Consider the following 57,671-nt stretch of genomic DNA (forward strand, 5'->3'; position numbering starts at 1 on the left):
TTACGGGCTTTTGCGCCCTTTTGATGGGATTATACCTTATAGACTAGAGATGCAAAATAAGTTAGTTGGATTTCGAGATTATAGTCTTTATCATTTTTGGAATGACAGGCTATATCAGGCAATCTATCAAGAAGACGAAGTAGTCATTAATTTAGCTTCAAAAGAATATTCTCGACTTTTTACCCCTTATATTAAAGAGAATCAGCAATTTATTACGATTGAATTTTTAGAAGAAAAGCATGGAAAATGGCGACAGTCAGCAACTCATGCAAAAATGGCACGTGGTGCAATGGTTCGCTTTATGGCACAAAATCAAGTAACAAATATACACGAACTTCAGGCATTTAATGATTTTGGTTACCATTTTGATGAGGAAAGTAGCACTTCTAATAAATATGTTTTTAAAAAGGAGGTAGAAGTTAATTAATTATCTTTTTTATGAGTTAAAGGATAATTCCCAATGTACCAGAAAATTAGAGCACTAACTTCACAAATTAAAATTATCCAGCTCATGGGAGCATAAGTAGTAGTACCAGCCATCCCAACTAAAGGTGAGATAAAGCCACCTAGTAGATTTTGCGTAAGCCCAATAATAGCTGATGCCGTACCTGCTAAGTCACGTTCTTGCTCTAGCGCTAGAGCAGATCCAAGAGGATTTCCAACTCCTACTATTGAAACTATTAAGAACAATGGCAAGACTACGTAATCTAAGCGATGTGGTAAGAGCAGGGTAATAAGTAAACTTATGGCTGCTAATATTGCAATAATTATTCCACCAAAGAGAACTTTTTCTTGTTTAAATTTTTGGACTAGTTTTGATCCTAGCCAAGTGAAGACAACTTGACCAATTCCGTTAACTGCATATAAAAGGCTAAAAGAAAAAGCAGATATCTTGAATAGATCTTGTAGCATAAAACTGGAACCTGCAATGTAAGCATAGAGGGCACCAGTCATTAGCGTGCTTACTAGAGTAAAAGAAATAAAAATAGGATTTTTAAGGATTTGCTTAAATTGAGAGCCTAACTTATCTCTATGTGAATTAGTTTGTGTAAGAGTTTCTTTAAAACCCAATACACTAAAGAATAGTAATAAACCGATTATTGCCAGGGTAATAAAGATTAGACGCCAGTCACTAAACAAGAGAAAGAATCCTCCAATTGTTGGCGCAATAACGGGGAAAATACTATTAACGGCCATTAAAAGATAAAAGTAGTGGGCAAATTCTTTTCCCTTAAAGATATCAGAACACATTGCTTTTGAGGTAACAATTCCCACAGAGCCAGCTAGTCCTTGTATTAAACGAAATCCAACAAAAAAGTAAATATTAGGACTAAGGGCTAAAGCTAATGATGAAAGTGTGAATACTAAAAGACTAATAAGCGTTGGCTTTTTGCGACCAATTCGATCTGTTAAGGGACCAAACATAATTTGTCCAAAGGCTAATCCAAATAAGCAAGTTGTAATAGATAATTGGGTTAGTGAAGCAGTGGTAGATAAATCTTTTTGTAAGTCGGGTAAGGCGGAAGCATACATGTCTAAGGAAAGTGGGCCAAAGGCAGAAAGAGTTCCGAGAATAAAAATGATCCAGCTTTTCTTTAGATTGCTCATATAGTGGCTCCTTATAACTCATTTTTAATATATTCTATAGTGTATTGTAGCTTAACTTTGTGTTTTTATACTATAACTTATAAAATATACATATACATTACATAATTTAATAGAAGGAGGATACAAATGGAAGTTGTACTCTTGCGGCATGGAACCACTGAATTGAATAAAGCAAGAAAAATTCAGGGATCACGTGTAGATCCTAGTTTAAGCGAGGATGGTCGTGCTTATGCTGAAAAAGCAGCTAAAAATTTTGATGCCTCTAAGTTTGATGCGGTTTACGTTAGTCCACTAAAACGAGCTCAAGAAACAGCAAGAATTTTTGTTGGCCCTGACATTCCTATTAAAACTGATAAACGCTTAGAAGAATTAGATTATGGTGATTGGGATGGAAAGTCTTCTCAGGAGTTTAAAAAACTTTATCCAGATGCTTTTGATCATCGTGGTTTATTAACAGACAATATGTACAAGTATAATAAAAATGCCGAGACGAGAAAGCAATTTGAAGAGCGACTAGCTGATTTCTTCGATGAATTATATAAAAAAAATCCTGATAAAAAGATCTTAGTTGTTTGTCATGGGGTAGTAAGCCGTATGATTGTTGCCCATTATTTAACCAATGGTGATATCAGCTATTTTGACCAAATGGAAAATTGTGGTTTAGCAAAACTGCATATTAGTAACGATCAGACTAGTTTAGTATTTTGGAATAGAGTATTAGCATAAGGAAATATTGATAAAGAAAAAAGAAGTGGGAGACCGCTTCTTTTTTGGTATACAATTTATTATAGATTGACAGTAAGTAAAAATGAGTTTAGGATAAGAAAGTGAAAAAAAGTGACACAGTGTCACTTTTAAAAGAAAAATGGTTAAAAGTACATTTCATAATTTGTCAGATGAAAAGAAAAAACGTGTATCTGAGGCGTTGTTGCGGGAATTTAGTGAGTATCCATTAGCACAAGCGCAAGTGGCACGAATTGTAAAAGATGCGCAAATTGCACGTGGAGCTTTTTATAAATACTTTGATGATTTAGAAGATGCCTATACCTATATTTATGGACAGGCTATGCAAAGTATTCATTTAGGAGTTGGTAAAATGATGCATAAATTTGATGAGCAGGCATTTTACCAAATGACAGTGAGTTTTATAGAGGAGACTAGTAATAGTAAGTATTACGAATTAATTAAGTTACATTTATCATGTAATGACCAGCTAATTCACTCTAATCGAATGGAAAAAAGTAGAAAAACACTGCCACTAAATGCGCAAATATGGAGTGCAATGATTTTAAGCCATGAAGTTGTGAATCTTGTTTTATTTGATCCGGAAAATAAAGAAAAATACCTAGAACGATATAAAACAAGTTTGAATTTGTTAAAAAGTGGTGACTAATAAATGTTTTTAGCATTGAAAGAGATTAAATATGAGAAGTTTAGGTATGGCTTAATTACCTTTATGATATTCTTAATTGCTTATTTAATTTTTATGTTATCTTCACTATCAGTTGGATTAGCCTCTGAAAATACTCAAGCGCTTAAAAGTTGGCACGTTCAATCAGTGGTACTTAATTCAAATTCAAATATTAACTTAACGCAGTCTTTGTTAACTAAAGATGATGTAAAAAATATAAAACTAGGCAATGATAGTGCTTATGTGGGTTTGGTTCCAGTAGTAGTAAAAATGCCGAAGCAAGAAACACAATCTGCACAATTTATCGGGTTAGATAAAAGCCAATATATTTACAAAAATTTATCTTTAGAAAGTGGTAGAAGAGCAAAGACTAATCAAGAAGTCGCTGTGGATACAAGTTTTAAAGATGATGGTTATAAATTAGGCGACAAAATTACTCTGAATGGTGGAAAAGATAAATATAAGATTGTTGGCTTTGTAAATGATGCCAAGATTAATATTGCTCCAATTATTTATGGAAATATAGCTACTTGGAAGAAGCTGCGCCCTTTGGCACACAATGTAGTAGCTTCAGGAATAATGTCACAAAAGAAACTTAATGAGAAAACCGACAATATTGCTAGCTATGGTGTAAAAACTTTTATCAATAAGTTACCAGGATATTCGGCACAAAATATGACTTTTGAATTAATGATAGGATTTTTATTTGTCATTTCTTTAATTGTAATTGCGGTTTTCCTATATATTTTGACAATTCAAAAGTTACCTAACTATGCAGTATTACGTGCCCAAGGAATCCCAACTCGGACTTTAATCAGCGCAACTATCAGTCAATCGGTAATTTTGACATTTGCCGGAACTTTAATTGCGTGGATAATAATGTACCTAATGACATTGATAATTCCTCCGGTAGTACCGCTTGATTTTGCTCCTTGGATTATGATCTCTGGTTTCGTAGGAATGTTAGTAATGGGCATAATTGGTGGTTTAATTCCAATTCGCTCCATTGTAAAAATTGATCCTGCAAAAGCAATAGGTTAAAAGGGAGGTAAAATAAAATGGCGGCAATATCATTAAAGGGTGTAAGTAAGATTTATGGTAAAGGAATTGCTCAAGTTACAGCTTTAAAAGATATTAATTTTACTGCTGATAAGGGGGAAGTGGTTCTTATCGTTGGACCTTCTGGAGCAGGAAAAAGCACTTTTTTAACAATTGCCGGAGCGCTACAAAAACCAACAACTGGAACTGTAATGATTGATAATAAAGATGTTAGTCATCTTAGTGATAAAGAAGCTAATAACTTACGATTAGAAAAAATTGGCTTTGTGCTTCAAGCTTATAATTTAGTGCCTTATCTTACTGTAAAGGAACAGTTTCTCTTAGTTGATAAAGTAAAAAAGCAAAATAATATGTCTCATGAAGCTTTGACGGATTTGATCAAGCAGTTGGGAATTGATATGTTGGTAAACAAATATCCTAATGAAATTTCTGGTGGACAAAAGCAAAGAGTGGCAATTGCTCGTGCGCTTTATGCTAATCCAGCAATTATTTTAGCGGATGAACCAACTGCTGCACTGGATAGTAAAAAAGTAGAAGAAGTTGGTCAATTGTTCAAAGATTTAGCGCAAAAGCAAAATAAAGCTTTAATTATTGTTACTCATGATATGCGCTTACACAAATATGCTAATAAGACTTATCAAATGCTTGATGGTCAATTACATGAAGAGAAATAAAAAATCACATTTCCGTTTGGAAATGTGATTTTTTTGTTATAAGTTAGGATCCATTTGAAAACGAAGTGGTGAATCCTCAGTTTGAAGGGTAATAAGCTTAGCAATCAAAGCTTGATAATTTTTAATAGCAATGTTTGCTAATTTTTTATTAGCTTCATTTATTAACTGCAATTGCGCATCTTTGTCATTAGTTTGGTGCAACTTATTATCATAGTCTACCCGAGTTTTAATGAGAGCTGCATTAGTTTCACTTTGGGTATTTCTTAAATAAGTGGAATATTTACTCCAATTTCGGTCAACTAGCACACTTGCCTCTTTAAAGACCCAGTAAGCTGAATTAGAAGTGAATTCTTTTTTGCCATATTTAAACATGGTTGGAACTTCAGTTCCTTGAGGGTAAAAGGGAATATAAACACTTTGAGCAGCAATTCCCATTGCAAGCCAGTGAATCATTTCATCATTGCGTAGTTGAAGTAAGTGAGATTCTTGCGTAGTAGCAACACTAATCGGTCTAAAAGTAGCATTATTCTTATTTTTACTTTTAGTTAAATCATATTCAGTTCCGTTGAAATGATCGCTAAGCACTCGTTGAGCTTCTTCAATGGCAATTGGATAATCTGGCTTTTGTAAAAATGGTAGTTCAAAACTTTCAGGATTTTGTGCAATTGAAGGGGTTAGTAATTTTTGACCAGACCAGACACGTGGAGTGTTATATGCTAAGTCTGAATCGTCATGAGTACCAAAAATTTTTCTAAAATTAAATGGCTGATCTTCTGGCCAAAGATGGTTTTGATATACAAATTCTCTAATTCCTGGAGAAGTAATAAAGTTATCCGGATCATCAAAGTCTATTAATTCAATTGCTAATTGGTTAGCAACTACTGCATAAGAATCATCTGGGATTCGTTGAGCTACATAGTGGTGCCCTGAGCCAATCTCCATGTACCATGCTTCATCACGATCAGCAAATAAAATACCGTTTGCTTCTGCGGAGCCGTGTTTTTGAACAATTTTTCCTAAACGTTCTACACCGGCACGAGCCGTTTTTACATAAGGAAGAACTACAGTAACCATTGCTTCTTCTAAAATTCCATCTTTAGTATTAAAAGGATCTAGAGCTTGAACACGATCGTTAGCATAAGCACTTTCTGTAGCACTCATGGCAACATGGTATTCATTGATGCCATCTTCTTCAAAGACACCATATTTATCTGTCCATTCTGGAGTAGAAGAATATGCGTAAGCAACCTCTGGTAAAGAAATAGAGAATTTATTATCCTTTGAACTAAATTTATTGTTTTTAATACTGCGATGGGCATTGAATGCTAGGTGTTTAGGCCAGGCTGTTTTTGCGTCTTCGTTACGCCCAATAATGACACTTCCATCAATACTAGCATTTTTGCCAATTAAAATGGAAGTACAAGAGGAGCGCCCAATTTTATTTATCATAATTTCACTCTTTCTAAGAATATAATATAATTAATATTGTATTACTGTGAGAATAAAATAAAAATACAATTGTGAGGTACAAATATGGCAGAATTTCCTGAAGATAAAGAAGTTATTTTATCTACTGACTACAAAAATCATAGTATTAATATGAATTTTTCAGATAATTTAGTGGATGATCGTGAAAAGGGATATATTTTATCAGCTGCCTTTTTTGCATTTGCTGCAAATCAAGGCTTAGATAAACAAGAAGTTATTGAAATGGTAAATTCTCATTATGATGAATTTACTGGAGATGATGGTGCTAGCTTGTTTAAACGATTATAAAAAAATTGTAATTTTTAAAGAAGATTGTGTACTTTTGTTATTTTTTGTTATATTATAATCATATAAGAAATAACACGTGTTTGTTAATTTTGAGTATTTTGTTATTTCATTGCTATAAGTTAAGTTTATTTTATGACAGAGGGTATAAAAATTGGCTAGAAGAAAAGAAATTGATAAAGAAAAAATATTAGATGGTGCCTATAAGCTGGCAGTTAAAGACGGAATTGAAAGTTTAACCGCAAGAAATATTGCCAAGGCGGTTCACTGTTCAACTCAACCTATTTATTTAGAATTTGAAAATATGACTGATTTGCGTAATCAAGTTTTAGGCAGAATTAGTAATGAATTAAAGACTAACACCTTGCAGCAAAACTTTACTGCTGAACCATTAATTGATTTAGCCTTATCATACATTTACTTTGCTAAAGACCATGTTGGCCTTTTCCGTGCAATGTTTGTTGATGGTAAGTTTGGTAGTAAGCTCATTTCAGACACTTTGATGGACTTAGGTACTGAGAAGTTTAAACAACAATTTGATGCAAGCGAATTTTCAAATGAAAGAATTCGTCATATTGTAATTACTACTTGGGTTTCAGCAACTGGTATTGCAGCTTTGCAAATTAATCAAACTGTTGACTTTAGTCAAGATCAAATGATTAATGTTTTAGAAGCACAAGTTCATGATGCTATGCTTAATGATCGTCTTACTAATACTGAAGAAAGTCCATTATTTGCAGCAGACGATGCCGCTTCTTTAGCTGAAAAATTAAGCTAATTAAGACACTTATTAGATGATGAAAAACTACTCCTCTGGGGGTAGTTTTTTATTTATAAAATTAAATTTGGTGTTTTATGGTGTAAACCGTATAATTGATAGTGAATAGAATTGTATTTAAAGAAAGGTGAGTAAGATGAAAATACTTGCTATTGTAGGTAGTAACGCAGATCATTCATATAATAGAGACTTGCTAAAATTTATTAAAAAGCATTTTACTGGTAAATATGATATTGAACTTGCAGAGGTCCGTGATCTTCCAATGTTTAAGGAAGGATTTACAGATATACCTGATAGTGTAAAAACATTAAGTGAAAAGGTAGAAGCAGCAGATGCAGTTTTAATTGCAACCCCTGAACAACAACACTCTGTTCCATCATCACTAAAGAGTGCGCTTGAATGGTTATCTTCAGCTGCACATCCCTTCAAAAATAAGCCTATTTTAATTGTTGGGACTTCAGTTTTGCCTCAAGGTTCAGCACGTGGACAAAGTCACTTGAAGTTAGTACTTAATTCTCCTGGATTTGGTGGCATCGTATTTGATGGTGATGAATTTATGTTAGGTAGTGCACCAGAACAATTTGATAAAGATGGTAATTTATCAGAGGGCACAGTAAAATTCATGGATCATTTCTTTGATGAATTTGATGCTTGGTATGCTCAAGTAACTGGTAAGAATACGAAGAGTGTTTTAGCACAAATATTTGATAGAGAGGGTTAAAATAATGAAATTACTTGCTATTGTTGGTACTAACGCAGATTTTTCTTATAACCGTCTTGTAGAAGAATTTATAGCAAAGCGTTATAAGGATCAAGCTGATATTGAAGTTTTTGAAATTGCCGATTTACCTCGCTTCAAAAAAGAAGGCGAACCAGATAAAAAGGTTAAAGAATTTAGAAAAAAGATTCTTAAAGCCGATGGGATTATTATCTCTACTCCAGAATATGACCACAGTATTCCTTCATCATTGAAGAGTGCATTAGAATGGACCGGTAGCCATGCTTTAGGTGATGGCAATGTAATGAAGGGTAAGCCGGTAATGGTTTTAGGTGCTTCTTTGGGGATGCAAGGTGCTTCACGTGCTCAAGAAGAATTACGTGAAATCTTACTTTCTCCTGATCAAAGCGCTAATGTTTTACCAGGAAACGAAGTTTTAATTGGACGCGCACCAAGTAAGTTTGACAAAGAATCTGGTGATTTGTTGGATGAAGCAACTGAAAAGCTTATTGATACAACATTTAAGAATTTTGTCACTTTTGTAAATCAAGCAACAAAATAATTAAGTAGTTTGGCTATGATACAGACCATACCTAGGGTATGGTCTTTTATTGTGAATTAAATCCAAAGTAGTTTAAAATAAAGCCAAGAAGAGTAGATATAGGAGTAAAGTATGTTTGAACCTCTTGTTTTACCTTTAAATAAGGTGGCTAATGTACGTGATTTAGGTGCATATTATGGCTTTAATGGACGAGCAATCAAAAGACACAAATTATTGAGAAGTGGAAAATTATTCAGGCTACCACAAGATGACATGACTTTCTTTGAAAATTATGGTCTCAAAAAAATTATTGATTTTAGAACTTCATTAGAATGTGAAAAGGAACCAGATTCAGTCCCTGCAGGAGTAGAGTATATTCATTTAGCAGTACATGAAGAGAAAAAATTAGGTGTACCAGATCAAGATAAGGAAAAACTAAAAAAGACCTATAGTTTTGATCAATATGCTGGTTTCAAAGTGATGTGTCATCAATATCGTAAAACTGTTCGTTCAACATATTCGCAGGCTGTCTACCGAAAATTTTTTGAGATCTTGGCTAATAATGAAGATGGCGCAGTTCTTTATCATTGTTCTGAAGGAAAGGATCGAACTGGTATTGCTACGTATTATTTATTACATATTTTAGGTGTAGATGGATATGTGATAAGGGACGATTATTTATTTTCTAATTATGAACTTGATAGTTATCGAAAAAAAGTAGATACACTGGCATTAACAAATGGTTCTAATCAATATGTGCGCGCTAATTTACGTTCACTTGCCAGTGTAGCTAATGAATACTTGGATAGTGCCTTAATTTTAATTAATAATGAATATGGTGGATTAGATAATTATCTTAAAGAAAGTATTGGAATTGATCAGGCGATGATAGAACGCTTGAGAGAACTATATTTAGAACCGAAAATTTAAAGAGGGTAAGAATATGATAGAAGATTTTACTAAAAAGCAAATTTCAAAATCAGGCCGTGGTTTAGGAACTATTATTACCTTGCAATTATTTGGCTCAACCGATGAATATATTCTAGACGAATCCTTTGCTCTAATTGCTGGTTATGAGGATCGGTTAACTGTTAACCGTGATAAATCTGAAGTAATGGATATTAATCATGCAGCAGGGAAAAATCCAGTTCAGGTTTCTTCAAGTACTTATAAGTTGATAAAATTAGCAGTTGAAAAAAGTCGAGAAAATTTTGGCTTCAATGCTTTAATTGGGCCAGTAGTAAAATTATGGCATATTGGTTTTAAAGATGCGCATGTGCCTACTGATGAAGCGATAAAAGAAAAGATGGCTTTAACTCATCCAGAAGACGTTATTTTAGATGATGTAAATCAGACTGTTTTTCTGACTAAGCCAGGAATGGAGTTAGATTTAGGTGGGATTGCCAAGGGTTATATTGCTGATCGAATTCGTGATCTTTGGCACGCTTATGATGTACGTGCCGGAATTATTAACTTAGGCGGAAATGTTTTATTTGTAGGACCAAGTCCACGAAGAGAGAGTGGAAAATGGGTATTAGGCGTTCAAGATCCAAAATTAAAACGGGGAGAAAATCTAACTACTGCAACAGTTTCTGAATGTTCTGCAGTTACTTCTGGTACGTATGAACGAGTATTGAAAATTAATGGTAAGCAATATCATCATATTATTGATCCAAAAACTGGCTATCCTGTTAAAACTAATGTTGCAGGGGTAACGCTGTTTACTAGAGATTCAGTTCAAGCAGAAATTGAATGTAAACGTCTATTTTTTGCTGGAAAGCCAATCGAAGGCTGGCAAGATGATGAAGCTGGTCGTTATGGTGCGATTTTCGTTTATAATAATGATCAAATTGAACGTGTGAATGTATAAAAATAAGCGTCATGTATTTTAAACATGACGCTATTTTTTATCCTAAAGTTCGACTAATACCGAACACGGTCTTGAAGACGCCGTTTGAAAGACCTGGAGTATCATAAATAATTGCTCTTAGAAATGGTGAATCAACAGTTTGTTGGATGAACCACTGGTTTTGGAAGGCATCACACATTGATAAAACAACATAGACAACAAAGTAGGCTGCAAATAAAGAAATTAGAGCACCTAAGACATGATCTAATAAGGTGGTAAAACCATGTTTGTTAGGATCTTTTTTGGGTAACCAACGTTTAAAAATTTTTACAATTTGCCGACCAACAAACCAAATAATAAAGAAAGCAATGAAACGATAAATCATTAAATCAAGCGCAGAGTTTGCTGTAGAAGTATTAGTATTGGCAAAATGTGAATACAGCCAATTTCCTAAGCTATTTTGTCCTAAAATTGCAACTGCAAAAACAATGGCGCCAAAAATTAAATTAATTATTCGACGTGAAAAACCAATTTGATAACCTTTATAAACTTGGTAGCCTAAATATAATAAAACTAAGATGGTAACAAGCATAATAATTCTCCTTTGGCATTAATTATAGCTGATTAGAGGATTAGTTTGAGTCTTAAGCTGTGAACTTTTGACGATTTTAAAAAAATAATTCATAATTAATACGTTAAGCTCAATAATTGGGATTGTTTACTTTCCATATTTGCGGTAAATTAATAGTATGTGAAACATGGTTTCACGGGTGAAATATGAATCCAGAAAATTTTATAACAACTTTAACAGAACAAGGTTTTAACCTTAGTTCTCAACAAAAAGAACAGTTTGCAATATATTATCGAGATCTAGTAAAAACTAATGAGAAGGTTAATTTAACTAGAATTACCGATGAAAAAGATGTTTATCAAAAACATTTTTATGACAGTATTACACCAGTATTAGAATTTCCTGATTTATTTCAGGGAGATAAAACTTTGTGTGATGTAGGAGCCGGTGCAGGTTTTCCGTCATTGCCCATTAAAATTCTTTGCCCTAATTTAAAGGTAACAATTATCGATTCCTTGGGGAAAAGATTAAAATTTCTCGAGTCTTTAGTTCAAAAACTAAATTTAGATAATGTAACTTTGGTCCATGCGCGAGCAGAGGATGCGGGACAAAATCCTTCTCTACGGGAACAATTTGATCTTGTAACGGCTAGAGCAGTAGCTAGAATGTCTGTTTTAGGTGAGTATTGCTTACCTTTGGTAAAACCTAATGGTTACTTTATTGCTCTTAAAGGACCTAAAGCAGAAGATGAATTGACTAATGCTAAAAAAGCAATAAAACTCTTAGGTGGTAAAACACAAAAAGTAGTAGAACTAACTCTACCTAATAGTGATGATGAACGAACCTTAATTTTAGTTAAAAAACTAAGTAAAACACCGAAAAAGTATCCACGCCAAGCTGGAACTCCGAATAAAAAACCACTTTAGAGAGTTTAACTGGGAGGAATTTTAGATGCCATTATTTTTTGGACATAAAAATAAAAATGAAGAAAATAAACAAGTTCAAGAGATTGAAATAGATCGAATTGTACCTAATCGTTTTCAACCAAGACGGACATTTAGTGATGAATCAATTGCCGAATTAGCTCAAACGTTGAAAGAACAAGGACTACTTCAACCAATTATTTTACGAAAAGATGAAACTGAAGAAGGTAGATACGAAATTATTGCCGGTGAAAGACGTTTTCGTGCTGCCCGCTCTTTAGACTGGGCTAAAATTCCTGCAATTGTTGAAGATATGGATGATGCAAAAGTTGCCTCATTAGCCTTAATTGAGAATTTACAACGTGAGGATCTTAATCCGATTGATGAAGCACAAGCTTACTTACAATTGATGAAGGTCAATAATTTAACGCAAACTGAATTAGCTAAACAAGTTGGAAAAACACAATCTTATGTTGCAAATAAAATTCGCTTATTGCGTTTAACTCCTAAAGTCCAGAGCTTTTTAGTATCTAAAAAAATTACCCAGCGTCATGGTCGAGCCCTTTTGAATTTGAGTGAAGAAGATCAAGACCGTGCCGTCAGCGAAATCATTAAAAAGGGACTTACTGTTAAAGAAACCGAAACAATGGTTGATGATTTGGATGGCTATTTTACTGCCTTAGCTGAGGCTGAAAAGCAAGCCAATACTAAAGCAAAGAGCAAGAATACTAAAAAGCAAATTATTAAAACTGGTAATGATTTTAAAGTTCAAGTTAATACTATCAAGCAAGCAATTAAAATGGCTAAAAAATCAGGATTAAAAGTTAAGTATAAAGAAGATAAAGAAGAAGACTCATATAAAATTACAATCGAATTATTCAATAAAAATTAAGGAGTAATAATGGTTCAAATTATTTCTGTCGCTAATCAAAAAGGTGGCGTTGGAAAAACCACAACTACGATTAATTTAGGCGCAAGTATTGCTAAACATGGTTATAAAGTCTTAATTGTAGATATTGATCCACAGGGAAATGCAACTTCAGGACTAGGAGTAGAAAAATCTTCTGTTGATCAAGATGTTTATAATGTCATTATCGATGAAGTTCCAATTTCTAAGACAATTCACCGTAGCTCAACAAATGGCTTGGATATTGTACCTGCTACGATTCAGTTAGCCGGCGCGGAAATGGAATTAACGTCTTTAATGGCACGAGAGACAAGACTGAAGCAGGGAATTGATGAAGTTAGTGATCAATATGATTTTATTTTTATTGATTGTCCTCCTTCCTTAGGTCAATTATCTATTAATGCCTTTACTGCATCTGATTCAATTCTAATTCCAGTACAAAGTGAATATTATGCAATGGAAGGGTTGAGTCAATTACTAAATACTATTAGATTAGTGCAAAAACATTTCAATAAAAATCTTGATGTAGAAGGTGTTTTATTAACAATGTTGGATGCCAGAACTAATCTAGGGGCTGATGTTGTAAAAGAAGTACAATCCTATTTCAGTAAAAAGGTTTACAAAACAATTATTCCTAGAATTACAAAATTAGCAGAAGCTCCAAGTTATGGACAAGCAATAACTGAATATGCTCCCAGATCTCGTGGGGCAGAAGTTTATGATTCACTAGCAAAAGAGGTGTTAAAGGCTCATGGCAAGAAAGTCAAACGATGATACTAAGAAAAAAGGTTTGGGCAAAGGCCTAGGTAAAGGTTTAGAAGCTTTATTTGATGAAGGTCCAAAAATTGAAGATGCCGAAGAGGTAAGTGAACTTTCATTAGAAGAGATTCGTCCTAATCCTTATCAACCTAGAAAAACATTTGAAGAAAAGAGTTTAAAAGAGCTAGCTGAATCTATCAAAGAAAATGGTGTTTTTCAGCCGATTATTGTACGTAAGTCAATTAATGGCTATGAAATAATTGCTGGTGAAAGACGTTTTCGTGCTTCTAAATTAGCAAAAAAAGCTACTATTCCAGCAATTATTCGTGACTTTGATGAAGCACAGATGATGGAAGTAGCGGTTCTTGAAAACTTACAGCGTGAAGATTTAACACCATTAGAAGAAGCGCAAGCCTATGAAACACTTCAAAAAAATCTTGGTTTAACTCAAGAAGAGGTTTCTAAACGGTTAGGTAAATCACGACCTTATATTGCTAATTACTTGCGTTTATTGACTTTACCACAAAAGACAAAACGTCTCTTGCAACATGGTGAACTTTCAATGGGACAAGCTAGAACGCTTTTAGGATTAAAGAATAAGGATGAAATTGATACTTTGGCCAAAAAAGTTGTTAAAGAGGGCATTACTGTCCGTCAACTTGAATCTTTGGTAAATCGTATTAATGAAAAAAGTATTGCGCATCCAAAACAAAAGCGTATCAAAAAATCTGCATTTATTAAAGCTAGTGAAGATGAACTTAAGGGTAAATTTGGTACTAGTGTAAATATTACTGAAAATAAAAAGGGTAAAGGTCACTTAGCAATTGATTTTTCTTCTGCAGAAGAATTAAATAGAATATTAGACTTATTGGGTGTTGACTTAGATAAGTAAGTTTACTACTAATAATAACTATATGAGGTGATTTTTCATGTATCATTTAGCAGATATCGTGCAAATGAAAAAACCGCATGCTTGTGGTGAAAACAAATGGGAAATTCTAAGAATGGGAGCAGATATTAGAATTAAGTGTATGGGATGCGGTCATATTGTAATGATGTCACGTGGTGATTTTAATAAGCGATTAAAGAAAGTTATTACAATGGCAAATGATCCCACAACCCAAAAATACGAATATTATATCCCTAAGGATAAAATAATGGTACCCCGTTTTGAAAAGTAATTAGTTAAGGAGAATAAAATGGCATTAACTGCTGGTATTGTTGGTTTACCAAATGTTGGTAAATCTACTTTGTTTAACGCAATCACTAAAGCTGGAGCTGAAATGGCGAACTATCCGTTTGCAACTATTGAACCAAATGTTGGGATGGTGGAAGTGCCAGATCAACGTTTAGCAAGAATTCAGGAATTAGTTCCTGCTAAAAAGATTGTTCATACTACTTTTGAATTTACAGATATTGCTGGATTAGTAAAAGGTGCTTCAAAAGGTGAAGGTTTAGGTAATAAATTCTTAGAAAATATTCGTCAAACTGATGCAATTGTTCACGTTGTGCGTGCTTTTGATGATGACAATATTACCTCTGTCACTGGTAAGGTTGATCCGGAAGAAGATATTAATACTATTAACTTAGAGCTTGCAATTGCAGACTTAGATGCTGTTAATCGCCGTATCAGTAAAGTTCAAAAGGTTGCTCAACAAGGTGATAAAGAAGCTAAAGCTGAAATGGCAGTTTTAGAAAAATTAAAGCCAGTGCTTGAAGAAGGTAAGGCAGCGCGTTCTATTGATTTTAATGAAGATGAACAAAAGATAGTTAAAGGGCTATTCTTATTAACTTCAAAGCCAGTGATTTATGTTGCAAATATTGCTGAAAGTTCAATGGCTGATCCCGAAAGTGATAAGTATTTCCAAATTGTCAAAAAGCATGCAGAAAGTGAAAATGCTGAAGCTTTAGGAATTTCGGCTGCAACTGAAGAAGAAATTGCGGCAATGGATGATGATGAAAGAAAAGAATTCCTTGAAATGGAAGGTGTAGAGGAATCTGGTTTAGATCGTTTAATTAAAGCTGCTTACCATATTCTAGGATTAAGAACTTTCTTTACAGCTGGTGGTCCAGAAACTCGTGCCTGGACTTTCCGTCAAGGGATGAAGGCACCTCAAGTTGCAGGTGTCATCCACTCAGACTTTGAACGTGGTTTTATTCGTGCCGAAGTAGTATCATTTGATGACTTAAATGAATTAGAAACCATGCAAAAAGTTAAAGAAGCAGGTAAACTTCGCCTCGAAGGTAAAGATTATGTGGTTGAAGATGGCGATATTATTGAATTTAGATTCAATGTTTAGGAGTTAAAGCTTTTATGAGTGAAGATAAAAAGGATCAAACTAAACCTGTGGAAGAGGCAAATAAGGCACAGGGACAAGAAGAGTTAAAAAAGCAATCAAAAAGAGCAGCTTATGAAGAAGAAATAAAACATACTGCCCCAGAAGAGTTGCGCAAGAAATTGACAAATAAAAACTCAGATTATGTTTTCAGATTACAAAAAGCATTACTTGAAAATGAAAATATAGCTAATGATCAAGTTGAGCCAGCAATTGATTCAATTTTGCCAGAGATGATTATTGCACAACAAAAGGGTATTCCAGCAAGTACTTTATATAAAATGTCCCCAACAGAAAAGGCAATTGAGTTAACTCATCCTAAACCTAAAAAAGTAGAGCAAAAGTTTGGATTACTAGTACTAGATAATATTCTTTTGTACTTAGCTCTTTTTGCTGGTGTATACGGTGTAGTACAAGTATTTTCTAAAACTCCAAGTGGTGCAGAATTAGGAGCAGTTACATTATTCGTTTTAGTCATCGGTTTAGGTTGGATGATGGCTTACTATACCCGTTGGATGGTTACGCCTAAAGATAAGAGAATGGGTACAGGAAAGATCGTTCTTATTGGAATAGGTGTGTTGATTGTCATGTTTTTATGGGTAACGGCTACGAGTTTACCGGGAATGAGACAACTTAACCCGCCATTGAACCCATGGGCTGAAATTATTATTGCTGTGATCGCTTTTGGAGTACGTTATTACTTAAGACGTAGATATAATATTATTGATCCAGTTAAACAAGCCCATTTACAAGACGGTAAAAAGCAATAAGTACATAGATATTTTATCTAAAGTGGTCTAAAATTATAATTTAAGAGCGCTTATATAAGATATTGATTTAATAAATTGACGCTTCGGCGTCTTTTTATTTTATATTTATTAGAAAATTTAATAAAAGGGGAGAATTTAATGATTTCCACATTACGAAAATCAATCCGACAATATAAGAATTTGTCAATAGCAGCTCCCATTCTAGTTTCTGGTGAAGTTATTGTTGAAATGCTTATTCCTTATTTGGTAGGTATTTTAATTGACCAGGGAATTATGACAGGGAATATGAAGGCCATTGTAAAATGGGGAATTGTTCTTTTTTGCTTGACGATTTTTGCTGTAGCTTGTGGGATTGGTAGTAGTTATTGTGCTACACATGCAGCTGCAGGATTTGCTGCTAATGTTCGACAAGATATGTTTGATAATATTCAGGAATTTTCATTTTCGAATATTGATAAGTTTTCAAGCTCAAGTTTGGTTACTCGTTTGACTACCGATGTTACAAATGTTCAAATGGCATATCAAATGATCATTAGATTTGCAGTACGTGCACCAATGATGTTAGTTGTTGCAGTTGTAATGTCGGTTATCATTAGTCCACGTTTATCATTAATATTTGTGATTATTGCACCAATTTTTGCGATTATACTGGTTTTGTTGATAAGAAGTGCTTATCCATACTTCCCTAAGATTTTTAAGGGATATGACAAATTAAATCAAGACGTACGCGAAAATGTACGTGGAATTCGTGAAGTAAAGACTTATGTGCAAGAACAACCACAAATCAAGAACTTTGAAAAATCTACTGGATTAATTTACAGATTGTTCTCAACTGCTCAAAAAATTATGTCTTTAAACGCAGTTACGGTAATGGCTGTTTTAAATATTTCCACTCTAGCGATTGCATGGTTTGGTGCTAAAGAAATCGTTGGTCATACCTTACAAACAGGTCAATTGGTATCAATGTTTACTTATTCAAACTCAATTTTATTTGCTTTGAATATGATAGCAATGATCATTACCCAATTAGTTATTTCTGGTGCTAGTGCGCAAAGAATTACTAAGGTTTTACAAGAGCAACCAACAATTACTAATCCTAAGGATCCAATTGAAGAAATTCAAAATGGAGAAATTAATTTTAAGAATGTAGATTTTAAATATGCACCTGACGATAAAAATTATGCATTAAAGGATATCAATTTGCATATTAAGTCTGGTGAAACCATTGGGATTATTGGTGAGACTGGTTCTTCTAAATCTACTTTAGTTTCTTTGATTCCTCGTTTATATGATGCAACTTCTGGTGAAGTAGAGGTGGCAGGTCATAATGTAAAAGATTATGACTTAAATGTTCTACGTGACAAAGTATCGATGGTTTTACAAAAGAATGTTCTTTTCACGGGAACTATTAAAGAAAACTTGATGTGGGGTAATGAGAATGCGACAGATGAAGAAATTGTTCGTGCAGCAAAAATTGCCCATGCAGATGGTTTTATTAGAGAATTACCAGATGGTTATGATACTCAAATAAGTCAGGGTGGTAATAACGTTTCTGGTGGTCAAAAGCAACGTTTGACTATCGCACGTGCCTTATTGAAGAATCCAAAGATTTTGATTCTTGATGATTCAATGTCTGCTGTTGATACTAGTACCGAACGTGAAATTCGTCATGCTTTAGTTAATGATATGCCAAATACCACAAAAATTATTATTTCTCAGCGTATTGTTTCTATTAAAGATGCTGACCACATTATCGTAATGGATAAGGGTAGAATTCAAGCTATTGGTACTAATGATGAATTAATGAAAACAAATGAACTCTATAGTTCAATTGCTAAATTCCAAGAAGAAAAGTAGGTGAAATAGTTTGGATCAAGCAGAAAAGAAATCTCAATTAAAAGGTAAGAGAGGTAAAGTTTTAGGCCGCTTATTAAAACTAGTTTTTACTACTAGTCCTTGGATGCTGGTTGTCTCCATCGTCGGGATTATTTTATCAGCAGCTTCTGGAGTTATTGGATCTTTATTTATTGAAAAATTAATCGATTCTTACATTACTCCTTTACTGCATGAAAAAGTACCTAATTATCAGCCTTTGCTTTATGCTGTCTGTGTAATGTTAGGTATCTTTGTTATTGGGTGGATTGCTAATTACTTATTTACAGTTTTAATGGCTGTTTTAGCACAAAAAGTTCAATATAATGTTCGAAATAAAATGTTCACCCATATGGAGTCTTTACCAATTCCTTATTTCGATCGTAATGAATATGGGGATATCATGAGTAGATATACTAATGATATTGATACTTTGCAACAAATGATCTCTCAATCAATTCCTCAATTCATGAATTCACTCCTAACATTAATTTTCGTAGTAGTCGCAATGTTAACTTTAAGCTGGCAGTTAACAATTTTATCCTTTATAATTTTTGCCTTATCTTTTGGAGTAGTAAAATTTTTGACTACTAGATCTAGCCGCTACTTCAAAATTCAACAAGAAAAAATGGGTGAATTAAACGGTTATGATGAAGAAATGCTTAACGGTCTAAAAGTTATTAAGATTTTTTCTCATGAGCCAGAAGCTAAAGAGGGTTTTCAAAAGTATAATGATCAATTACGAATTGCTTCAGGAAATGCAAATGCCTATGCCAATGTCTTGTTCCCAATCATGGGAAGTATTGGAAATTTACTTTATGTATTAGTTGCATTTGTAGGTGGAGCAGCAGCAATTAATGGTTGGGTTCCAATTACATTAGGTGCGATTGCATCGTTCCTGCAATTATCACGTCAGTTTAGTATGCCGATTTCACAGATTTCTCAACAATTAAATTCAATTGTTATGGCATTAGCTGGGGCAGATCGAATTTTTGAATTAGAGGATGAACCTTCAGAAGTTGATGATGGAGATGTAACTATTTGGAAGAATCCTGATAAAAAGCATGAATTTGATTGGGTAGTGCCAGAAAAGGATGGTCAAAATAAGAAGGTGCCAATTAAAGGTCATATTATTTTTGATAAGGTAAATTTCTCCTACGTTCCTGGACATCAAATCTTGTATGATATCAATATTGATGCTAAACCAGGAATGAAAGTTGCTCTGGTAGGAGAAACAGGAGCAGGAAAAACTACCATTTCGAATATGTTGAACCGTTTTTACCAAATTCAGTCTGGTAAAATCACTTATGATGGTGTACCAATTTCACAAATCAAACTAAATGACTTACGTCATTCTTTGGCTATTGTTTTACAAGAAACACATTTATTTAGTGGAACAATTAGAGATAATATCCGTTTTAGTAAACCTGATGCTACTGATGAAGAAGTACGTGAAGCAGCACGTCTATCTCATGCGAGCGAGTTTATTGAGAATTTGGCAGATGGTTATGATACAGTGATTGATGGTGATGGGGGTGACCTATCACAAGGCCAAATGCAATTAATTAGTATTGCCCGGGCGATGATTGCTGATGAACCTGTTATGATCTTAGATGAAGCAACTTCAAGCATTGATACTAGAACTGAACGAATGGTTCAAGCAGGAATGGATAATTTATTAAAAGGGCGAACAAGTTTTGTTATTGCCCACCGTTTATCAACTATTGTTAACTCTGATTTAATTCTTGTTCTTGATCATGGTCATATTATTGAACGTGGTTCTCATGAAGAATTACTTAAGGAAAAGGGCTATTATTACGAACTTTATACTGGTAAGAAAGAAATTCAATAATTAATTAAAGGTGCTAAGCTTTTGAAAAAAGTTTAGTGCTTTTTTATGACTTTATTAAGGATAGAGTTATAAGTAAAACTTTTATGAAATTAAGGGTAAAATAGTTCTAAATATAAAATGTATAATATAAATTGTAAATATAAAAAATTATAGGAGAGGAATTCTCTATGAAAGTCTTAGTTGTTGATGACGATAAAGAAATTGTTGAACTTTTAAATATCTATCTAAAAAATGAAGGATATGAACCAGTAAGTGCTTATTCTGGTAAAGAAGCTCTTACTAAGCTTTCTACTAATCCTGATATTGCTTGTATGATTTTGGATATTATGATGCCTCAAATGTCAGGAATTGATGTAATCAAGGAAGTCAGAAAAGATTCAGAAATCCCAATTTTAGTTGTATCTGCTAAATCAGGCGATATGGACAAAATTCAAGGTTTGATTACTGGTGCTGATGACTATGTAGTAAAGCCTTTCAATCCACTTGAAGTAATGGCTCGTGTACGTTCTTTATTACGTCGTAGTCAAAAGGAAGTTAAAAGTGATGAACCTGATATTTTGGAAGTGGGCCCATTAATTATTAATAAAGATTCTCATGAAGTAAAAACGGTGGATGGCACGCCAATTCAATTAACTGCGTTAGAATTTGGAATTCTTTATATGCTTGCTAGTCATCCTAACCGTGTATTTTCAGCCGATGAAATTTTTGAACGTGTTTGGCAACAAGAGTCAGTAGTGTCTGCAAAAACTGTTATGGTTCACGTATCTCACTTACGTGATAAGATCCAAAAAGCTACTAATGGTGAAGAAGTCATCCAAACTGTTTGGGGCGTTGGTTATAAAATAGAAGCTTAAGGAAGCAATGAAAAAACAAAAAGTTAAACTCACTGCACGAGAAAAAAGTGAACTATTTGGTGAAGCAGTAGTTACAATTGTATTGTTACTACTGCTAAATTTATCAGTTGTAATTCTACTTAATCTAGCAGTAATAAATGATCCGCATTTAGAGAATAATATTTTCTTTCTAAAAAAGAATATTACTTTATGGAATGGATCGCATCTTTGGTCTTGGCAACGTGGGTTCATCATTATTTTAGTGATTTTTGATGTTATTATTTTGTGGTGGAGATTAATTAGACGTTACCGCCAAATGCAATTGCGTCATGTGATTGATGAATTGCATTATATTGCGGATGGACACTTTGATCATCGTATTCCTTTTACCGTAAAAACAGATCTTCAAAAAGTAATTGATTCAATTAATGCCTTAGTTGATAGTACTGTGGCAGCAATGGAAGAGGAAAGGCAGATTGAAAAGTCAAAAGATGATTTGATTACTAATGTCTCGCATGATATTCGCACACCATTAACTTCTATTATTGGATATTTGGGGTTGCTTAAGTATCAAGATGATTTAAGTAAAGAAAATAAAAAATATATCACTATTGCTTATGATAAATCCTTACAAATGAAGTCGTTAGCAGATGATTTGTTTGAATATACAACCTTAAAAGCAAGTAATAAGAGCAAATTAGTATTAGCACCACTACATGTTAATTCAATGTTAGAACAGGTAGCGGCTGGATTTGAATTAGAAGCAAAAAATAAAAAGATAGAATTTAATGTAGAAACAAGGCCACATGATTTGACAATTCAGGCTGATGCCAAAAAATTAGTTCGGGTCTTGAATAACTTGATTACCAATGCGCTTAAGTATGGAGAAGGCGCGACACAAATTAATTTAATTGCTAATAAAGTAAATAATAAGTATGTTGAATTAAGAGTTGAAAATAATGGTAAAAAAATACCTGAAGAAGCTCTTAAATCAATTTTTGAGCGTTTTTATCGAGTTGAATCATCCCGCAACCTGCAAACAGGTGGAGCAGGTTTAGGATTAGCAATCTCTCAAAATATTGTTGAACTCCATGGTGGAACTATTACTTGTAAGTCAGATGATAATTGGACAAGTTTCATTATTAGATTACCACTCAATTCTCCCCAGGAATAAAGGGGTGTGCTATAATTTAGGCTGAATTGATTTGATTATAGGAGAAAAAATGACTGAATCTAGCATTTCACTAAATACTTGTATTTTAATTTTGAAAGAGCACCATTTGCTAAAATCTAGTGCTGTTCAAGATGCTGTACCAACAAAATTGGATTATATTTCTTATGATTCGCGTGATATCAAAACCAATACTTTGTTCTTTTGTAAGGGACAAGCATTTAGACCTACATATCTTTCTATGGCAAAAGATAATGGAGCGGTATGTTACGTAGCTGAACAGCCTTATCCTGAAGGCAAAGGAATGCATGCTCTCATTGTTAGAGATGTTTCAAAAGCAATGGCTTTGTTATCTGCTGCCTTTTACAATTTTCCTCAAGATGATTTGTATGTGGTGGCCTTTACTGGTACTAAAGGAAAAACTACATCTGCTTACTTCTTGAAAGGGATGCTAGATGAGGTTAATGGAGGACGTACGGCTCTAATTTCATCAGTAGATGATGTTGTCGGTCCTAACCCAGAAGATCGTTTTAAGTCTAGCTTAACTACGCCAGAGTCATTGGACTTATTCCGTGATATGCGTACTGCTGTAGATAATGGTATGACTCACTTAGTAATGGAAGTTTCTTCTCAAGCTTACAAAAAGAATCGTGTCTTTGGTTTAACTTATGATTTAGGTTTCTTTTTAAATATTACTCCAGATCACATTGGACCAAATGAACACCCAAACTTTGCGGATTATTTGCACTGTAAATTACAACTAATGGTAAATTCGCGTAAATGTATTATTAATGCCATGACTGATCACTTTGATAAAGTTTATGCAGCCGCTACTACTACCACTAACCCAGATAGTATTTACTTATTTGCAGATAATAAATTTGAAAATCCAAACTTAGAAAAGACAATTGACTTCCGTTTTGAATCTATCGAAACAGATATGGCAGAAACTAAGTTTAAGCTATATTGTGAATCAGAAATGGCTAAAAAGTTGCCAATCGCTGGGGAATATACTCTTCAAATGATTGGGGACTTTAATGAAATTAATGGTACAGCTGCTATTATTGGAGCAGGGCTTGCAGGTGAAGACTATCAAGAAGCTGCTAAAGGGATTCGTCATGTCACAATTCCTGGTAGAATGGAGACTCTACCTTCTGATAATCATGGTACTGTAGTAGTTGATTATGCCCATAATAAAGCATCAATGATGGCATTAATGGGCTTTATGAAAAAAGAATTTAATAATCCTAAGATTATTGTAGTAGTAGGGGCTCCAGGAGATAAAGGAGTATCTCGTCGTCCTGGCTTTAGTGAAAGTTTAAGTGCTTATGCAGATAAGGCATTTTTAACAACTGATGATCCTGGATTTGAAGATCCAAAAGATATTGCTGATGAAATTAATGCCGGAATTGATCATTCAAAAGTTGATGTAACTATTGAATTAGATCGTGAAAAAGCAATTCATGATGCTATTGCCATGGCTGGTAAAAATGATATTGTGTTAATTTGTGGTAAGGGTGCTGATCCATATCAAAAGATTCGTGGTGTTGACACTCCTTATCCAACAGATATTAAGGTTGCTGAAAAGGTAATTAAAGATCTTGAAGGTGACCAAGATTAAGTTTAGTAAGGGATAAACATGAAACATTTTTTCTCGATTATTGGTGGTATGGGAACAATAGCTACTGAAAGCTATGTTCGTTTAATTAATCATCGTGTAAAAATTTCTAAAGACCAAGATTATCTGAATTATAGTTTAGTAAATGACGCGCAAGTACCAGATCGTACGGCTTATATTAAAGATCATTCTAAACCCAACTTCTTTTATGATTTAAAAGATGATATTGAAGGACAATCTAAACTAAATCCTGATTTTATTGTAATGGTCTGCAATACGGCCCATTATTTTTATGACGATTTGGCTGCCTTAACTAATGTTCCTTTCTTGCATATGATGAGAATTGCAGTCCACAATTTTGTAGAAAATTATCCAAAAGAAGAAAAAATTGGTTTAATTGCTACAGAAGGATCGATTTATGATCATCTTTATGCTGACGAACTTGAAAAAGTGGGTAAAAAAGTTGAGTTAGGTGGGCCAGAGATCCAACCAATGGTAAATAAGTTGATTTATGACAACATTAAGGAAAAAGGTGTTGTAGATAAAGAACTTTATCATAAAATTTTGCAAACTATGCATGATAAATATGACTGTAACGTGATTTTACTAGGATGTACAGAATTATCTTTGGCACAAGAAAAAGCTCCTGATCATCCTTATAACGTCATTGATCCCCAGTCAATTATTGCAGATGTTTCAATTGAATTAGCTCTAAAAATTAGAAATGGTATGGATCCAAAAGAAGCTACAAAGAAATATTTATATGAATAATAAAAAGATTTGATCTTAGAGATCAAATCTTTTTTGTTAAGATAAATTATTTTAATGAAAAACTAAGAGAGTAATTGCTTTTTAAAATGTAAGCGTTTATCATATTGATAGATATGGAAGGTTGCTAACTGAGGAGGCTATAAAATGATTTATACAGTTACAGTTAATCCAGCATTGGATTATGTAATACAGTTAAAGGCAATAAATCCAGGCGAAATAAATCGTACTGATAAAGCTCAATTTTTAGTTGGTGGAAAGGGTATTAATGTTTCTCAAATTCTTAACCAACTTAATGTTGATAATACTGCATGGGGATTTATTGGAGGATTTACTGGTAAAGAATTAGTGCGTCAATTAAACGTAAAGAAGATTGTTAGTGACTTTGTGACAATTAGTGATGACACACGAGTTAATATCAAAATCCACGCCCAAAAAGAAACAGAAATTAATGCAGCTGGTCCAAAGATTGATGCCCAAGAAATTGCAGCTTTTAAAGCTCGTTTAGATGATGTAAACGCTGGTGATATTGTAGTTTTAAGTGGTAGTCTTGCTCCAAGTTTACCAACTGATTTTTATAAAGATTTGTTACCAGCTATTAAAGAAAATGGTGCTGAATTTGCTATCGATACTACTGGACAAGCATTGCTTGATACTTTAGAATACAAGCCTTTGGTGATTAAACCAAATCTTCAGGAATTAGCTGATTTATTTGATACTAGCTTTAATAATAAAGAAGAATTATTTGCTGCCGGAGAAAAGTTACGTAAAATGGGTGCTCAAAATGTAATGATTTCGCTGGCAAGTGAAGGAGGATATTTAATTACTAAGGATCATATTTATTATGCTAGTGCTGCTAATGGAATTGCTGTAAACTCTGTGGGTGCCGGTGATTCAATGATTGCAGGTTTTGTGGGAACTTACTACAAGACGCAAGATCCTGTTGAAGCCTTCAGAGTTGGGATGGCTTGTGGTGGTGCTACCGCCTTTACTGAAGATATTGCAATTAAGAGTCAAATTGATACAGTATTACCACAAATTAAAGTTGAAGAGATCCGTTAGAATATTTAAAAAGTGCTTTGTAATAAAGCACTTTTTTTGTGTAATAATTAGGTTTTTATAAATTTTTTTAGTATAGTGGAGATAAGAAAGTTGCAATTAGAATTGAGGGATCAAAATGATAAAACTGATTGCTACTGATATGGATGGAACTTGGCTTAATGCAGAAAAAACTTATAATCATGAATTATTTCAAAAAGATTTTAAGTTAATGCAAGAAAAAAACATTAAGTTTGTAATTGCCAGCGGAAATCAATATGAAAATCTCTTAGCATATTTTCCAGAAAATGCGCGTAAGCAAATGTATTTTATTGCTGAAAATGGAGCTCTTGTGGCTGAAGGCAATAATATTTTGAAAATTGATAGTTTAAGTAGGGATTTATATGATTTAATTATCAGAATTTGCCAAACTTATCCATATCCAATAATTATTGCTGGAATAAAAAGTGCTTATATTCTAAAGTCAGCTGGATCAGATTTTTATAATTCAATGACCAGATTTTATCGAAAAATCAAGTTAATTGATAATTTAAACGATATTAAAGATCAAATATTTAAAGTTAGTCTAGTTGTGCCAGAAGATAAGATGCCTAAAATATTGCATGAATTAGAACGACAATATCCTCAAATTGGTATTGTTGCAGGAGGATATGATTCAATTGATTTCTCAGCGCCTCATGTTACTAAGGCGTCGGGGTTAGAATTTTTGAGTAAAAAATTAAATATTATGTCTGATGAAATGGTGGCTTTTGGTGACAGTGGTAATGATATTGCCATGCTTAAATATGTAGGCAAGAGTTTTGTGACCAATACTGGAATGACAAGCACTAAAAAGGTGGCAGACCATATAATAGGGTCTAGTCAGGATAGTAGTGTTCAAAAAGAAATTATAAAATTACTTGAAAATTAGGATTAAATATTTTAAAATGACCAGTTAACTATTTTAGTTAACTGATTTTTGTTTTGAGACTATTAAAATAGTAAAAGGAATTTTAAATAGTATGAATAATAAAAAAAGAATTAGTATATTGGCAATATTAGTAACAATGTTACTAGTAGTCAGTGGCTGCACTAAGCAAACTAAAAAGAATGATAAAATTAATATTGTTACTTCTACTAATGTTTATGCAAATATTGCACAGAATATAGTAGGTAAGTATGGGAAGGCTGAAGCTATTATTCAAAAGAGTACAGTTGATCCTCATGATTTTGAACCAACAACGGCTGATGCGAAGGTAGTAGATAGTGCTAATATTGTTGTGGCTAATGGCTTAGGTTATGATAGCTGGATGAATAATTTAGCAAGTGCTTCTAATAAAAAAGTAGTGCTTGTAGGTGAGGATTTAATGAAGTTAAAAAAGGGAGATAATCCTCATATTTGGTATGATTTGAATATGCCAGTGAAGTATGTAAACTATTTGGTAAAAAAACTTTCGCAGATTGATCCTAAGCATAAGGCTTATTATCAAGAAAATGGCGAAGCTTATATTGCTAAAATAAGTAAAATCAAAAAGATAGCACAGGGAATTAAAGGACAAGATAGTAAACCAGTATTTGTTAGTGAGCCAGTATTTGATTACGCTTTAGAAGAAGCTGGTTATAAAATTGGTGATAAGGGCTTTGAGGAAGCAATTGAAAATGATACTGATCCCAGTCCTAAGTTAATTAATCAAATGACAAATGCGATTAATCAAAAGAAAATTGCCTTTTTTGTTAATAATACACAAGCAACTAGTTCAACTGTGAATGGATTTATAAGAAAAGCTAAAGCAAAAGATATTCCAATATTGAATGTGAGAGAAACAATGCCAACTCATGTTTCTTATCTTAATTGGATGAAACAAAATTATACAAACTTAGCTAATATTTCTAAAAAATAGAAGATATAGTTATGAGAGGTGCAACTTGAAAGATATTTTAGAAGTAAAAGATTTATCAATGAAATTTGATAATAAAGTGATCTTTAAAGATCTTAATTTTAAGCTAAAAGAAGGTTCAATGACTGCACTATTAGGACCAAATGGAGCAGGAAAAACTACTTTAATTAGAATTTTAATGAATTTATTGGAACCGACGGCTGGTATATTTCGATTTGATAAGTCTGTGCGGTTAGGATATGTGCCACAGTTTAGAAATATTGAGGAAGATTATCCTTTATCAATTAAAGCTTTTGTGGGTCTAAATGCGTCAACTTTTAAAACAAGTAAAATAAAACAAAAAATTGAACGTGAACTAGAAGAAACCAACTTACTAGAAATTCAAAATACTAGAATGGGTAAGGCTTCTGGGGGTCAAAAACAAAGGGCGTATTTGGCGCAAGCCTTATTGGATAGTCCAAATATGATTATTTTAGACGAAGCAACTGCTAGTTTAGATCCGAGAGCAAAAGAAGAACTGATGGAACTCATTAAACACTTGAATGAAAAGCATCAAATGACTGTGTTATTTGTGACACACGATTTGGTACTGGCTAAAAAATACATGAAAGAATACTTGTATTTAAATCATCAAACAGCTCAACAGGGAGTAATGAGTGACTTTGAGGGGGATTACGAATAATGTTTCAATTTGAATTTATGCGTTTTGCCTTTTTAGCGTCTACCTTCATTGCAATCACATGTGGTGTCGTAGGAATTTATGTAGTTTCAAGAAACTTTAGTTTCTTAGCCCATACCTTATCCGAAATTGGTTTTGCCGGGGCTGCTTTTGCAGTATTTATGGGAATAGCGCCTCTTTGGGGGATGTTGTTATTTACCTTACTTGGCTCAGTTAGTGTAGGTGAACTAACGACCCGAAGTGATCAAAAAGAGTCTTCAATTAGTGCAATTTCTGCCTTATTTATTGGCTTAGGGGTATTATTTTTAGCAATTTCTGGCTCTAATAGTCGTTATGCAACGAATATCTTATTCGGTAGTATTATTGGGGTGGATTATACTGGTGTAGTGCAATTAGTCGTGCTATCAATTATAGTTTTATTGCTTATTTTTTTAGTACAACGTCCTTTAAATTTTGATTCTTTTGATCATATTGGTGCACAAGCTCATGGTGTTAAAAGTGGGATTGTAGGAGTAGTATTTCTTGTAGCACTAGCTATGTCAGTTTCGATTGGATCACAAATTGTGGGCTCATTACTGGTATTTATCTTACTTACTTTGCCTGCCTCAACTGCTAAATACTTAGGTAGAACAATTGGCTCAATGATGATTTGGTCAATAATGATAGCGCTAGTTGGAGTTTGGGCTGGATTATATTTAGGTTTTTTAACTAATTGGCCAGTTACCTTTTTTATTGCAATTATTGAAGTGGCAATTTATTTAGGAACCTACTTCTTTAATTTGTTTAGAAATTCTTTTAATTAAAAAATGGAAGGGATACAAAATCCCTTCCATTTTTTTGTTTTAATTTTAAAGTTGATTAATCAAATTTTCGAATTCATTTAAACGCTTTTCAAAGGTGGTAAAGGCGTCTTCTAAGTAATTCTTTTGGGTCATGTCTACCCCTGCTTTTTTCATAATTTCAATTGGGTAGTCACTAGATCCAGCTTTTAGAAAATCAATGTAAGCTTGCGTTTGTTCAGGAGTTCCATGAACAATTTTATTTGCTAGGGCAGTAGCTGCAGCAAAACCAGTAGCGTATTGGTAAACATAAAAGTTGTAATAAAAGTGAGGGATACGAGCCCATTCCAAGGCAATATCTCCACCTGGTTCGACGCTATCGCCATAATATTTTTGATTTAGTCGGCTATAATAATCGCTTAAAACTTCTGCAGTTAAAGGAGCACCTTGAGCATCAGTTTCATGAATAAATTGTTCAAATTCAGCAAATTGAGTTTGGCGGAATAAAGTACCCTTAAACGAATCTAAGTAGTGATTCAAAATGAATGCTCTTGTTTTAGGTTCAGTGATTTTATCTAAGAAATATTCAGTTAGAATATTTTCATTTGTGGTTGAAGCAATTTCTGCTACAAAAATTGGATAATCACCATAAATAAAAGGTTGAGTATGACGAGTGTACCAAGAATGAACTGAGTGACCTGTTTCATGAACTAAAGTAAAGAGGGAGTCTAAATTGTTTTCCCAGTTTAATAGTTCGTAAGGATCAGTATCATAAGAGCCACCTGAATATGCACCGGTAACTTTGTTTTGTGATTCAACTACATCGATTACCCGATTATTGAAAATATAATCTACATGTTTTAGGTAATCTTCCCCCAAAGGAAGAAGAGCTTTTTTAGCTTCAATTTTTGCTTCTTCAAAATTGTAAGATAAAGCTGGTTCTCCAGTGAGAGGTACATACATGTCGTACATTTGGAGATCAGGTAAATTTAAAATCTTTTTTCGTAAAGCAACATAGCGATGAAGTAAATCTAAATGTTTGTTAACTTCTTCAATTAAATTATCATAAACCTCAGTTGGAATATTATTATTACTTAGTGCGTCTTCACGAGCAGAGTGATATTTATGCATTTTTGCATCAAAATTATGTTGTTTAGTTGTACCGGCTAAGGTAGAAGCAAGGGAATTCTGAAATTGACCGTAAGCATCATACATTGTCTCAAAAGCATTTTTTCGTACGTTGCGATCTTGTGATTGAATTAAAAGTGAGTAAAGTCCATCGGAAAGTTGAACCATTTCCCCATTGTCATCTTGAGTAAAACCAAATTGAATATCTGAGTTGGTTAAAACATTAAAAGTATTAGCTGAACTTTCTAAAGCATTTTGAGCAGCTGCAATAATTTTTTCTTGGGCTGCAGGCAAGGTATGTGATCGCTTATTGGTTACTGTTTCAATGCGATGTGCATAATCTTTTAGTCTAGGTTCGTCTACCATATATTTGTCTAATTCGGCAGCTGGAATACTCAAAATTTCAGGATCTACGAATGAAGTAGCCGCTGAGAAATTACTAAGCAAAGCTTGAGCCTTAGCCACATATCCTAAATATTTGGTGTTACTAGTATCTACGTCGCTAGACATAGTGGCATAAACGTATACCCTTTCTAATTTGCGCTCAATATTTAAAATTTTTGTTATGCCTTCATATAACTTTTGCCCAGATTGTACTAGGCTACCTTTTAACTTTGCTAAGTTAGGAATAGCTTCATTAATAGCCTGGTATTCTTTCTCCCAAGCTGCATCATTTTCAAAAACACCGCTCAAATCCCATTTTAGATCTTGTGCTACTTCATCTCTAGTTGGAATAGCCATAATCATCCTTCTTTCTTTATCTTAAATTTACTATTAATTATAGTTAATAACTCCTTGCGAAAAAATAAAAGTTTATTAATAATATAATTCAAGTGATTCAATAACAAAAAATTGTGGTAAAAAGTAGTTAAGAAATATAGAAGGGAAATTGGCTTAATGAATCCAGAAAATCATGATCAATCTTCTAACCCACATAATTCGACATCAAAAATAAAATTATCACGAAATAAGTATTTAGCTGCAGATCAAAGTAAACAAAAAAAATCTCATTTTGGAGCTAAAGTTACTGGATTAATTGCTCTTTTGGTTATTGGAATTGGGGTTGCTTATGGAGCAGGAGTATACTTTAATGCATTAGAAACTGTCCAACAAGCTTATCATGGTAATGGAACTACTTCGAAGAGAATTTCTGAAAATAAACCAATTTCAATTTTACTTTTAGGAGTAGATCAGGGAATTGAAGGTCGTCATGATCAAGGAAATTCAGATACCATGATTTTGATTACATTGAACCCACAGAAGAAAAAAGCTACGATGACATCTATTCCTCGAGATTTACTGGTTGATGTTTTAGGAGATGGAAAAGACGGCGGTAAGTATTACATGTCCCGTATTAATTCAGCCTATGAAGTAGGAGGTTATCGCGCATCAAGCAAAACTGTCTCTAAGGCATTTAATGTTCCGATTAATTATTATATGGAAGTAAATATGCAGGCTCTGGAAAGCATGGTTGATGCAGTTGGTGGAGTTGATGTCAATGTTCCCTTTACCTTTACATACCACACGCACTTTAAAAAGGGAAAGATGCATTTAAATGGAAAACAAGCACTTGATTATGCACGTATGAGAAAAGACGATCCTAGAGGAGACTATGGCCGCCAGATGAGGCAAAGACAAATAATTAATCAAATAGTAAATAAGGGTCTGTCAATCAACTCAGTAAGTAATTATCGTAAAATTCTGAAGATTATTTCAAAATATGTGGAAACTAATTTAACGTTTAATGATATGATGACGATTGCTATGAATTATCGTGGAGTCGCTTCAAATATCGAAAGTGGATACGTACATGGACACGATGCTACAATCGGCGGCGCTTCAATGCAAGTAGCCTCAACCAAAGAATTACAACGAGTTTCGGATCTAAACCGAAGTAATCTAGATTTACCAAAAGAAAAACTGCATAATGAAGAAACACGGCAGAATAGATTACAAAAAGGGATTGATTGGAAAGATCCAGCTGAATTTGAAAATTATATCATTTATGCGCAACATTCCGATACTCAGGCATGGGATGGTACAAATTAAGAATATATTTATTAAAAATGACTTTTTAATCGTAAAAGGTCATTTTTTTATTGACAATGATTTAAATAATATGTTTACTTATTTTTAGTAAGGGCAAAAAGAGGAGATAATAATGGAAAAGTTACCAAAAAACGGAATAATATACTTTGGTACTATGGCTTGTGGTCATGGCTATGCGGAAGGCAAATTAATATCTAAGTTAGGTCAAATGCATTATCCTTTAGTTTTACCTAATGAAGATGAAACGGTTAAATGGAGTAGATATTTAAATATTACACGCACACCTAGCTTTGCAATTATCAAAGATGGACAACTTAAAGAAATATTTGATGGTTTTTTAAATGAAGTGCAAATATTAACAATCGTAAAATATTATTTTAATGGAAGTAAACAAAATGGAAAAATTAGCTGATAAATATCAAAATGCTGCATTTGAGCAGGTAGTAAAAATTGGAAAGACCTTTAGCAATTTAACGCGAATCAAAATATTATTTATGCTTGATCAAGGTCCAAAATCAGTAGAAGAACTTGCAGGCCAAATAAATATGAGTGTTGCAAATACCTCGAAAAATTTACAAATCTTAAAGCAAGTAAATTTGGTAAAAGAAGAAAAACAAAAAAATTTTGTTATCTATCATCTCACTTCAAAAAAAGTAAATGAATTATTATCACTTTTAATTGATTTGAGTGAAGAAGCTTTACCAAGTTTTACTGAATTAGAAGATAACTTAGTGGCTAAGACAACAGATTTACCTCATGTCGATTCAAAAACTTTATATGATAAATTATCTTCTAATGGGGCTTATGTGCTAGATTTACGCCCTAAAGATGAATTTGATAATGATCATTTACCTCAAGCTCATAATATTGACTATCACTATATTGATGAGCATCTCAATGAATTACCAAATGATCAGGATATTATCGTTTATTGTCGTGGCCGTTTATGTGGCATTGCAAATGTAGTTGGACAACGATTACAAGATTTAGGCCATCAGGTCTACACCTATAACCATACAGTATCAGAATGGAAAAATGATATTCAAAAATAAAATGATTTAAGATTTAAGTGTTGACTTATTTTTAGTAAGTAATAATATAATTATATAAATTAATCAACGAAAACGTAGAATAGTTATTAAATAAAATAATTTAGGAGAAAGCAAATGAAAAAGTATGATGTAGCAGTTATTGGAGCAGGTCCTGGTGGAATGACTGCAGCATTATATGCTGCAAGAGCTAACCTCAAGGTAGCAATGATTGATCGCGGTGTTTATGGTGGTCAAATGAATAATACCGCTGAAGTAGAAAACTATCCTGGTTTTCCTTCAATTATGGGTCCTGAACTTGGTGAAAAAATGTACCAGAGTACGATTAAGCAAAACGTTGAATTTGTTTATGGTGATGTAGCTGGACTTAAAATGGACGGTCATAAACGCATTGTTCAAATGGAACCAGAAGATATTCAAGCAACAGTAGTAATTATTGCAACTGGATCAAATAATAAGAAACTTGAAATACCTGGTGAAGAAGAATATAGCGGTCGTGGTGTTTCTTACTGCGCAGTATGTGATGGTGCCTTCTTTAAAGACGATAATGTTGTGGTAGTTGGTGGAGGAGATTCAGCTGTGTCTGAAGGACTCTACTTAGCAAATGTTACTGATGATGTAAATGTAATTCACCGTCGTGATCAATTAAGAGCAGAAAAGATTTTGCAAGATCGTGCTTTTAAGAATGATAAGATGAATTTTACTTGGGATAGTGAAGTAAAAGAAATTATTGGTGACGGTCAAAAAATGACTGGCGTAAAAGTACATAATAATAAGACTAATGAAGACAAGGTTGTTGATGCAGCTGGAGCATTTATTTATATCGGAAATGAACCAAATACCCAACCATTTAGAGATTTAGGTATTACTGACAAGGATGGTTGGGTAATTACTAATGACCGAATGGAAACATCAATTCCAGGTGTTTATGCAATTGGTGATGTACGTCAAAAAGAGCTTCGTCAAATTATTACTGCAGTAGGTGATGGTGGCGTAGCAGGACAAAATGCATTTGAATATGTAGAAAGTTTAAAAGCTGAAGGAGTAAAATAATGGAAATTAAATACTGGTCAGATATCGCTTGTCCATTTTGTTACATTGGCTCTACTCGTATGAAGCGAGTAATGAAAGAAATTGGAATTTATGATAATACAAAATTAGAATTAAAGTCATTTGAATTAAACCCAATGGAAGCAAAGCATGCTCACCAGGGCGACTATATTAATCACTTCACTGGTGGTAATCCTGCTATGGCAGCTCAAGCTAAGCAACAAATGGCTTATATCAGCCAAATGGCAGCAGGTGAAGGTTTAGAATTTCATTTAGATAAAGTAGTGCCAACTAATACAATGGATGCGCACCGCTTGATTAAGTTAGCTGAAAGTAAAAATGATCCAGAACTAGCAGAACGTGTAATTAATCGTTTCTATAAGGTCTACTTTACTGATGGTGAATCAATTGCTGATCGTAAGGTCTTACTAAAAGCTGCAGTCGAAGCTGGATTAGACCAAGCAGAAGTAACTGAACTTTTAGATAGTGATAAATATGAAAATGAAGTCAGATTAGATGAAATAGAAGCTCATCAATCTGGTGTACAAGCAGCACCATTCTTTGTTATTAACAATAAATACGCAATAAGCGGTGCGCAACCATATGAAGTTTTCTTAGAAGCTTTAAAAAAGGTACAAGCTGAAGAAGCAGCATCATAATTCAAGGAGATGAGTAATATGAAAAAAGAAGAAAAAGTAACTAAAGAAAATAAGACTCCAAATTTTCATATTGTTGAAACTGATTCAAGTATTAGTGCAGGTATTTGTGGCCCTGATGGCTGTGTACTTGATTGGAGTAAAACTGAAAAAGAATAGATAAAACATTCTAAGCTAAATAGTGAATTAGTTATCCGACGGGATAATTAATTCACTATTTTTTATTCTCTTGTAGAATTTAAGTAGTAGTAAAACGATATGTCAAAGCCTTTTTAGACACTTGATGTCGTAGACAAAACTGGCAGTTTTACTTAGGCTATCAATAATCTCTTCGAAGAATGTGGACACGTTGATGTCGAGTTTAGAAAATTAGATCTGATTTCTTAAGTAAATACGTTTTACTACTTAAGCTTAGGGGGTTATATAATGCAAATTACTTTTGGAATTGATGTAAGTAAGTCTACTTCTACTATTTGTGAGCTAATTGGTGAAAGTAAAAATGAATTTACCATTACTAACGACCGTCCTGGTTTTATTAAATTACTGCACGAATTAGCTGCTTTTACTAAACAGCCAGAGAAGCTACTGGTGTTTATTCACGCAGACTACAAGCTTTTCTAGAAGATTACGGTTATGAATATGTTGTGCTTAATCCTCTTAAAGCAAAAAAGAAATGGATTTGGGACTACGTCATAATAAGACTGATAAAACTGATGCTTATCATTTAGCCTTAATTCAAAGACTTTATCATCATCCAGTTAGTCAAAATCAGTCTCAGTCTTATAAGCAACTCAATGCTTTGAGTCGTTTCTATGACCAGCTAACAGATGATTTAGTCACAGCTAAAAATAGACTTCACCAGGCTTTACAATCAACTTTTCCCGAAATTGAAAATCTATTTTCTACTGCTAAAGGTAATAATTACTGGCAAATAGTTGCTCATTACCCTCATTGCGATTTAGTAAGACAAGAGAACAAAAATCAAATTATTAATTGGCTAATGAATTTAAAAGGTATTGCATTTAAACATGCTCAAAAAACTGCTGATAAACTTATTGAATTAGCTTATCAAGCTTATCCAGTTGTCTCCGAGACTAGTATAGAAGTTCAACAAGTACAATATTATACCCAAAGACTACTTAATCTAAGTAAGCAAAGAGAACAATTAATTACAAGAATGGTTAAACTCGCTAAGACTTTACCTAATCATGATTTAGAAAATCTAGAAAATATTCCAGGTTTTGCCCAAACTACTGCAGTTAGAGTTTTAGCAGAATTGGGAGATGTACGCAGATTTAGCAATCCCAATAAAATTAATGCTTTTATTGGCATAGATCCAGGTAAAGACTAATCCGTGTCACATAGCAGATTATTATGAAAGCAAAAAGCTATCTTCTCAAACCAAAGGGTTTAAAAAGATAGCTATTGCTTCAATACATAAACTAATCAGAACAATTTATGCCCTGATTATTAATGATCAACTATATGATTACAACGTAGCCACACATAACCAAAAAAGACTTTAGTCGTAATTAATTGATCAACTACATTATAACGCTAAGCCCAAAAATCAGATATAAACTTGGGCTTATTTATCGTGCTTAATTCCAAAAATATATCGACATTAATAGCTACTTAAACTAAAATTCAAGCTAAAAACATAGTCAAACATCGTATTGTGCTTGACTTTACGTAGAAAAAAGAGACGATAGGTTTTATAACCTATCGTCTCTTTTAGTGTTATCCAATTACTTCAACTGTAGCATATAAAATACCAGCAGCAGGTACCTGACTGTTTGGCATCGCAACATCTAATTGATGAGGATTACTTGCAGCAAAACTACCAGTATCATTGACGACTTTGTACCATACGGTACCATCAGAGAGAGTGATTTTTAACTTGGTACCCTTTGGAAATACAGATAAATTAGCAGCTACACCACCGTATCCCATATTTGATCCCATGGCAGCTGGATCATAAAAAGAAAGCTTAAAGGTACCCTTATTTGAAGTAGAGGTAGTAGATTGAACGGCTTTTGTTGCAGTAGGAGCTTGTGATACTACCGCTTGCTTTTGCTTTTCTTCTTGGGCCTTCTTAGCTGCTGCTTCTTTGGCAGCTACTTGATCCATTCTACTTTGTTCTGCTTGAATTTGTTTTAATTTTTGGTTTTGATAAGCAACTCTTTGCTGGTCTTGAAATTTCTGGAGCATAAGTTGTGGTTTAATAGTTTCTTTAACTAAAGACATAGAGACAATATCATCAGCACTGTTACTTACAGCAAAAGTATCTTTGGCTGTAAAACTAAGCATTAATAAAGTTACACCAATTACACTCATTAAAAACTTACGCATATTAAAATAAAAACCTTTCAAAAATTAAACAAAATAATAAAAAATTACTGTGGTTAAAGACTAAAACTGTTATTCTTTAACTAAATTGATATTTTACCTAGTAAATTATAAAGACTGCGTATTGCATGACTTCAACTTGAAATTTACAGTTTTTTTAGAAAATGTAATATCGTAACTTATTTGTAATAAAAAATAGCAAGATTAGAGGAGATAATATGAAAAAAGCAAAGTATTTTCCAGTAATTTATGCAATTTTATCAGCAATTATCAGCTTTTTGGCGGTGTTAATTATTTGCCAGCGTTTCCATTTACAGTTGTCACGTGCAGTTATTGTAAGTGGCTTATTTGCGGTATTTTTTTATATTATTTCCTATTTTCGGGGTCATGCTTCATTTGAAATTAAAAGAATCACTAAACAGTATCATCTAAGTGCAGATGATTTGGCAAAAATTACGGGGATGAAAAGTTCAGATTTTCCAATTGTAAAGGGACAACTACAATTAATTTTACCTAAAAGAAAATGGCCGCAGTTATTAGAAAAATTACAGAATTTCGAACAAAAAAAGATAAAAAATCATAAAGATAAAGAGGAAAAAGAATGAGTTTATTAACCGTCAAAGATTTAGGGCAGTCTTTTATTGATAAAACTTTGTATCAAGATGCATCCTTTGTGCTTAATAAAGAAGATCACATGGGTGTCACCGGTCAAAATGGTGTAGGTAAATCTACTCTAATTAAAATCCTAACTGGTGAAGTTGTGCAGGATGAAGGGACTGTTAAATGGCAAAATAAAATAAACGTAGGTTATTTAGATCAATATGCTCATCTTGAACCAGGGATGACTTTAAAAGAGTTTTTGCAAACTGCATTTGAAGAATTATTTAATAAGGAAAAAGAACTCAATGATCTCTACATTCAATATGGAGAAAATGGAGAGCAGAGTCTGCTAGATAAAGCAGGTAAAATTCAAACTTTTCTTGAAGAGCAAGGTTTTTATGATATTGATACCAAAATCGATCAAGTTGCTTCTGGTTTAGGATTACTAGAATTAGGCTATGATCATGATGTATCAAAAATGTCAGGTGGACAACGATCAAAGCTGATTTTAGCGAAATTATTGTTACAAAGTTCAGATGTTTTGGTGCTTGATGAACCGACTAATTATTTAGATGTTGGTCATATTGATTGGCTAGTTGAATATCTTAATAATTTTGAAGGTGCGTTTATTGTAGTATCTCATGACTATGATTTTCTTGGTCGAATTACTAATTGTATTATTGATATTGATTTTGGAACAATTACGCGTTATACAGGTGACTTAAAACATGCTTTGAGACAAAAAGAAGCGGATCGAGAAAGTTATTTGAAAGCATATGCTAACCAACAACGCAAAATAAAAAAGACGCAAGCTTATATTCGAAAGAATAAGGCTGGTTCGCGTTCTAAGAGTGCCAAGTCACGTGAAAAGCAACTTTCAAAGATGGATATTTTGACGCCCCCTCAAAGCAATAAACGAGCTCATGTTCAATTCCCATATGTTGCTACAGCGTCTAATTTATTATTACAAACCCAGAATTTAATTATTGGCTATGATGATCCTTTAGTTAAGGCAGCCTTTAATTTCTCTGTGGGTAATGGTGAAAAAGTAGCAGTTACTGGTTTTAATGGAATTGGTAAAACTACTTTGTTGAAAACTCTGTTAGGACAACTAAAACCGATTAAAGGCGATTTTGAACTGTCAGCAACAGCTAAGTTAGCTTATTTTAAGCAGGATTTAACTTGGCCTAATAAAAATATGACGCCATTACAGTATTTACAAGAAAATTATCCTCGAATTAAACCTAAAGAATTGCGTCAAGCACTTGCAAGAATGGGTTTAACTGCTCAGCAAGCAATGAGCGCTTTAAAAGAACTTTCTGGTGGTGAACAAGAAAAAGTTAAACTAGCACAGATGAGCTTTGAACCAGCCAACTTACTTTTCTTAGATGAACCAACTAACCATTTAGATGTGGCAACTAAGGATTCACTCCGGAAAGCAATAATTGAATTTAATGGTGGGGTAATTATTGTTAGTCACGAAAGAGACTTTTTCCAAGGAGATTGGGTAGATAAAACCATTGATATTGAAACAATGAACTAGAAGGGTACAAAAATAATGCAAGAAAAATCGATAGATTCTACCTATGCGGCTGAAGTGTTAGATACTTGCTTAAAAGCAGGTAGATTAATGATTCAGGGCGGTAGTGAAATGTATCGTGTTGAAGATACTATGCTACGAATTGCGAAAAATGCGGGTATCGAAGGAAGCCGATGCTTTACGACTCCAACCGGAATATTTATGAGTTTAGGACCACATTCATATACTCAAATTACTCAGATTAAAAAAAGAGATATTAATTTAGAATTAGTAGATCGTGTTAATAGATTATCGCGTGAGTTTGCTGAAAAGAAAATAACTTTAGCAGATTTGAAAATGAAGCTTAGTGAACTTTCAAATGACACACCTAATTATCCAATTTGGCTCCAAATTGTTGGTGCAATCGCCTTAAGTTGTACATTAATGGTACTTTTTATGTCTAATTATGATTGGGGAGATTTTCCAGCAGCTGCTTTTGTTGGTGGAGTTGGATACGGAACATTTTTGGGTATAAAAAAATATACTAAAGTACGCTTTTTAGCAGAATTTGTAACAGCAGCATTAATGGGTTTTTTAACCATTGCTTTATGCAAAATTTTTCCAAAGTTATTGGTTGATAATATTTTAATTGGAGCTTTAATGACCTTAGTACCTGGAGTAGCTTTTACGAATGCCTTAAGAGATTTAATTGGTGGAGATATTCTTTCTGGAGTTGCTCGAGGCATAGAGGCCTTATTTACAGCTATTGCATTAGGCGGTGGTGTTGGTATTGCAATTAAACTTTTGGGGGTATAAGGATGCCTTATTGGTTAGAAATAATTATTAATTTTTCATTTGCATGGGTAGCTTCTGTAGGTTTTGCTTTGATAATTAATGTGCCTCATCGTGCTTTATTATTATGTGGTTTGAGTGGAGCAGCGGGCTGGATGGCATATTGGTGGGATATTCAATTTCATTTTGGGCGTTTAGGTTCAAATTTGCTTGGAGCTCTAGTTGTAGGAATTTTAGGAATATTTTTTGCACGCATAAAAAAATGTCCAGTAACGGTTTTTAATATACCGGGTATTGTCCCGCTAGTGCCAGGGGTTCCAGCATATCAAGCAGTACGTGCCATGGTTGAAGGGAAAATGGCAGAAGCTGAAGATTTATTGTTAAAGGTTGCGATTGTAGCAATTGCAATTGCGATGGGATTTATGCTAGCCCAGATGGTAGGAGAAGTATTTTTTAGAATAATTAACAATAGAAAAAAGAAGAAAAATTTGTTATAATCTAACATGCGACGGGTCGAGGAAAACGCGAAGTGCGTTCTTTGACTGAAGACACCTAAACTTAAATGTTAAAGCACGGGAAGTGCTGGTGTTGGGCTACTTCGGTTGTGAAACGAAGACCCTGAGATGAATTTTTTCATTTTCTTCATAAGCCAGCTCTAATGAGCTGGCTTTTTTGTTTAAATTATTTGCAAGAAGTTAAAATTTTAGTTATCTTATTTAGTGATTATACATTTCATTGATGAAGGTTTTAGATTGTGAAAATTAAGCAAGAATTAATTATAAAAAAAATTGAAGAACAAGATTATTTACAAGATCTTGAAACTGTAAAGTATAGTGAACTAAACAAAACAAAAATCAAAAATTTTGCCGAAAAGATGATTCAAGAAGTAGTTCAGGCTGCGAAACATGATTCTTTAATTCAAACTCAATTAGCTGTAGCTGGACAAAGACCAGTTACTTTTGCATTAGAAAGCAATATTATTAATTTGCCTTTTGCAAATTACAAAAAAATTAGTAATTTTGGTAATAATGAAGAAGATTACGAAGTAAATATATATTTTGAGACTATTTCTGAATATGTCAATGTTTCGGGCTTCCGTATTGATATTTTAGGTTCCGTAAGTGAAATTGAAGCTGAACCTGATAAATATAGCAAAGCGTTAGCGAATGATATTGAAGAGAAGCTTAAGGTTGTTAGGAGTTATGAAAAACCAGCAACTAAGACCAGTAAAAAAACGACTAAAAAAGAGAGCTGATTTGTAGCTCTCTTTTTTAGTTATTAAATTTCATTCATGTGAGTAATAGCATGTTTATTAGCATAGAAAAAGAAGTCATCACCATCTGCATTTTCGACTAACCCTTGCTTAATGGTGGAATCTATATCATCAATAGTTTGAGGATATTTGGTTTCTAAGCCTAGACTCATTAATCCCTTATTTATGCTATATTTTACATAATTTAATGCGTTGTCCGTCCAATCTGTGTCTTGATAAAGTAATTCAATATGCTTACTTTCATTAGCCATTGCAGTGTCTATCAAATTATCAACCCAAATTTTTATTTCTTCTTGTTTATTAGACGAAAGCTTATTAAAACGATCTCGAAATTTTATACCAGGGTACATTCCGCTAAAGGAAGTAACTCGTAATGCATCTTTAGTTAACTCAGCAGTACGGGATAAATGTCCCTGACCGAATAAATATAAAGGTGCAAAAAATGCTGAATGGTATAAGCCAGAGTTAACTAAAACCAGCACAGCTAGCCTTTGAAGAGGGTTACCAGATTCATAAATAGAATTTAATTGATAATTCTTTTCTTGTAGGTGCTGATTGTTTATAGCCCAGTCAAAGATTTTACTGCGATCAGTTCTGCTATCCCTAGTAAGTTCTTCAATAATATAGCTGTATGCCCGGTTGTTTAGAGACTCTAAGTATTGTAAGGCGTTAAATACAGCAATTTCTTTTGGGGAAGTTGCAATCTCCTGAACAGCTCGAACGCCCTTTTTCATTTGCAAAGCTGATGTTAAAGAAAGTGAAGCAAAGCTATGAAGCAATACTTCTTGTTGAGCAACAGGTAATTTTAAAAATTCTTTGATATCTTTTTTGATTGGAACTCTACGAGATTCATAGATAATATCATTTAATCTAGACCATGCCGAATTATCAACAACATTTTGTTTACCGGACTTCCAATCGAAAGGTTTAAAATTAGTATTAGTCATTTATTATTGCCTATAATCACTTAAAAAACTGATATTTCCTATTTCTTTAGGAGGGTTAACATTTTTAACGTTGTTATTTGAATTAGCGGTAGAATCAGATAATTTTTTGACAATGTCCCTAACATTTTTTACATCTGTTGCATTACCACTTAATTCTAATAAATACAAAATTGGAATGTTGAGAGTTGCTGAGATTTTTTTTGCTGTTTGGGCAAATAAATCGTTAAAGTTACGATTACCACAGCCGATTAATCCAATTAAATTTTTTTTATTATCTTTATATGTTATGAAATCAACAACAGAATCCATCATAAAATCTTGATATGATGGAAGAACTAAAATATACTTTTCTCCCATTTGATATTCTGGTTTCATATCATCAATTTTATGGGCAACGAGACCAGTTTTATCGATAAACTGTTCAGTTTGTCCTGTTATTGTGTAATAAGCTATTGCAACCATATTTACATGCCTAACTAAATAATAAAACATTAAACTGACATCTTTATTTTAATGTTGTTTTTTGGAAAATTCAAATTAATATATTAAATATAAATCTAGCTTAACTTGCACTCATACCGTATACTTATCTTAATAGAATAGGAGGGAATCGTTGTGACTATTGGCTGGAATATTTTAGGAATTTTTGCTTGGCTAGTTATTATTCTTTATCTAGTATTTATTGTGCAAAATATCCGAAAACGACATTTGTTAATGATTGTCCGTGATCGTAAAAGGTTTAGATGGACAACAACACTCATTGATGCTATTGAAGTTATTGTATTTTTTGTAGCTACTATCTTTATGGTAATGATAACTTTCTTTACTACCCCTGATTTAGAAAATAAGAAAGTGATTTCTAGTAAAATAGAATATGAGCCCTTAATTATGAGTACAGATAATAATCAATCTTATTATGTAGTGGCCACATCTAGCAGCAAATCAGCTCCGCGTCAAAGATATAAGTTTTATAGTAATAAGGAGCGGATTACAGTTAGTAGCAATTATGCTTCTATCTCTGATGGTAAAGATCCAATGTCAATAGAAGCAAATGCTATTCCATATTCTAAAGAGGGATTAGAGAAGGCAGATAAACAATATCAGAATGCTTATGTTTCAATTTATACTGCTACTTATAAAAAGAACTGGTATAACGGAATTGGTCTTCATTCCGGTAAAATGGCGACAAGATACTATTTAATTAGAATTCCGGATCAGACTTTTGTTAAAAGAGTAAAAGATTAAAAAAGGAAGTGATAAATCACTTCCTTTTTTTAGGATTTATTTAGTTTTTTAGATTTATTTGCATGATCAACTAGCTGTAGACCATAGCCATACACGAAGGCCATTATCAAAGTGGCTGTGAGGTAATCCATTACATTTCCTGAGTAAAATGCGGCAACAAGGATAAAACCTAAGGCAATTAAAATAATAGTATTAATAAATTGGCGATTTTCTTTTGATTTAAACCAGTAATAAAGCAGGTAAAATAATTCATAAATATAAACTCCCAAGAATAGAAGAGCGCCAACTATTCCAAGTGAGTAGTATTGGGCAAGAAAATCTCGTTCTAGAGGGAAAATATTATTTTCTCTGATATAAGAGATACCTAAAAATTTATCATATTTATTATTGTTGTTGTTTACTACCTTATTTAGCATTTTAATCTCAAGATGACGATAGTTAAGTCGCTCATTAATCGGACTTTGCATTACTGTTAGCCAAAAATCAGGATCATATTTATATGAATATCCCTTCATAACAAAGCCCTTCTTTAAGGAATAAGCATAATAATGTTTTTTGATAAAATGTTTGAGAACTTTTTCTCTTTTAGCTCCCTTATATTTCTTTAAGTCCTTTTTTAGTACATCATCGTTTTTCTTGATATTTGCTTTTTTACCTCGGTTATCTGCCACGCCAATATCATAAGTGTTTCGTCTAAACATTGGACTGTGAGGCACGATGATACTACTTCCCACGATAACCAGAAGAATTGTTATTAAAAATTTCTTATTTACTTTAATGTTCTTAAGAACAAAGAGATGAATCAAATAAAAGATAATAAATACAATAAAGTCAATAAATAATCCGTATGCGCCAACTTTAGTACCAAGCATTAACATAGCCAATGCTTGGGCAATTACTAAGATAATGTTCAACACTTTGAAATCTTTATAAAGGAAATAAAGCATAAGCGGCATTAAGAAAAATAATATAGCAGAAATAGTATTTGCTAAATAAAAGAATCCTTTAGAGGCTAATTCAAAGTAAGCATAATTGTTTGAAGTAAACCAAGAAAAAATATTGGCATGAATCCAGCGCACGCCATAAGAACCATATGCAGTTAAAGAAACTACAAAAAGATTAGTTATTACAATAGTGAGTGAAAAAAGACCTGATAGCGCTTGAATAAGGTGCTCAAATTGTTTTTCAGAAAAATTTGTATATCTGGAAATGTAAAGAATGATTATCGGAAGTAACATTCTTAAAAGGTAAAAAATTTCTCCAAATGTTGAATAACCATATCCATTAGGATCTACAGCGTGAAAGTTTGCTGGTCGTACATGGTAGAGATGAAGGATAATATAGATAAGTAATAAGATGATGTAAGATAATACCCACCACTGTTTACGAATTCTCTGCCAATTATACTTTTGGCTAAAATACATTAAGAATACAATAAACACTCCTACAATACGAATTATAGTTGGAATGGTAAAGGGTAAAATGGTAGATAAAGGTCCCTTATAGAACCAGTCAAGCTCTAAAAAGGGTTGGATTAAGATAAACCAAAATAAAACGCGATTTACTTTTTTTTGCAATTTAAAAACTCCACTAATAAAATCTGGGATACTTTAAAAAGTATACTATAAAAAAGTGATAACAAAAAAAGTGAATCTTCGGATTCACTTTTTAAGAATAAAAACTACTTTGAACTCTTCTTATCATTTTTTTCCTTATTGTTTCCGTCTGGTGAAACCTTTGAAATTTTAACATCATTCGTGGAAGCAATTTTAGTTTGAGCAGGTTTTTTAACCTTTTTTAATTTTTTGAAATTTACTACCATTTTATGATTTAAATCACTAACTGCGGTTTCATCTTCCGGATCGTAAGAAGTAATAGCAAGAAGAGCAGAATTGTCGTAAACTTTTTCAACTTTTCCTTCGAAGGGATGCTTTAACTCTTCTTCAGAAGTTGCGCCGAGGATATCACCTAATTTTACATCAGCTTTTTTCATTATAAATTCCCTTTTCTATCTGGACTAATTTATTCTACAATAGTGAAATACTATTATAGATACATACAAATTTCAAGCAGGAGAACAATATTTTGCAAAGAATTATCATTATAGCCGGACCTAGTGGTGTAGGAAAAACAACTGTGACCAATTATTTATCTCAAAAATATAATATTCCTCGTGTCATCACCCATACGACTCGTCCAATGCGCAAGGGTGAAAAAGATGGTGAGTCTTATTATTTTGAAACTGATACTTCTTTTAATAAGCTGCATTTTTTTGAACACGTAAAATATGGAAGTTATCAGTATGGTTCAAGTAGAGAAGCGCTTAATAAAGCTTGGAAGAAAAGTGATCTGGTTACATTAATCGTAGATACGGATGGTGTCAAATCGTATCTTGATGAATTGAAAGAAAAGGCTTTTTTTATTTATTTAACTGTGAGTCAACCTCATATTCTAAGGCAAAGACTAATTGGGCGTGGAGATAATATAGAAGAAATAAACAAAAGATTAGATAGCAAGGAATTTAAACGAGACCTAAGCTTAAATCCAGAATTAAATGACAAAGTTCATTACTTAAATAATGATGATTTAAACAAAACTAAGGAAGAATTGGATGAAATAGTCAAAATTTTAAAAGATAGTAATTAATAAAAAAGTTGTTAAATCAACTATGTAAGCTATTACATTACAAAAGATGAATTTGAAAACAAATAATTGTAACTAGCTCGGTTTATTTTTGTAACAGTGCTGTAATAATTGCATCCTACAATAACACTTGTCAATTGAGATACAAAACGTAGCAACTGATAAACATTTTCGCTACTAAATAAAATTTATCAATTTATTTGAAGGAGAATTTATTTTGAATTTTAAATCAAACGTTATTAAGTTATCTGCTGCAGCTGCTTTAACTCTGACCGGTATCGCTGCAACTAACTCTGTTAAGCCCGCAACTCAAGTAAAAGCTGCCACTCAACAAGTAGTAACTATTAATTACATTCCTGGTTATGGTATTGCTGTATGGAACAACTATGAAGGTGGTCATACAACTGGTCAATATTTAAAACATGGTGATAGTTATAAAGTAATTAAGACTACTAAGGATTCACAAGGTAATACTTGGTATGATTTAGGTGCAAATCAATGGATTATGGCTAAGTACACTGTTGATCAAAACTCTGTAAGCCAAGCTGCTAGTGCATCTACTGCTAACACTTCATCTGTTCAAGCTGTTATTAATGTAGCTAAGGCGCAAGTTGGTAAGCCTTACGTATGGGGTGCTTCTGGTCCTAATAGTTTTGATTGTTCTGGTTTAACTTCATATGCCTTTTCTAAGGGTGCTGGCAAAAATATTGGACGTACTACTTATGTTCAATTAAATGCTGGTAAACGTGTTTCTGTAAGCCAATTACAACCAGGTGATTTAGTATTCTGGGGTAACTATCATGTAGGTATTTACCTTGGTAATAACCAATACATCCATGCACCTCAACCAGGTGAAAATGTAAAGATTGCTACTATTAGCAGTTACTTCTACCCATCATATGGTGTGCGTGTATTTAACTAAAGAAATTTATGGAAAGAGCCACTGCAGTGCAGTGGCTCTTTTTTGTGCTATAATAAAAATTACATTAAATTTTGAGATGTAATAGAAAGTTAGGGTAAGATGCTTTCTCAAAAAAAGAAAAATAAGGACTACACAAATTTTATTATTATAATTGCTAGCTTAATCGTTATATTTCTAATTGGTTTGCTAATTTATAAGAATGTATCTTCTGCTCATACCAAAAGGGCTGAAGAATTTAATCGAACTCACTTTAATGAAAATGTTAAAATTTATGGCATTGCAGTTGGTAAAATGACAGTTTCACAAGCCAGTAAGCAAATTAATAATAAAGCGGATAATAAAGCAACTTTAGATGATAATAAAATAATTCTTTCGCATGTTAATAAGCAAGTAGTTACAAAAAAACAAATAAAGGATTATTTTAATAAGCAGTATACTAAGTATCCCACTAATAAAAGCTGGAATTTTGAAAATCAAGCATTGGTAACTGCTCAAAAAAAGCTTAATGAAGTAAAAGATCGTAGCGTTGAGTATGAGATTGATGGTAAAAAATATAATTTTAAGCGCAGTGAATATTTCGAAAAAGTTTCTTACGATAACGGGGCTTACAATTTTGGTAGTACAAAAAAGTTAGAAGATAAGCAGTATCAATAAAAAAGTTACGACATTTCACAAAAAATATCCCTTTAAATTACCAACCGGAAAAACTATTACTGTTAAAAATGAAAGTTATGGTTGGGCAATTAATACTAAATATTTAATTCCAGCGATTAAAAAGGCATTGTCTGATGGTACTGAACGAATAAATGGTAAAAATTATATTTATGGACTTGGCTTTAGTACTTATGGGACTGGATATGGAATGAGTAATCATGGTTTAGGAGATACTTATATTGTTGTTTCAATTAGTCAACAAAAAGTTTGGTTTTATAAGAAGGGTAAAAAAGTATTAGTTCTTGACGACGTCGTTACCGGTACAGAAACTGGTAATGAAAAGAATACTGTAAGTAATGCTACACCTAAGGGCGTTTGGTATATTGAGTATAAAGAATCTCCAAGTGTGTTAGAAGGCCAAAATGACGATGGGAGTTCATATTCATCTCCTGTTGAATATTGGATGCCTTTTACTGTAAGTGGATGTGGCTTTCATGATGCAAGCTGGAGAACCGATTGGAGTAAAACTGCTTATCTTGCAGGTGGTTCTCACGGTTGTGTAAATATTCGTCCAAGTGAAATTAAGAAAGTATGGGACGTAGTAGAACAATATGAACCTGTTATTGTTTATTAAGTCCTAAAAAAAAGAGAGTTTAAACTCTCTTTTTTTATTTAATTTGGTAATTTATATATTTATTGAGATCTTTTGGACTGAGTCTAACTGTTAAATAAATTCCATTCTCTTTGTATTCTTCATTAAGTACTTGCCCATTCTCGTGAAGGTAAGCAGCTAACTTACCAGCTTGGAGAGGAAGTTTTAAATTAACAACCTCATAGTTAGAGAAAATACGGTTTGTAATTAAAGAAGCTAGTTTTTTAATTGATTGAGGATCTTTAGCGGAATAAAGTATATCATTACCTTCAATTTGAGGATAATTTCTCTTTGTAAGGTCAGCTTTGTTGTATGCTGTAATAACTGGAATATCAGTAATTCCCAACTCTTTTAGTACAGTTTGAGTAGTTTTAATCATTTGAATCATATTTTGATCAGAACTATCAACAATGTTAACCAGTAAGTCGGCTTCTCTTATCTCTTGAAGAGTTGCCTTAAAAGATTCAATTAAGTTATGAGGAAGCTTTGAAATAAATCCTACTGTATCAGAAAGAATAAAACTCAATTTATCATCTAAATTAATTCGACGTACGCTCGTATCTAGCGTAGCAAAAAGCATGTCTTTTTCAAAAACTTGTTTTTGATTAGCACGATCACTAAAAACTTTTAATAATTCGTTCATGGTGGTTGATTTACCAGCATTAGTATAGCCAACTAAAGCTACCTGAGGTAAGCGCGAATTATTTCTCCGAGCGGATTTTATTGTTTCTTGTTTAGAAATATTTTTAAGTTCTTCTTTAATGGCTGTAATCTGTTTACCTAATGTCCGTCGGTTTAATTCAAGCTGAGTTTCACCTGAGCCACGGTTTGCAAATCCACCACTAGCTCCTCCTGAACCACGTTGTTGATCAAGATTATTTTCTGAAGGGTGGAGGCGGGGAAACTCATACTGTAATTGTGCCAGGCGAACTTGAAGCTTAGCTTGTTTGGTTTTAGCACGGTTTGAAAAAATTTCTAAAATCAATTCAGTCCGGTCAAGGACACGTAACTTAGTCATTTTTTCTAAATTTCTAATTTGTGTGGGTGTTAGTTCATCATTAATAATTAAAACTTTTGCTTTTAAACCTTGAGCAGAAGCTTTAATTTGGTTTACTTTACCTAATCCAAAATAAGTACCAGCAGAAATTTTATCAGTTTTTTGATTCGCTTGTCCTACTACTTGCATATGATTAGCTTTAGTTAATTCACTCAGCTCTGCCATGTAATAATCAAAATTAGGATCATTTAAATTAACACCAGCAAGGTAAGCCTTAACCATTTTTTCTTTTGTCTCTATCATCTTTTCACCTCACTATTAGCTTGATTAATGAGAAAATTATAAAAGTTCTGCCTTTAAAAAGCAAACGATTTCAAATTAAGCGTTTAATTCATAATATTTCTAAGGTATATTTATATAAGTGATTAATTTTGGAGGACTGACTGAGATGAATAAGAAATTTTGTCCAAATTGTGGACATCCGATAAAAAATGATGCTGATTTTTGTCCAAATTGTGGCACTAAATTAAATAAGAAACAAGAAAATCCTACTAAAGAAATTCATAAGGAACCATCTTCAACTCAAGCTGTTTCACAAGAGCCACAATCACGAGTTGCTATGGTGAAGAATAAAGCACCAATGTCTAAAAAGACAAAGTTACAAATTGTTATCGCAGCGATTGTGTTGATAATTATTATTTTATTTGTTGGAATAGGTAATTGGTATTATCCAAAAGCAAATCAAGTTAACCGCATTGTTAATACTTTGCAGACAAGTACAGAAGTAAGTAAAGTAATAAAACCTGAAGATACTGCTGTTAAAGTAACCAAAGAAAACAGTAAATCTACGCGAGAATACTTTAAGAATCTAGCTAATGTAGCAGAGACAGAAAATTCATTGGTAAATAATGGCACTTATGGCGATTACACATTAGTTGAAGATGGAAAAAATCTTCTCTTCTTCCCAAAATATAAATTAGAAGTACCAACTTATAATCCAACTGTTACAACTAGCCATGCTAATTCCACAATTTATGTAAATGGAAAGAATGTAGGTAAAGTAAGTAGCGATGGTGCTGATAACTATTCTCATAAAATTGGACCTTTACTTCAAGGAGCATATTCAATCAAGATTAGTTCAAAAGTTCATGGAAAGACTTTAACTGCTAAACTTAATGAAGAAATAAAATCAAATGCTAATATTAGTATGGATATTAAGACTGCTAGTTTTAAAGTTAAGAGTGTACCAAATGGCGTGGTTTATATTAATGGTGAAAAGGCCGGTAAATTAAGTAAAAATGGAATGAAGAAGTTTACTGATTATCCAATTACTGATAATATGAGCCTCTATGTTGAAACTACTGTTAAAGGTAAAAAAGTTAAATCTGAAGTGATGAAAAATGTTGAATCGCAAGTTTATGATGATGAGACTACAACATTAGAACCTGAATTTGCAGGACAAATTTCCAAAACTGATGCTGAGGATCTGTTAACTAGAGTTTTAGATACTGATGATCCTGATGAGGATTCATTTGTTGATGGTAACAATAGTCGTGCATATCACTTAATTGTTGATGCGTTAAAGAAGACAAGTGACATGGATGGTTTTGAAAGTATTGGAGATTGTAAGGTTAAAATCTTAAATACTAAACTTACAAGCAATAGAGAGTCTACTATTAATTTTCAAGTTTCTTATGAATTTGATTTTGAAGATAAAACGAATAAGCAAACTATCGAGTGGGATGGATGTATAATTCAAAATAATGGATCTACCGATAATCCAAATTATCAAATCAAGGAACTTGGAAATTCTAAAATGATTTCAAATGAAGATACAGCTGACTAAACTCAATTATTTATAAAAAAATCCCATCTAAAAAGATGGGATTTTTCTTATGCGTTTTGTTTGTCATGATTTCTTTGCCATTTGGCAATTAATGGCAATATAATTCCGAGTCCAATCATAATTAATGGTTCAACAATGTTTAAAACTAACATATGAATCCAAGTAGGACTACCAAATTTAGCATCAATAGGGATAATACCAAAGGTTGCACCAGTAACGGTTACAATTAAGCACCACCAACCTACAATTAAGGCTAAAGTTCTATTTTTAATGTAAACATATTCAGATTTAAACTTATCATGATTAGCTCTTACTTTAATAAAGGCCCAGAATAAAAGTCCAGTTACATAAGGTGAAACAATACCGTTTAAGTTAAGTAATTGATTAAAAATGTCATTTACTGAAGGTAAAGTAGCACTTAAGAAAAGTAGTACTGAACAAATTCCAGTAGTTAGCCAATATCCGTTAATTGGTAAACCATTCTTATCAGTTTTAGTTAATTGTCTTGGTAAGTAACGCTTAGCAGTATCAGATAGGAAAATTCGTGCTCCACCGTCAACTAAAATAGCAAGTTGCGCAATCATATATATAGCTTGGGTAATGATAAAAAGATAAAGGAAGAAATTCCCTAAACCAAATTTATTTCCCATTGCTTGAAAGGCATAGTATGAGCCATTCATTTTTAAATCATCAGGTAAGTGATGGGCATTAAAGAATACACCAAGAGAAAATGAACCAAAGATTGTTAAAAATGCAGTCATAATTGCCAACATATACATTGCCTTAGGGAAATTCTTAGGACCATCTTTCATTTCAGTAACGTAGGGTGCGATGAACTCAGCCCCATTCATGGCAAAAATTAGAAGTCCAAGTGACATGAAGAACTTCATATCAAAAGTTGGAAGAAAGTTTTTAAATTGGAAAGGCTGGGTAGCAATATGACGACCTTCGCCTAAGTAAACGGCAGTCATGATTACGAAGAGGATAGTCATAATAAACATTGCTCCACCACCAATGATTCCTAGCCATTGTAATGTGTTAGCAAAGCGATGTTGGAAGAAAATAAAGATAACAAAGATTAAAGCGGTAAATAATGCAAAGGCCCAATTACTCATCTCTGCATCACTCAAAGCGTGCCCTTTAAATAGCCAAGCAAATGAGACAACTGTTGAATTTGCGACGTCTACTAAGTAAGGTAAGGAAACTACCCAATAGCACCATGCTGTAATGTAGCCCATTTTGTCACCAGAGGTATGGCGAATCCAAGAAGATAAGCCACCACCATCATTGGAAAAAGTAGAGCCAAGTTGTCCTACGATTAATTCGTAAGGAATAACAAATAAAATTAATAATAAAATCCAATCACTAACAACAGCTAGTCCCTGATTTTGAAAATTATAAATGATGTCATCGAAGCCAATTACGGTTACAAAGTCCATCAGGGCAATAACTGGCCAAGTTAGTTGTTTTCTTTTTCGTGCTGTATCAAACGAATCCATAAAATATACTCCTTTTTATTAAATTTTTAATTTCATTAATAAAAGGGTGGTGGATTGAAATTATAAAATGAAAACAGCACAGAAAAGAAATTTCTCAATTCTTGCTGCAACATGAGAAACTTTACCTTTCTAATAGTCACTTGTGTATTATATCTTACCTAATCAAATTAATTAAGAATATTTAAAACTAACTATTTGCCTTTACAAAAACTCCTTTTTTAATTATTATCTAGTGTAGTAGTTAAGTATTACACTATATCTTTAAAATAGGAGTAAAAATATGACTAAAGTTGTACAAGTAGACAAGATAACTAAAACTTATGGAAAAAAAGGTGAAAAGAAATACGAAGCTTTGAAAGGAATTGGCTTCGATGTTAAACGAGGGGAATTTGTAGGAATTATGGGAGCTTCTGGATCAGGAAAGACTACCCTTTTAAATATTCTCTCTACCCTTGATCAACCAACTAGTGGAAAAGTTCGAATTAATGGTCGTGATATTACAAATTTGAATAAAAACCAAATGGCTAATTTTAGAGGCCAGGAAATTGGCTTTATTTTTCAAGATTTTAACCTGCTAGACAATTTGACTAATCGCGAGAATATTGCATTACCTTTATCTTTGCAAAATGTAAAAAGTAAAGAGATTAATTCGAAGGTTGAGAGAATTGCTAGTAGATTAGGGATAAAAGAAATATTGGAAAAATATCCAGCAGAAGTATCGGGTGGTCAAAAGCAAAGAGTAGCAGCTGCACGAGCGCTTGTGCATGATCCAGCAATTTTGTATGGGGATGAACCTACCGGTGCATTAGATTCAGATAGTGCTACTGAATTATTAGAAACTATGAAAGATTTAAATGAGAAGGATAAAGTTTCAATCTTAATGGTGACTCATGATCCCTATTCAGCGTCTTATGCCCAAAGAATTCTTTTTATTAAAGATGGAAAAATTGGTAAAGAAGTAGTTAGAAAAGATAAAAATCGTGAAGAATTTTATCAAGAAATTATTACTGAATTAGGGAGAAGATAAAATGTTGTGGAAATTATCTTTGACTAGTATAAAAAGCCGCTGGAAAGATTACTTAGTTTTATTTTCCGGACTAACTTTGGCTAGTGCAATTTTTTATATGTTTATGACTTTGGCAACTAATCCATCTTTTCTTAAAGGAAATGTTGCATTGGCTTTTTCAACAACGCAGGCTGTGTATGGCTTTGGGATTGTTTTATTAGCATTAATTACTTTTATTTATATTATTTATGCCAATAGCTTTTTGCTAAGTATGCGGCAAAAAGATTATGCCATGTATATGATGCTTGGAGCACGTTCAAGTAAAATAGGTCGTTTAATTTTTGTAGAAACATTTATTGTAGGAACTTTAGCAACAATTATTGGAGAAATAATTGGTATCGGTTTAACACAATTAATTTCACAATTAATAATTACCCAGTTAGGTTTGGCTATTAACCATTTTGTAGGTTTTTATGTACCAGCTTTATTATGGACATTAGCATTTTTTATTGCCTTATTCTTTTTAGCGGCCTTATGGAATAGACATAAGTTGGTGAAAGCTAATCTGATTAATTTACTTAAAGAGGATCAAAAGCCAATTAAAACCAAAAGAAATACTGCTATAAAGATAATTGAAGCAATCTTAGGGGTGAGTTTTCTAGCAACTGGTTATTGGGCCATGGCACATGCTTCACTCTTGGTGCTTGCTTCAATTCCAATTGCATTTGTGACAATTGTTTTAGGCTCATACTTTATTTTTGATTCTTTATTTACTCTTCTAATTGATTTATTGCGAAAAAATAAAAAATTTAAATATGCAAAATTACATTCTTTTACTTTAGGTCAGTTAAAATTTAGAATTAACAGCTATAATAGGATACTTTCAATTACTTCTTTACTTTTTGCATTGGCCTTAGGTGCCATTACAGTCGGGCTAAACTTTAAGCAGCTTACCGACCAACAGATGGAGTCAACTTACTATGATGTGGTTTTATTTAATCAAAATAAAAAGACTGACCAACAATTAAAGAAAATTACTGTAACATCTACTACCAAGGTTAAATATAAAATTGCTGGAAATTATGCTTATGTTTCAGCAAATCAGATTAAGAATGCTCATCTAAAACGGAATGCTTTTGTGGGTAAAACTGATGAAATTAAGTATAGAACTGAAACTATTAAACCCAATGAGATTAAAGCAGGGAGTAGAACTTATACTGAATTTGCAGAATATATTCCTTATGAAAAAGAGATAAAGGTAGTTTCACAAGCAGAATTTGATCAAATTAAACAACCTTCAAATACAACTATCTTATTAAGAGTTAAGGATTTTCAAAAGAACTTTAACAATGTTGAAAAGCTCCAAAAATTAGCTCTTCCTCAAAATAAAAACGTGGAAGTACAATTAAATTCATCAAAGGCAGCAAGTTATCGACTAATTTTGAATCTTGCTTCTGGATTTGAATTTATGGGTTTCTTTTTAGGAATTGCCTTTCTAGCAATGCTTGCTTCTACCTTGATGTTTAAAGTGTTAAGTGGGGCTAAAAGTGATGGGCCACGATATATTATGTTATGGAAGATGGGAACAAGGACCAGTTTATTAAAGACATCAATTGATTTAGAAATTGGTATTTTATTTATTCTGCCTGCTATCTTAGGAATCTTAGATGTATTATTTGGCTTACAATTCTTTAAAGCTTTATTAGCTCATCCCTATGATAAAATTTGGATACCATTTGGTATTTTCTTGATTTTTTATCTTGTATATTACTTAATTACCGTTAAGTTATATCAAAGTATTGTGCTTAAGAAGATTAAATAGTCACTAAATAAGTTGCAAAATAATTCTCATAAAAAAAGATGCCTTTTACGAGGCATCTTTTTAGTTACTTAAAATTCAGTTTTATTATATTCAGTGACTTTAATGTCATCACCATTCATTTTTAAGATAGTAATTGAACCATTAGCAGGTCCAGGAACTAATGGAATTTCTGGAGCATAACGGCTAACGATACTACGAATGGTCATGCTGTGACTTACAAGTAAAATATTTTCAGCACCATCAAGTTCTTGGATAAGTTTGAATCCTTTGTCCAAACGATCCCAGTAAGCTTTATTATCTTCAGCATCATGATAAGGATCAGCTTCATGAATATAATCTTTGATGATACTCATTTTTTCTTTTAGAAGTAATTCTTGGCGTCGTGGGCGGCCATGTGGTCCACCAATCATTTGCCAAGCTTCATCAGAGTTCATTCCTTCAAAATATCCAAAGAATTGCTCGCGGAAAAAGGGACTGGCAATATGTTGTAAAGTAAGATGGTTACAATTTTTTTCAATGATGTAGTCACATGTGTCAACTGCTCGTTTCAAGTCACTTGAAAGGGCAATATCGAATGGAATATTTGCTAATTCTTCACCTGCATGTTTTGCATCAGTAATCCCTTTATCTGTTAAAGGACTGTCACACCATCCCTGAATTTTATCGTATTTATTAATGATAGTTTGGCCATGTCTAACAAGATAGATAGTTTTCACTTTAAAACCTCTCAAAATATAAATAATAATTGATGTATTGATATATTAACTATAATCAGTTATTATATATAGATATTATTTTAATTATCATAACATGAATTAGGACTTAATTTCTATTACAGTTAATGGAGGGAGATATGACAAAAGAAAGAACTGCAACAGAAAAAGAAAGAGAACGGTTAATTATGATGTGGGTCAGTAGCTGGAAAGAAAAGAATGCTGAAGGTTTTGAAACTGTCTTTGCATCAGATATTCATTACATCAGAAGTTGGGGCCCAGAGTATTATGGGTTACTTGAACTGAAATATTGGTTCAATGAAAGAAATGATCGTAGTACTATTCTTGAATGGGATGTGGATTGTTTCTTTCATGGGGAAAACGAAACAATAACTCATTGGTTTTTAAAGGACCAACCACAACATAAGACTATCAAGTTAATTGAAGGAGTTTCACTAATTAAGTGGGATGACAATAATAAAATAATTTATGTCCAAGATTTTATATCTAATACCCATCGTTCTGATCCTTATAAAACAAGTGAATTTCCAAATTATACCAAGCAACAGCTTGATTGGTTTGATAAATTACATAAATAAAGTTCATAATATTTAAATTATTAATCATTGCTTTGTACAATAAAGATGAAAGCAATGATTTTTTGTATCCTGTGTAAAAGAGGGGATAACTATGAGGTTACAACAGGAAAGAAAAAAAGAAAAAGAGAACAATTAATCAAGTTGTGGACAAAAAGTTGGACTGAAAAAAATAATTTAGGAATTGAAAAAGTTTTTGCACCCGATGTGCACTACATTAGAAGTTGGGGTCCAGAATATCATGGTTTACTTGAATTACAATACTGGTTTAGTGAAAAGAATGATCGTGCTACGATAATCAAGTGGGATATAAATGGGTTTATGCATGATGGTAATGCTACAATTGCTCATTGGGATGTTGAAGAAAAGAAAAATAAAAAGGTAGAGCATTTAGAAGGTATTTCACTTATTAGATGGAATGAGGATGAAAAAGTAGAATATGTGCAACACTTTGCTTCAAATATGAATCGTTTTGATCC

60 protein-coding genes and 2 pseudogenes (2 of these 62 running past the window's edge) are annotated in these 57,671 nt (G+C 32.9%); 50 read left to right on the forward strand and 12 right to left on the reverse strand.

Annotated features, from left to right (window positions below; translation table 11 throughout):
- Positions 1-427 carry the 3' portion of a peroxide stress protein YaaA gene (gene yaaA / locus FP432_RS06675; protein ID WP_265488541.1) on the forward strand. It extends 329 nt beyond the left edge of the window, so only the last 427 of its 756 coding nucleotides appear in the window; its start codon lies off the left edge, out of view; its stop codon occupies positions 425-427.
- On the opposite strand, the gene FP432_RS06680 is transcribed toward yaaA, so the two are convergent.
- On the reverse strand, positions 424-1,608 hold the full coding sequence (locus tag FP432_RS06680) for a multidrug effflux MFS transporter (RefSeq protein WP_265488542.1): 1,185 nt from the start codon (positions 1,606-1,608) through the stop codon (positions 424-426). The two genes, yaaA and FP432_RS06680, sit on opposite strands and share 4 nt — an antisense overlap.
- Positions 1,609-1,734: 126 nt before the next feature.
- On the opposite strand from FP432_RS06680, the gene FP432_RS06685 reads away from it, so the two are divergent.
- The 4 genes from FP432_RS06685 (at position 1,735) to FP432_RS06700 (ending at position 4,752) form a co-directional block, all read left to right on the forward strand.
- Positions 1,735-2,334, forward strand: coding sequence for a histidine phosphatase family protein (locus FP432_RS06685; RefSeq protein WP_265488543.1), 600 nt, complete (start codon positions 1,735-1,737; stop codon positions 2,332-2,334).
- 139 nt (positions 2,335-2,473) lie between these two features.
- A complete protein-coding gene (locus tag FP432_RS06690) occupies positions 2,474-3,001 on the forward strand; it encodes a TetR/AcrR family transcriptional regulator (RefSeq protein WP_265488544.1) in 528 nt (175 codons plus the stop codon).
- A 3-nt stretch (positions 3,002-3,004) separates the two neighbouring features.
- Positions 3,005-4,060, forward strand: a complete 1,056-nt coding sequence (locus FP432_RS06695; protein ID WP_265488545.1) for an ABC transporter permease — start codon at positions 3,005-3,007, stop codon at positions 4,058-4,060.
- Between the two features lie 17 nt (positions 4,061-4,077).
- Complete coding sequence (locus FP432_RS06700) at positions 4,078-4,752, forward strand: ABC transporter ATP-binding protein (protein WP_265488546.1); 675 nt, start codon at positions 4,078-4,080, stop codon at positions 4,750-4,752.
- Between the two features lie 36 nt (positions 4,753-4,788).
- Here FP432_RS06700 and FP432_RS06705 read toward each other — a convergent pair whose 3' ends face one another.
- Complete coding sequence (locus FP432_RS06705) at positions 4,789-6,201, reverse strand: C69 family dipeptidase (protein WP_265488547.1); 1,413 nt, start codon at positions 6,199-6,201, stop codon at positions 4,789-4,791.
- Between the two features lie 84 nt (positions 6,202-6,285).
- On the opposite strand from FP432_RS06705, the gene FP432_RS06710 reads away from it, so the two are divergent.
- The 6 genes from FP432_RS06710 (at position 6,286) to FP432_RS06735 (ending at position 10,432) form a co-directional block, all read left to right on the forward strand.
- Positions 6,286-6,528 carry a hypothetical protein gene (locus FP432_RS06710; RefSeq protein WP_265488549.1) on the forward strand — a complete coding sequence of 81 codons (243 nt, stop codon included), beginning with the start codon at positions 6,286-6,288 and terminating at the stop codon, positions 6,526-6,528.
- 151 nt (positions 6,529-6,679) lie between these two features.
- Complete coding sequence (locus FP432_RS06715; RefSeq protein WP_265488550.1) at positions 6,680-7,303, forward strand: TetR/AcrR family transcriptional regulator; 624 nt, start codon at positions 6,680-6,682, stop codon at positions 7,301-7,303.
- Between the two features lie 136 nt (positions 7,304-7,439).
- Complete coding sequence (locus FP432_RS06720) at positions 7,440-8,024, forward strand: NADPH-dependent FMN reductase (RefSeq protein WP_265488551.1); 585 nt, start codon at positions 7,440-7,442, stop codon at positions 8,022-8,024.
- A gap of 4 nt (positions 8,025-8,028) precedes the next feature.
- Positions 8,029-8,583 (forward strand): NADPH-dependent FMN reductase, encoded by a 555-nt coding sequence (locus FP432_RS06725; protein WP_265488552.1) that lies wholly within the window; start codon positions 8,029-8,031, stop codon positions 8,581-8,583.
- Positions 8,584-8,694: 111 nt separating this feature from the next.
- Complete coding sequence (locus FP432_RS06730; protein ID WP_265488553.1) at positions 8,695-9,492, forward strand: tyrosine-protein phosphatase; 798 nt, start codon at positions 8,695-8,697, stop codon at positions 9,490-9,492.
- A gap of 13 nt (positions 9,493-9,505) precedes the next feature.
- Positions 9,506-10,432, forward strand: a complete 927-nt coding sequence (locus FP432_RS06735) for an FAD:protein FMN transferase (protein ID WP_265488554.1) — start codon at positions 9,506-9,508, stop codon at positions 10,430-10,432.
- Between the two features lie 37 nt (positions 10,433-10,469).
- Here FP432_RS06735 and FP432_RS06740 read toward each other — a convergent pair whose 3' ends face one another.
- Positions 10,470-11,003 (reverse strand): CvpA family protein, encoded by a 534-nt coding sequence (locus tag FP432_RS06740; protein ID WP_265488555.1) that lies wholly within the window; start codon positions 11,001-11,003, stop codon positions 10,470-10,472.
- Between the two features lie 185 nt (positions 11,004-11,188).
- Between FP432_RS06740 and rsmG the strand changes: the two genes are divergently transcribed.
- From rsmG to FP432_RS06830, 18 genes are all read left to right on the forward strand, one after another.
- Positions 11,189-11,908, forward strand: a complete 720-nt coding sequence (gene rsmG, locus FP432_RS06745) for a 16S rRNA (guanine(527)-N(7))-methyltransferase RsmG (RefSeq protein ID WP_265488556.1) — start codon at positions 11,189-11,191, stop codon at positions 11,906-11,908.
- A gap of 25 nt (positions 11,909-11,933) precedes the next feature.
- Positions 11,934-12,797 (forward strand): nucleoid occlusion protein, encoded by an 864-nt coding sequence (gene noc / locus FP432_RS06750; RefSeq protein WP_265488557.1) that lies wholly within the window; start codon positions 11,934-11,936, stop codon positions 12,795-12,797.
- 9 nt (positions 12,798-12,806) lie between these two features.
- Positions 12,807-13,586: a ParA family protein gene (locus tag FP432_RS06755; protein WP_265488558.1), complete on the forward strand. Its 780-nt coding sequence runs from the start codon at positions 12,807-12,809 to the stop codon at positions 13,584-13,586.
- Positions 13,564-14,463, forward strand: coding sequence for a ParB/RepB/Spo0J family partition protein (locus FP432_RS06760; RefSeq protein ID WP_265488559.1), 900 nt, complete (start codon positions 13,564-13,566; stop codon positions 14,461-14,463). The genes FP432_RS06755 and FP432_RS06760 overlap by 23 nt, the downstream gene beginning before the upstream one ends.
- A 37-nt stretch (positions 14,464-14,500) precedes the next feature.
- Positions 14,501-14,752 (forward strand): DUF951 domain-containing protein, encoded by a 252-nt coding sequence (locus FP432_RS06765; RefSeq protein ID WP_265488561.1) that lies wholly within the window; start codon positions 14,501-14,503, stop codon positions 14,750-14,752.
- Positions 14,753-14,770: 18 nt separating this feature from the next.
- Positions 14,771-15,871 (forward strand): redox-regulated ATPase YchF, encoded by a 1,101-nt coding sequence (gene ychF / locus FP432_RS06770; protein ID WP_265488562.1) that lies wholly within the window; start codon positions 14,771-14,773, stop codon positions 15,869-15,871.
- Between the two features lie 14 nt (positions 15,872-15,885).
- Complete coding sequence (locus FP432_RS06775) at positions 15,886-16,677, forward strand: DUF1129 family protein (protein WP_265488563.1); 792 nt, start codon at positions 15,886-15,888, stop codon at positions 16,675-16,677.
- Between the two features lie 138 nt (positions 16,678-16,815).
- On the forward strand, positions 16,816-18,534 hold the full coding sequence (locus tag FP432_RS06780; protein ID WP_265488564.1) for an ABC transporter ATP-binding protein: 1,719 nt from the start codon (positions 16,816-16,818) through the stop codon (positions 18,532-18,534).
- A 10-nt stretch (positions 18,535-18,544) separates the two neighbouring features.
- The gene (locus tag FP432_RS06785; protein ID WP_265488565.1) at positions 18,545-20,401 is read left to right on the forward strand and encodes an ABC transporter ATP-binding protein; all 1,857 of its coding nucleotides are present in this window, start codon (positions 18,545-18,547) and stop codon (positions 20,399-20,401) included.
- A 167-nt stretch (positions 20,402-20,568) separates the two neighbouring features.
- Positions 20,569-21,255, forward strand: a complete 687-nt coding sequence (locus FP432_RS06790) for a response regulator transcription factor (protein ID WP_265488566.1) — start codon at positions 20,569-20,571, stop codon at positions 21,253-21,255.
- A gap of 7 nt (positions 21,256-21,262) precedes the next feature.
- Positions 21,263-22,408, forward strand: a complete 1,146-nt coding sequence (locus FP432_RS06795) for a sensor histidine kinase (RefSeq protein WP_265488567.1) — start codon at positions 21,263-21,265, stop codon at positions 22,406-22,408.
- A 49-nt stretch (positions 22,409-22,457) separates the two neighbouring features.
- Positions 22,458-24,026 (forward strand): UDP-N-acetylmuramoyl-L-alanyl-D-glutamate--2,6-diaminopimelate ligase, encoded by a 1,569-nt coding sequence (locus FP432_RS06800; RefSeq protein WP_265488568.1) that lies wholly within the window; start codon positions 22,458-22,460, stop codon positions 24,024-24,026.
- Between the two features lie 18 nt (positions 24,027-24,044).
- Positions 24,045-24,794 (forward strand): aspartate/glutamate racemase family protein, encoded by a 750-nt coding sequence (locus FP432_RS06805; protein ID WP_265488569.1) that lies wholly within the window; start codon positions 24,045-24,047, stop codon positions 24,792-24,794.
- A gap of 144 nt (positions 24,795-24,938) precedes the next feature.
- Positions 24,939-25,853, forward strand: coding sequence for a 1-phosphofructokinase (pfkB, locus tag FP432_RS06810; protein ID WP_265488570.1), 915 nt, complete (start codon positions 24,939-24,941; stop codon positions 25,851-25,853).
- A gap of 115 nt (positions 25,854-25,968) precedes the next feature.
- Positions 25,969-26,760 (forward strand): Cof-type HAD-IIB family hydrolase, encoded by a 792-nt coding sequence (locus tag FP432_RS06815; protein ID WP_265488571.1) that lies wholly within the window; start codon positions 25,969-25,971, stop codon positions 26,758-26,760.
- A 91-nt stretch (positions 26,761-26,851) separates the two neighbouring features.
- Complete coding sequence (locus tag FP432_RS06820) at positions 26,852-27,730, forward strand: metal ABC transporter solute-binding protein, Zn/Mn family (protein ID WP_265488572.1); 879 nt, start codon at positions 26,852-26,854, stop codon at positions 27,728-27,730.
- 58 nt (positions 27,731-27,788) lie between these two features.
- Entirely contained in the window at positions 27,789-28,409 is a 621-nt protein-coding gene (locus FP432_RS06825) for a metal ABC transporter ATP-binding protein (RefSeq protein WP_265489617.1), read from the forward strand.
- Positions 28,409-29,209 (forward strand): metal ABC transporter permease, encoded by an 801-nt coding sequence (locus FP432_RS06830; protein WP_265488573.1) that lies wholly within the window; start codon positions 28,409-28,411, stop codon positions 29,207-29,209. Before FP432_RS06825 ends, FP432_RS06830 begins: the two co-directional genes overlap by 1 nt.
- Before the next feature lie 45 nt (positions 29,210-29,254).
- Here FP432_RS06830 and pepF read toward each other — a convergent pair whose 3' ends face one another.
- Positions 29,255-31,054, reverse strand: a complete 1,800-nt coding sequence (pepF, locus tag FP432_RS06835; RefSeq protein ID WP_265488574.1) for an oligoendopeptidase F — start codon at positions 31,052-31,054, stop codon at positions 29,255-29,257.
- A 156-nt stretch (positions 31,055-31,210) separates the two neighbouring features.
- Here pepF and FP432_RS06840 point away from each other — a divergent pair, with 156 nt between their 5' ends.
- The 7 genes and pseudogenes from FP432_RS06840 (at position 31,211) to FP432_RS06870 (ending at position 36,643) form a co-directional block, all read left to right on the forward strand.
- Positions 31,211-32,362: an LCP family protein gene (locus FP432_RS06840; protein ID WP_265488575.1), complete on the forward strand. Its 1,152-nt coding sequence runs from the start codon at positions 31,211-31,213 to the stop codon at positions 32,360-32,362.
- 112 nt (positions 32,363-32,474) lie between these two features.
- A complete protein-coding gene (locus FP432_RS06845) occupies positions 32,475-32,774 on the forward strand; it encodes a hypothetical protein (RefSeq protein WP_265488576.1) in 300 nt (99 codons plus the stop codon).
- A complete protein-coding gene (locus FP432_RS06850; RefSeq protein ID WP_265488577.1) occupies positions 32,758-33,414 on the forward strand; it encodes an ArsR/SmtB family transcription factor in 657 nt (218 codons plus the stop codon). Before FP432_RS06845 ends, FP432_RS06850 begins: the two co-directional genes overlap by 17 nt.
- 114 nt (positions 33,415-33,528) lie before the next feature.
- Positions 33,529-34,464 (forward strand): thioredoxin-disulfide reductase, encoded by a 936-nt coding sequence (gene trxB, locus FP432_RS06855; RefSeq protein WP_265488578.1) that lies wholly within the window; start codon positions 33,529-33,531, stop codon positions 34,462-34,464.
- Complete coding sequence (locus FP432_RS06860) at positions 34,464-35,120, forward strand: DsbA family oxidoreductase (RefSeq protein ID WP_265488579.1); 657 nt, start codon at positions 34,464-34,466, stop codon at positions 35,118-35,120. The genes trxB and FP432_RS06860 overlap by 1 nt, the downstream gene beginning before the upstream one ends.
- An 18-nt stretch (positions 35,121-35,138) precedes the next feature.
- Complete coding sequence (locus tag FP432_RS06865; protein ID WP_265488580.1) at positions 35,139-35,276, forward strand: hypothetical protein; 138 nt, start codon at positions 35,139-35,141, stop codon at positions 35,274-35,276.
- A gap of 267 nt (positions 35,277-35,543) precedes the next feature.
- Positions 35,544-36,643 (forward strand): annotated as a pseudogene (locus FP432_RS06870) (IS110 family transposase).
- 214 nt (positions 36,644-36,857) lie between these two features.
- On the opposite strand, the gene FP432_RS06875 reads toward FP432_RS06870, so the two are convergent.
- Positions 36,858-37,469 carry a hydrolase gene (locus tag FP432_RS06875; protein ID WP_265488581.1) on the reverse strand — a complete coding sequence of 204 codons (612 nt, stop codon included), beginning with the start codon at positions 37,467-37,469 and terminating at the stop codon, positions 36,858-36,860.
- Positions 37,470-37,684: 215 nt separating this feature from the next.
- On the opposite strand from FP432_RS06875, the gene FP432_RS06880 reads away from it, so the two are divergent.
- The 5 genes from FP432_RS06880 to FP432_RS06900 all read left to right on the forward strand — a co-directional run bounded on the left by FP432_RS06880 (position 37,685) and on the right by FP432_RS06900 (position 41,632).
- Positions 37,685-38,071 carry a hypothetical protein gene (locus FP432_RS06880; protein WP_265488582.1) on the forward strand — a complete coding sequence of 129 codons (387 nt, stop codon included), beginning with the start codon at positions 37,685-37,687 and terminating at the stop codon, positions 38,069-38,071.
- On the forward strand, positions 38,068-39,609 hold the full coding sequence (locus FP432_RS06885; RefSeq protein ID WP_265488583.1) for an ABC-F family ATP-binding cassette domain-containing protein: 1,542 nt from the start codon (positions 38,068-38,070) through the stop codon (positions 39,607-39,609). The genes FP432_RS06880 and FP432_RS06885 overlap by 4 nt, the downstream gene beginning before the upstream one ends.
- 15 nt (positions 39,610-39,624) lie before the next feature.
- The gene (locus FP432_RS06890) at positions 39,625-40,401 is read left to right on the forward strand and encodes a threonine/serine exporter family protein (RefSeq protein WP_265488584.1); all 777 of its coding nucleotides are present in this window, start codon (positions 39,625-39,627) and stop codon (positions 40,399-40,401) included.
- 2 nt (positions 40,402-40,403) lie between these two features.
- Positions 40,404-40,874: a threonine/serine exporter family protein gene (locus FP432_RS06895; RefSeq protein ID WP_265488586.1), complete on the forward strand. Its 471-nt coding sequence runs from the start codon at positions 40,404-40,406 to the stop codon at positions 40,872-40,874.
- A gap of 257 nt (positions 40,875-41,131) precedes the next feature.
- On the forward strand, positions 41,132-41,632 hold the full coding sequence (locus FP432_RS06900) for a hypothetical protein (protein ID WP_265488587.1): 501 nt from the start codon (positions 41,132-41,134) through the stop codon (positions 41,630-41,632).
- A gap of 23 nt (positions 41,633-41,655) precedes the next feature.
- Here FP432_RS06900 and FP432_RS06905 read toward each other — a convergent pair whose 3' ends face one another.
- A complete protein-coding gene (locus tag FP432_RS06905) occupies positions 41,656-42,597 on the reverse strand; it encodes a ribonucleotide-diphosphate reductase subunit beta (RefSeq protein ID WP_265488588.1) in 942 nt (313 codons plus the stop codon).
- A 3-nt stretch (positions 42,598-42,600) separates the two neighbouring features.
- The gene (gene nrdI / locus FP432_RS06910) at positions 42,601-43,059 is read right to left on the reverse strand and encodes a class Ib ribonucleoside-diphosphate reductase assembly flavoprotein NrdI (protein WP_265488589.1); all 459 of its coding nucleotides are present in this window, start codon (positions 43,057-43,059) and stop codon (positions 42,601-42,603) included.
- 153 nt (positions 43,060-43,212) lie between these two features.
- Here nrdI and FP432_RS06915 point away from each other — a divergent pair, with 153 nt between their 5' ends.
- A complete protein-coding gene (locus FP432_RS06915; protein ID WP_265488591.1) occupies positions 43,213-43,842 on the forward strand; it encodes an LVIS_2131 family protein in 630 nt (209 codons plus the stop codon).
- A 29-nt stretch (positions 43,843-43,871) separates the two neighbouring features.
- On the opposite strand, the gene FP432_RS06920 is transcribed toward FP432_RS06915, so the two are convergent.
- Both FP432_RS06920 and FP432_RS06925 read right to left on the reverse strand, forming a co-directional pair.
- A complete protein-coding gene (locus tag FP432_RS06920) occupies positions 43,872-45,419 on the reverse strand; it encodes an O-antigen ligase family protein (RefSeq protein ID WP_265488592.1) in 1,548 nt (515 codons plus the stop codon).
- A gap of 104 nt (positions 45,420-45,523) precedes the next feature.
- Positions 45,524-45,835: a DUF2187 domain-containing protein gene (locus tag FP432_RS06925; protein ID WP_265488593.1), complete on the reverse strand. Its 312-nt coding sequence runs from the start codon at positions 45,833-45,835 to the stop codon at positions 45,524-45,526.
- A 92-nt stretch (positions 45,836-45,927) separates the two neighbouring features.
- On the opposite strand from FP432_RS06925, the gene FP432_RS06930 reads away from it, so the two are divergent.
- From FP432_RS06930 to FP432_RS06940, 3 genes and pseudogenes are all read left to right on the forward strand, one after another.
- Positions 45,928-46,488, forward strand: coding sequence for a guanylate kinase (locus FP432_RS06930; RefSeq protein WP_265488594.1), 561 nt, complete (start codon positions 45,928-45,930; stop codon positions 46,486-46,488).
- Positions 46,489-46,702: 214 nt separating this feature from the next.
- Positions 46,703-47,407, forward strand: a complete 705-nt coding sequence (locus FP432_RS06935) for a C40 family peptidase (RefSeq protein ID WP_265488595.1) — start codon at positions 46,703-46,705, stop codon at positions 47,405-47,407.
- Positions 47,408-47,506: 99 nt separating this feature from the next.
- Positions 47,507-48,695: pseudogene (locus FP432_RS06940) on the forward strand (L,D-transpeptidase family protein).
- Between the two features lie 34 nt (positions 48,696-48,729).
- Here the strand turns inward: FP432_RS06940 and hflX are convergent.
- Entirely contained in the window at positions 48,730-50,013 is a 1,284-nt protein-coding gene (gene hflX / locus FP432_RS06945) for a GTPase HflX (RefSeq protein ID WP_265488596.1), read from the reverse strand.
- Between the two features lie 145 nt (positions 50,014-50,158).
- Between hflX and FP432_RS06950 the strand changes: the two genes are divergently transcribed.
- Positions 50,159-51,556: a TcaA 3rd/4th domain-containing protein gene (locus FP432_RS06950; RefSeq protein WP_265488597.1), complete on the forward strand. Its 1,398-nt coding sequence runs from the start codon at positions 50,159-50,161 to the stop codon at positions 51,554-51,556.
- Between the two features lie 47 nt (positions 51,557-51,603).
- Here FP432_RS06950 and FP432_RS06955 read toward each other — a convergent pair whose 3' ends face one another.
- The gene (locus tag FP432_RS06955) at positions 51,604-53,055 is read right to left on the reverse strand and encodes an APC family permease (RefSeq protein WP_265488598.1); all 1,452 of its coding nucleotides are present in this window, start codon (positions 53,053-53,055) and stop codon (positions 51,604-51,606) included.
- Between the two features lie 280 nt (positions 53,056-53,335).
- Here FP432_RS06955 and FP432_RS06960 point away from each other — a divergent pair, with 280 nt between their 5' ends.
- Positions 53,336-54,082, forward strand: a complete 747-nt coding sequence (locus tag FP432_RS06960; RefSeq protein WP_265488599.1) for an ABC transporter ATP-binding protein — start codon at positions 53,336-53,338, stop codon at positions 54,080-54,082.
- Between the two features lies 1 nt (position 54,083).
- On the forward strand, positions 54,084-55,883 hold the full coding sequence (locus FP432_RS06965) for an FtsX-like permease family protein (RefSeq protein WP_265488600.1): 1,800 nt from the start codon (positions 54,084-54,086) through the stop codon (positions 55,881-55,883).
- 68 nt (positions 55,884-55,951) lie between these two features.
- Here FP432_RS06965 and FP432_RS06970 read toward each other — a convergent pair whose 3' ends face one another.
- The gene (locus FP432_RS06970) at positions 55,952-56,599 is read right to left on the reverse strand and encodes a histidine phosphatase family protein (protein ID WP_265488601.1); all 648 of its coding nucleotides are present in this window, start codon (positions 56,597-56,599) and stop codon (positions 55,952-55,954) included.
- Between the two features lie 137 nt (positions 56,600-56,736).
- On the opposite strand from FP432_RS06970, the gene FP432_RS06975 reads away from it, so the two are divergent.
- Both FP432_RS06975 and FP432_RS06980 read left to right on the forward strand, forming a co-directional pair.
- Positions 56,737-57,195 (forward strand): hypothetical protein, encoded by a 459-nt coding sequence (locus tag FP432_RS06975; RefSeq protein ID WP_265488602.1) that lies wholly within the window; start codon positions 56,737-56,739, stop codon positions 57,193-57,195.
- Positions 57,196-57,249: 54 nt separating this feature from the next.
- A protein-coding gene (locus FP432_RS06980) for a nuclear transport factor 2 family protein (protein ID WP_265488603.1) crosses the window boundary here: on the forward strand, positions 57,250-57,671 show its 5' portion. It continues 70 nt past the right edge of the window; 422 of the gene's 492 nt are visible here — the first part of the coding sequence; it begins with the start codon at positions 57,250-57,252; its stop codon lies off the right edge, out of view.

Origin of the sequence: Lactobacillus sp. PV034 (genome assembly GCF_014522305.1) — a bacterium.
Taxonomy (GTDB): domain Bacteria; phylum Bacillota; class Bacilli; order Lactobacillales; family Lactobacillaceae; genus Lactobacillus.

What these genes read in the sequence shown, in the direction of transcription:
- FP432_RS06705 (WP_265488547.1), bottom strand. Translation starts at nt 6,201, where the DNA reads ATGATAAATAAAATTGGGCGCTCCTCTTGTACTTCCATTTTAATTGGC.
- FP432_RS06735 (WP_265488554.1), top strand. Translation starts at nt 9,506, where the DNA reads ATGATAGAAGATTTTACTAAAAAGCAAATTTCAAAATCAGGCCGTGGT.
- FP432_RS06840 (WP_265488575.1), top strand. Translation starts at nt 31,211, where the DNA reads ATGAATCCAGAAAATCATGATCAATCTTCTAACCCACATAATTCGACA.
- FP432_RS06890 (WP_265488584.1), top strand. Translation starts at nt 39,625, where the DNA reads ATGCAAGAAAAATCGATAGATTCTACCTATGCGGCTGAAGTGTTAGAT.
- FP432_RS06860 (WP_265488579.1), top strand. Translation starts at nt 34,464, where the DNA reads ATGGAAATTAAATACTGGTCAGATATCGCTTGTCCATTTTGTTACATT.
- FP432_RS06730 (WP_265488553.1), top strand. Translation starts at nt 8,695, where the DNA reads ATGTTTGAACCTCTTGTTTTACCTTTAAATAAGGTGGCTAATGTACGT.
- FP432_RS06775 (WP_265488563.1), top strand. Translation starts at nt 15,886, where the DNA reads ATGAGTGAAGATAAAAAGGATCAAACTAAACCTGTGGAAGAGGCAAAT.
- rsmG (WP_265488556.1), top strand. Translation starts at nt 11,189, where the DNA reads ATGAATCCAGAAAATTTTATAACAACTTTAACAGAACAAGGTTTTAAC.
- hflX (WP_265488596.1), bottom strand. Translation starts at nt 50,013, where the DNA reads ATGATAGAGACAAAAGAAAAAATGGTTAAGGCTTACCTTGCTGGTGTT.
- FP432_RS06685 (WP_265488543.1), top strand. Translation starts at nt 1,735, where the DNA reads ATGGAAGTTGTACTCTTGCGGCATGGAACCACTGAATTGAATAAAGCA.
- ychF (WP_265488562.1), top strand. Translation starts at nt 14,771, where the DNA reads ATGGCATTAACTGCTGGTATTGTTGGTTTACCAAATGTTGGTAAATCT.
- trxB (WP_265488578.1), top strand. Translation starts at nt 33,529, where the DNA reads ATGAAAAAGTATGATGTAGCAGTTATTGGAGCAGGTCCTGGTGGAATG.
- FP432_RS06845 (WP_265488576.1), top strand. Translation starts at nt 32,475, where the DNA reads ATGGAAAAGTTACCAAAAAACGGAATAATATACTTTGGTACTATGGCT.
- FP432_RS06955 (WP_265488598.1), bottom strand. Translation starts at nt 53,055, where the DNA reads ATGGATTCGTTTGATACAGCACGAAAAAGAAAACAACTAACTTGGCCA.
- FP432_RS06825 (WP_265489617.1), top strand. Translation starts at nt 27,789, where the DNA reads ATGAAATTTGATAATAAAGTGATCTTTAAAGATCTTAATTTTAAGCTA.
- FP432_RS06765 (WP_265488561.1), top strand. Translation starts at nt 14,501, where the DNA reads ATGTATCATTTAGCAGATATCGTGCAAATGAAAAAACCGCATGCTTGT.
- FP432_RS06830 (WP_265488573.1), top strand. Translation starts at nt 28,409, where the DNA reads ATGTTTCAATTTGAATTTATGCGTTTTGCCTTTTTAGCGTCTACCTTC.
- noc (WP_265488557.1), top strand. Translation starts at nt 11,934, where the DNA reads ATGCCATTATTTTTTGGACATAAAAATAAAAATGAAGAAAATAAACAA.
- FP432_RS06790 (WP_265488566.1), top strand. Translation starts at nt 20,569, where the DNA reads ATGAAAGTCTTAGTTGTTGATGACGATAAAGAAATTGTTGAACTTTTA.
- FP432_RS06880 (WP_265488582.1), top strand. Translation starts at nt 37,685, where the DNA reads ATGAAAAAAGCAAAGTATTTTCCAGTAATTTATGCAATTTTATCAGCA.
- FP432_RS06965 (WP_265488600.1), top strand. Translation starts at nt 54,084, where the DNA reads ATGTTGTGGAAATTATCTTTGACTAGTATAAAAAGCCGCTGGAAAGAT.
- nrdI (WP_265488589.1), bottom strand. Translation starts at nt 43,059, where the DNA reads ATGGTTGCAATAGCTTATTACACAATAACAGGACAAACTGAACAGTTT.
- FP432_RS06875 (WP_265488581.1), bottom strand. Translation starts at nt 37,469, where the DNA reads ATGCGTAAGTTTTTAATGAGTGTAATTGGTGTAACTTTATTAATGCTT.
- FP432_RS06725 (WP_265488552.1), top strand. Translation starts at nt 8,029, where the DNA reads ATGAAATTACTTGCTATTGTTGGTACTAACGCAGATTTTTCTTATAAC.
- FP432_RS06755 (WP_265488558.1), top strand. Translation starts at nt 12,807, where the DNA reads ATGGTTCAAATTATTTCTGTCGCTAATCAAAAAGGTGGCGTTGGAAAA.
- FP432_RS06780 (WP_265488564.1), top strand. Translation starts at nt 16,816, where the DNA reads ATGATTTCCACATTACGAAAATCAATCCGACAATATAAGAATTTGTCA.
- FP432_RS06680 (WP_265488542.1), bottom strand. Translation starts at nt 1,608, where the DNA reads ATGAGCAATCTAAAGAAAAGCTGGATCATTTTTATTCTCGGAACTCTT.
- FP432_RS06975 (WP_265488602.1), top strand. Translation starts at nt 56,737, where the DNA reads ATGACAAAAGAAAGAACTGCAACAGAAAAAGAAAGAGAACGGTTAATT.
- FP432_RS06905 (WP_265488588.1), bottom strand. Translation starts at nt 42,597, where the DNA reads ATGACTAATACTAATTTTAAACCTTTCGATTGGAAGTCCGGTAAACAA.
- FP432_RS06740 (WP_265488555.1), bottom strand. Translation starts at nt 11,003, where the DNA reads ATGCTTGTTACCATCTTAGTTTTATTATATTTAGGCTACCAAGTTTAT.
- FP432_RS06795 (WP_265488567.1), top strand. Translation starts at nt 21,263, where the DNA reads ATGAAAAAACAAAAAGTTAAACTCACTGCACGAGAAAAAAGTGAACTA.
- FP432_RS06720 (WP_265488551.1), top strand. Translation starts at nt 7,440, where the DNA reads ATGAAAATACTTGCTATTGTAGGTAGTAACGCAGATCATTCATATAAT.
- FP432_RS06690 (WP_265488544.1), top strand. Translation starts at nt 2,474, where the DNA reads ATGGTTAAAAGTACATTTCATAATTTGTCAGATGAAAAGAAAAAACGT.
- FP432_RS06950 (WP_265488597.1), top strand. Translation starts at nt 50,159, where the DNA reads ATGAATAAGAAATTTTGTCCAAATTGTGGACATCCGATAAAAAATGAT.
- FP432_RS06710 (WP_265488549.1), top strand. Translation starts at nt 6,286, where the DNA reads ATGGCAGAATTTCCTGAAGATAAAGAAGTTATTTTATCTACTGACTAC.
- FP432_RS06700 (WP_265488546.1), top strand. Translation starts at nt 4,078, where the DNA reads ATGGCGGCAATATCATTAAAGGGTGTAAGTAAGATTTATGGTAAAGGA.
- FP432_RS06925 (WP_265488593.1), bottom strand. Translation starts at nt 45,835, where the DNA reads ATGAAAAAAGCTGATGTAAAATTAGGTGATATCCTCGGCGCAACTTCT.
- pepF (WP_265488574.1), bottom strand. Translation starts at nt 31,054, where the DNA reads ATGGCTATTCCAACTAGAGATGAAGTAGCACAAGATCTAAAATGGGAT.
- FP432_RS06695 (WP_265488545.1), top strand. Translation starts at nt 3,005, where the DNA reads ATGTTTTTAGCATTGAAAGAGATTAAATATGAGAAGTTTAGGTATGGC.
- FP432_RS06760 (WP_265488559.1), top strand. Translation starts at nt 13,564, where the DNA reads ATGGCAAGAAAGTCAAACGATGATACTAAGAAAAAAGGTTTGGGCAAA.
- FP432_RS06805 (WP_265488569.1), top strand. Translation starts at nt 24,045, where the DNA reads ATGAAACATTTTTTCTCGATTATTGGTGGTATGGGAACAATAGCTACT.
- pfkB (WP_265488570.1), top strand. Translation starts at nt 24,939, where the DNA reads ATGATTTATACAGTTACAGTTAATCCAGCATTGGATTATGTAATACAG.
- FP432_RS06865 (WP_265488580.1), top strand. Translation starts at nt 35,139, where the DNA reads ATGAAAAAAGAAGAAAAAGTAACTAAAGAAAATAAGACTCCAAATTTT.
- FP432_RS06815 (WP_265488571.1), top strand. Translation starts at nt 25,969, where the DNA reads ATGATAAAACTGATTGCTACTGATATGGATGGAACTTGGCTTAATGCA.
- FP432_RS06960 (WP_265488599.1), top strand. Translation starts at nt 53,336, where the DNA reads ATGACTAAAGTTGTACAAGTAGACAAGATAACTAAAACTTATGGAAAA.
- FP432_RS06820 (WP_265488572.1), top strand. Translation starts at nt 26,852, where the DNA reads ATGAATAATAAAAAAAGAATTAGTATATTGGCAATATTAGTAACAATG.
- FP432_RS06885 (WP_265488583.1), top strand. Translation starts at nt 38,068, where the DNA reads ATGAGTTTATTAACCGTCAAAGATTTAGGGCAGTCTTTTATTGATAAA.
- FP432_RS06850 (WP_265488577.1), top strand. Translation starts at nt 32,758, where the DNA reads ATGGAAAAATTAGCTGATAAATATCAAAATGCTGCATTTGAGCAGGTA.
- FP432_RS06895 (WP_265488586.1), top strand. Translation starts at nt 40,404, where the DNA reads ATGCCTTATTGGTTAGAAATAATTATTAATTTTTCATTTGCATGGGTA.
- FP432_RS06800 (WP_265488568.1), top strand. Translation starts at nt 22,458, where the DNA reads ATGACTGAATCTAGCATTTCACTAAATACTTGTATTTTAATTTTGAAA.